Genomic DNA, 49,305 nt, shown 5'->3' with positions numbered 1-49,305 from the left:
CGTTTCTGTCAGCAGTGCCTAAGTTGTTTTTCTCGCCGTTTCTGTCAGCAGTACCTAAGTTGTTTTTCTCGCCGTTTCTATCAGCAGTGCCTAAATTGTTTTTCTCAGTAGTAGTTCTGTCAGCAGTGCCTAAGTTGTTTTTCTCGCCGTTTCTATCAGCAGTACCTAAGTTGTTTTTCTCGCCAGACAAAGTATTAGCAAAAGATGTAGTAATGCTTGTAGAGAATATAATAGCGATGGCAATTATTATTTTTTTCATGATGTATATTGTTTTATATAGATTGTTTAATGAATGATTTTATGTTTTTATAATATTTGTTTAATGTGATTACTGATTAGTCTGCCGTAGCCAGAATAATCCTGTTATCAATCGCAACTTTAGAAATAGTAACTGTGGCTGTTTTTGCCGGAGTTGTAGTTTTTAACAGTGATAATAGTCCAACTGATAAAACGATTACTGCTGTGAAGATTACTTTCATGATTTTTATATTTAATATTAGGTTATAGTTAAATTATATATGTGGGTTACATTAATTATATTAATCAGCAGTTGCCAACATGCTTTTTGCTGAAAATGGATTGTTAGAAAAAGCCATTGAACTTGCCTGTATATTACTCTTTTTGGCGCATGCCGATAAGATGCTTACAAATAGTGCGATAACGATTATTAAGGTTGTGGTTTTCATAATTATTATTTTTTTAAGTTATAAATAAATATAATATATTATACGTTATTTGTGTTAATCAATAGTTAATCATAAAGACATATTTATATATTTTGCTCTCGCAACCAAGCCGTTCTTATTGGCAAATTAGCTGGTGTTTTTACCTATGTCTCTCTTTTATTTTTTCCGTATTTTTTTAATTTTAATAAATAATTTCGTTTTAGTTCTGGTTTTTAGTTATTTGATATTCAAATAGTTATAAAAGCAAATATAGTTAGGTTTTGTTAATTACAAAGAAAAATAAAAAAATAATTTCAACAGTAAAATGGATTGTTTTTTCTAGGAATTGGAAATATATAACGTATTATTTATAACTTTCACCATAATTAAACGTAAATATGCTTTAATGAAAAAAATCTACGCGATTTTATTGTTTATATTGGTTACAGGTACGGTTTATGCAAACAACTTAACAGATGTTGCCGGAAAAGATACAAGCGAGGTTATTGCATTAAATACAATTGGTTATAACAATCGTTTAACCGATCCGAGAGGCACCCTCATTTACGCAGAAAAGGCGATGAAGCTGGCATTAAAGTTAAAATATCCTCGAGGCGTTGCCGAAGCATTTAGGGTAAAAGGTATTGGAGAATATTATTTAAATCGTCCTGATAGCGCCCTGAATAGGTATTTTGATGCATTAAATATTTTCGAAAAAATTAATGACGAACGCGGCCAGGGAAATGTATTTAATAATATAGGTAATCTTTACCAGTTACTTGATTATGAAAAAGCGCTTGAATATTTTGGCAAAGCCTCTAAAATAGCCGAAAAGTATAACGATACTGCATTAATAGCTCGCATATCTTTAAATACCGGGAATATTTATAATCGTAAAAACATGTATCAAAATGCCTTAAACGCTTATACTAAAAGTAAGGCTCTGTTTACGGTATTAAAAAATGAAGATCTGCTGATTCAATGCCTGGAAAATTTGGGATTTTTGTACTACCAATTGAGAGATTTTGCAAAAGCAAAGGAATTATTGCTGGAAGCTAATGTTAAGGCACGGGACCGCGACATGAAGTCGACCGTTGCTGCCATCGACCTCACTTTAACCGACCTCTATGTATCAGAAAATAATTTTACCGAAGCAGAGAAATACCTGGCCGAAGGCAAGAACTATTCTATGCTAATCGACAATAAGAAAGATATATACGATTATAAGCATACGGCTTATGAGATGGAACTTAAACGCCAAAATTATAAGGCAGCATTAAATTATCTGATCAATATTTACCAGGAAGATAGTACCAGCTATCGCTCTAACGTATCTACCAAATTAAGCCTTTTACAGCAAGAACAGGATCGCAGGGTACAAGCTGTTTCAGAACAAAGGAAACAGGAACTTTCGCGTGTAATTATCTGGTCGGTTACCATTACCGCTGGTTTATTGGTAGTTGTTATTGTTTTGCTGGTAGGCAGTGTTAAACGCAAAGCTACAACCAATGCACAACTGCAAGAATTAAACAATGAGATATCCCGGCAAAAAGATAACCTTGACAGGATAAACCATCACCTGGAAGAAATAATCGACGAGCGAACGAAGGACCTGCAGGTGAAAAATAAAAAGCTTTCCGAATATTCATCCTACCTGTCTCATCAAATACGTGGCCCTATTGCTACACTCAAAGGTTTAATGAATTTAGAAAAAGAAGGATTGGTAGATCAGCAGGAGTGCATCGATATGATGGATAAGTGCGTATCAGAAATTGATGAGAAAATAATAGAGATGAGTGATATGCTCCATGATCCGGGAAAAACAGGGTTCTAAATATTATCCTGTTAATGGTAATGTTGAATGTATTTGAGCCTCCAGTAACCCTAAATACATACAGTACCGGGATATCATTTGCAGAACTAATATTTGGCGATGTTTTTTGTAGCCTTGAGTTTCAAAAGCCAAAGTTTTTTGTCCCGCTGTAACAAAAAATCTTACTTCTCCTTTACGCGGTTTAATACTTGGTCTTAACATATCAAACGCTTTAACTTTTAATTTACTCTTTGAGTCATGAACAGTACCGGCAGTTAAACTCTCGGTTTTTGAAATTGATATCATGTAGTTATCCATAGCAGATTTTAAATTATAAAACCTGTGTTACAAATTTTACTCCAAAATATTAATTATTAAATCACGGAAAAAAACTAACCAGTTTTTGTATATAAATAACGTATAAATAATTTTAAATCAAATTATTTAATTTTTAGTAGATTTTTTAAGTATAAATTATTAATTTAAAATATACAGTGTCATATTTATTGAACGGTTTGATGGTTTATATAATATGCGTTTTAGCATTGTGCAGTTCTTCGTAGAGCAATATTACTTTTCGTTGTAAATTCACTATCTCGGCTTCGCGGTCATTTAACCGTTTTTGTATAATGCTTAAATTGGAAGGTTGCCGCTCTTCTACTTCTGCGTCAATTGATAATATTTGTACAACATCTATTTCGTAAATGTCAGCTATCTGTTCCAGGCGTGACAGGTTGATATCGGTAACACCGGTTTCAATTTTTGAGAATGCGGGAATAGATATTCCTAACCGCTTAGCTACATCCTCCTGGCTCCATCCATGCTGATGACGAAAGGTGCGAATATTCTTACCAATGGTCTTATTGGTTTTCTTTTTAAGGTTGTCGTTCATTTCAGTATTTTTAATATTGGTAAAGAGGTATTATTACTCACCCAAATTATATGCCATGAAATAATACATTATAAATGAACCTAAAAGTATATTTTATTATTAACTCGTAATTTAAAATGGGGAATTTATTCCACAAAATGGGTATAATTTATTAATTATTGGTTTATAATACTAAGTTTTGCAAACTTTAACAACAATTGCTTTTGCCCTATTTCTTTAAAAAAGATAGTGGCTTTAATATCCGGCTTGTTGCCTTCCATGCTTATTACCTTACCAAAACCAAAACGCTCATGTTCCACATCCATACCTACCTGCAGGTTTGAGGTATCAGAAGGGGTAAAACCGGCAGAAGGTACATGTGCCTTTGCTAATATAGAAGTAGTTTTTACCGGGGTAGCTGTTGTTTTAACTTTGGGCTTCGAAAATTTATCATCAGTGCGGCTCCAGGCAGAACGTTCATCATCATAGTTCAGACTGCCTGCATTTACTGGTTTAGCAGTAAAATCAAGTTCAAGGTATTGGGCATCAATCTCATCAAGAAAACGGCTGGGTTCGCAGCTAATTAGCGTGCCAAATTTAAAGCGCGAGGTAGCGTAGCTTAGTGATAGTTTATTTTCTGCACGTGTTATAGCCACATAAAATAAACGTCGTTCTTCCTCAAGGTCGCTGCGCGAGTTAAGCGCCATTTGCGACGGGAATAAATTCTCTTCTAAACCAACTACATATACCTGCGGAAACTCCAAACCTTTAGATGAGTGTATGGTCATTAATGAAACGGTATCGGCATTGGGATCTTTGTCCTTATCATCATTTGTAAGCAGAGCAATATCCTGCATAAATACATCCAGACCCTTTTCTTCAATATCTTCGCGCTCGCTAAATTCTTTTATACCATTTAGTAACTCCTGTATATTTTCATAACGGTTAAGCCCCTCAACAGATTTATCCTCATACAGGTCTTTTAACAGCCCTGAGTGCTGCGCGATGTATAAAGCGGCCTCATATGCGCTTTGTGTTTTTGAAAGCACCTGGAAGCTCTGTATCATCACTGCAAAGCCGGTAACAGATGCTGATATGCGCCCCTCTAAATATTTTGCAGGATCAATAATCACTTCCCAGGGTGTAATGTTGTTTTGATCGGCACTAACAATGATTTTATCAATAGTAGTATCGCCAATTCCACGACGCGGATAATTGATAACGCGTTTAAGCGCTTCCTCATCGTTAGGATTAAACGTAAGCCTGAAATAAGCTATCAGATCCTTAATTTCTTTACGCTGATAGAAGGAGAGGCCCCCATATATTTTATAAGGCGTACCCAGTTTACGCAAAGCTTCTTCCATAGACCGTGACTGCGCGTTGGTGCGATATAATATGGCAAAATCGTTCCACCTTAAGCCCTTGGTGGTACGCTCATACATTATAGCTTCGGCAACCAGTTTGCCTTCCTCGTTATCGCTAAAGGCGCGCATTACTTTTATCTTATCGCCGGTCTCTTTTTCAGAGAATACATTCTTTTTAAGTTGTTCTTTATTATTGGCGATGATGCTGTTGGCAACGTTTACAATGTTTTGTGTTGAGCGATAATTTTGCTCAAGTTTAAATATTTTAAGATCAGGGTAATCTTTCTCGAAGTTTAATATGTTTTGAATATTGGCCCCACGGAACGCGTAAATACTTTGCGCATCGTCACCCACCACACAAATATTTTCATTAACCGCTGCCAGTTTTTTAACAATGAGGTATTGCGAAAAATTAGTATCCTGGTACTCGTCCACCATCAGGTATTTAAACTTGTGCTGGTATTTATTTAGCGTATCAGGATGTGTTTTGAGCAGTTCATTGGTTTTAAATAACAAGTCATCAAAATCCATAGCTCCGGCACGGTAGCAGCGTTGCACATAGGTTTCGTAAATTTTACCCAGCATGGGCCTATTGCTTGATATATCATCAGCCTGTATCTGGTCGTTTTGCGCATACTCCATCCATGATACCAGGTTGTTTTTTGCCGCCGATATACGGTTAAGCACAAAATTTACACTATACAGCTTATCGTCCAGGTTCATTTCTTTTAAAATGGCACGCAGTACACTTTTGCTATCGTCGGTATCGTAAATGGTAAAGTTATTTGGATAGCCAATTTTATCGGCCTCGACCCGTAATAGCTTGGCAAAAACCGAGTGGAAGGTACCCATCCAGATGTTCTTGGCTTCGGGGCCAACCAGGTGCAGTATACGCTCGCGCATTTCGCGGGCAGCCTTGTTGGTAAAGGTGAGTACAAGGATATTAAACGGATCAACCCCGTTACGTATAAGATGCGCAACACGGTAGGTAATAACCCGGGTTTTACCCGATCCTGCTCCGGCAATTATCATTACCGGGCCCTGTATTTGTTTTACTGCCGCTTGCTGTTCAGGGTTTAATCCTGCTAAATAATCCAATTCTTTTCCCTCTTTTCTGTGAACAGCGAAATTAAGATTTTGGGGCGAAAGCCGAAAGGTTTTTACTCAAATTTAAGGTAACATAGTGTTTCACAAATGAGTGAAACAGATGAAACACTCTTTTAGGTTAATCTATTGATATATAGTATTTTGACAAAATGAGTGAAACACTTTGAAACAGTACAAAAGCTTTAGGTAAAATAGTCTAAATAGCTTATAATAAAAGATTTATGCTATTTTATGGATTTTTGCAAAAATGGGGTGAAACACCTGATGTGAAACACTTTTTTTTCTCAAAAAATCTGTATCGTCTTGAAAAAGTTTACGCTTTTAATGATTAATCCTGTAGCGTGTTATACTTTACTTTAAACTATCATACACCCAGCCGGATAGTATATTGATATAAATTTTAAGCGGCTATTTCTTAATCACTTTTATCTTCTCCCTGCTATAACCAAAAGCGCCCTTCAAATCAGTTCCTTCCAGTATTATAGTATAATCTGTCGGTTTATCGGCGCTATAAAAGGAGACGGTTGCTTTGCCATCTTTGTCGGTAACAACATTTGGCGCCCAGTGAATTGTTGAGCGTAAATCTGTACCTATAGCGGTAGTTGCGTTTTTTGCTGTGTAACGCGGGCGATAAAAATCTTTGGGCAGGGTAAAGGGTACAGTGCGGTATAAATATACCCCGGCCGTGTGCAGCATATAAGCCCCATTACCTGAATAAGTTGTAATTTCAAGATAGATGGGTACATCCTTCTCTTTCATAAGGATTTGTTTAGCTATAAAACCATTGTCATAAGCGAGAGCATATCTGGAGGTACGCATAATTTCGATGCCCTTGATATCTTCGGCTGCCAGCAGGTCCATGTATACATCAACCGTCAAAGGCGAGGTACCTATACTTACACCATCAATGATCAAATACACCCTGCGTATAAACAAATGATACTCCATCGTATCAAAATTAGATTTCTTGTAAAAGTCTTTTTTGAATTTTTGCTTTAATAGATCAAATAAAGACATGTGCGTAACTTTTTCCAGTTCATGCTCATCAATAGTAATATCGGCTCCGCCGCCTTCATTGCGGTTTTTTGATCCTTTAATTATTTTTTTATCTTTTATTACAACTTCCTTTAGCATATGGCCCTCACCTTTATATTCGGCTTCGGCTTTAAGTTGCACTGCTTTTGTGTGGGCATTATTAAGCATCAATGTATCACTGTTTACATACCATGGCGCAACCGGTTTTGATGCGGCAAATAACGACGGAACAAATTCATTTACGGTAAGGCCTACATTATTGCTGCCGCCTCTTTTATTGCGGGCCTGTATCCTATAAACAGCCGTATCAATTGGAAATAGACCGTTAAAGGTGAATTTGCCATCCTTATCAGTCACCGTGTCTTTAACTATTAATGGTTTTTTACCGTATAGTATTACGTTTGCGCCCTGCACAGGCTTATTAAAAATATTAGTTACCTGCCCCTGTACTATAAATTTGGGCTGCGCCACATATTGGGGGCGTTGTATAACGGGGTTAAAAATAGCGGCCCAGTTATAGCCTATCCAGCCTTGTGTTAACAGCAAATTATCTAAAGCCACAATTCGTTCGGGCGTATTCTTTTCAAAATAGTAATAGGGTTCTTCAATACCGCCTTTTAGATCTGATGTTAAGAACAGGTTACTTATTATATTTCTGGCGCTGTCAACTTTTACCTGGCTATTATCGGTAACAGCTAACGAAAAACTTCCGCGAACGGGCTTGTTATCATTATCTGTTACTGCTATTCCAACAGTAATACTGTCTCTTATTGTGTAATTAGGCTTACTCGCCATTAAGTTTACTTGCAGGTTATCCTTATGGTTAACATAATAAATACGTTCGTTTAGCGATTGGTTATTGCTGTTAAATAAAGTGAAATGTGCTATGCCTGAAGGGAACAGATCCATTGCGATAACCTTTTTTACCTGCGATGTTTTAAAGCTGACAGGCATTGTATAACAAACCAACCCGCGTGTTTGGGCTATAAGAAAATAAGTAGCCGGTGCATTCACCAGGTCGGGTGTAGCAGCTATATTGATCTCTAACGAATCTTTACCACGGGGCGATATTTTTAAGGATGTGCCGATTGGGTTCACAGCAGGCAGGGAATAGGTTTTGGTGAGACCGCCGGGCAGGTCAACCTTAGCTATATAAGTTTCGCCCGCCTGTGGCATAAATTCAAAGCTGCCCATACCTAAGTGCTGCGCCGTAAATTGCGCTACTTGTTGCTGCTTACTATCATAAACTTTGCCGCTTGCAGGTATGCCCTTGCCCTCTTCGTTTATGGCTTTAAAACCTACTTTAATGGGTAGGCTGCCAACCAAATGCCCGCCCTCGGGCATAAACTGCACATCGGCATTTTCGGGTCGGTTTAGTATTACCGGGATAATTAAAGTTGGTGGCCAGTCAGGTCCGCCGTGTGCTTCATGGGTAGTTATTGCTAAATTTTTTAAGGCTGATTTATCCGGCAAGTTAAAAGTTAAACCTACGCTTCCATCCATACCCGTATTGATCTTATCAGAGAAAAGCGAATGCGTGCCATTTAATACCTTAAATTGCATATCCTTTAACCTAAATGGGTTCTTATCCAGCCCGGTAAACCCAATGCTGGCGGTTAAACTACTTTTGGCTGCGCCTGCCTGTAATTTAAAGTTTGTCTTTACGAGTAATGATCCGTTTAATGCAGTTATATAAATATTCTTTTTAAAAATGTAATCTTCGCCAAAATTGCGCATCCAGTTGGTATAGGCCCTCAGGGTATAACTGCCTTCCGGAAATTCTTTTGCATCCAATGCGATATCGCCCCAGCTAATACCATGGTTTATAGGTACCATAATGCATTTTATAGCCTTATTATTTTCATCATCCAGCTCTACATACAACAGCCCGCTTTTTAATGATGGTTTTAAAAAATCCCCATTCATTAAATAGGCCTTAAAGCGTAAAGTATCGCCTAAAGTGTAATAGGGCTTATCTAACTGCAAATAAACTTTTTCAATAGGGAACCTGTCGCGCATACCGGCCACTGCCGACAGCGTTTTAAGCAGGTCGCCGTTTACCTGTGCAAAGGCAGCAATACCTAATAAATTAAAAACTGCCGTTAGGTAAATAACAGTTATTCGTCTCATATATACTAAATACCCGGTCTATATAAAAAGGGGGGATGGAAATAAATTAAATGTAAGAAAAAAATTATAACTCATAGAATGTCAAAAAGGATACTTCCCAAACAAAAAAGACCCGGTCTTTTCATAAAACCGGGTCTTTTACTTCAGATAAGATAAACCTTTTACCTTTCAGCTTTTACCTCAACTATTCCCACTTTTTTAGGGAAAATATTATTCTTCAGATCAATATCGGGTAATTGATGATCCGGGTCAATCTCAATACTTTTTATTGTTGAGGTTGACGGATATTTAAATGTCCAAACCCCGTTGCGCTGCCATACGTTTACCGGCAGGTGTATAGTTTCTGCTTTGCCATTTTCCTGGGTAATTTTCAGGTCGACGGGCATGGCCATTTTTTCTTTGTTGGCGATGGTGATGATAGCACCGTCAGCAGGGCTGCTGTCGTATTTTACTGATTCAACAGACTGATCCAGCTTCCAGGTGGTAAAGAACCATGGTTTAAAGAACCAGTTCAGGTCCTCGCCCGACGCGTCATTCATCGCGCGGAAAAAATCATAAGGCAGCGGGTGCTTCATGGCCCAGTGTTTAATATACTCACGGAAAGCAAAATCAAAACGCTCCGGACCCAATACCACATCACGCAGCATATCAAGCCCTAAAGCGGTTTTATTATAATATTGGCCGTAATCATTAAGCCCAATTGCCTCTGGTGGCGTCATTAACGGGTCCTTGCTTCTTATATAGCTTCTTAATACATTTTGAGCATTGTTGTTAGGGCCTTTAGGCGCATACTCGCCTTTGTTAAACATTTTGGTAGAGAATTCATTAATAAAAGTGTTAAAGCCTTCGTCCATCCACATGTATTTACGTTCGTTACTGCCTACTATCATCGGGAACCAGTTATGGCCTATCTCGTGGGTAACATCGCCCCATAAACCGCCATTTTTAAGATTGCTTAAGCAGAAAATAATGCCGGGGTATTCCATACCCAAAGCAACGCCTGATACGTTAACTGCCGAGTTCCACGGGTATTCGATATATTCTTTTGAGTAGATCTCTATGCTATTTTTCAGGTACTCTGTAGAGCGGCCCCACGAGTTATAACCAGAGCTTTCTACCGGGTAAACAGATTGCGAAATACACTTACGGCCTGATGGCAAATTGGTTTTTGCCGCATCCCAAATAAACGCGGTTGATGCCGCCCATGATACATCGCGGGTATTATCCATTTTAAAGTGCCAGGTTAATGTGCCTTTAGCCGGGCGTGTAGCAGGTTCGCCAACTTCGGATGCAGAGATAATAGTAACCGTTTTATCGCTGTTACGTGCTTCGGCCAAACGTTTTTGCTGGGTGGGAGTAAGCACTTCGCTTGCATTTTGCAAATCGCCGGAGCCTACTACGATCATGTTACCAGGGGCAGTTATATAATAATCAAAATCGCCATAGTCGCAATAAAACTCGCCAAGGCCCATATAAGGCAGGGTGTTCCATCCTTCTACGTCATCATAAACGCACATGCGTGGATACCATTGGGCAATTTCATAAACAACACCTTGTTTAAACTTTTTGCGGCCCATGCGGTCGGCGCCATAAAAAGGTATAGAGAAATCATAACTTACTTTTATCTGTATTTTATCGCCATTTCCACTCATGGGTGTATTTAAGCGCACCTGCATGCGGGCGTCAGTAATAACAGGCGTAACGGTATAAGTTTGGCCCTTATAGGTAACCGATACCGACGCGATATGATAACCACCGCGGCTAAAGCCTTTTACATCAAAGCGGTCGCCGGTAAAGGGGGTAACCGCCGCCCCGCGCGAATCGGGCTTGAACAGGTTCTGGTCCAGCTGCAGCCATAGGTAATCCATATTATCAGGACTGTTGTTGGTATAAGTTATAGCAACTTCGCCTTTAACGGTAGTGTCCTGATCGGCTTCATTTAAAGTAGCATGAATTTGGTAATCGGCGCGGTTTTGCCAGTAATGCGGGCCCGGCTGTCCGCTGGCCGAGCGATTGCCGCCGCTGGTCATTGGCCAAACAATTGGTCCGAAAAGGTCCTGGTGGTTGTACTTAACAGTATCGGTTGGTGATTGCGAAAACGCGGTTGTTGCAACGGTAAGGAAAGCGCATGCTAATAGCATGTAATTTTTTAAATAATACATTAATCAGTTAAATTATAAGGAAGCAAATTAAGCAAAATAAAATGTTATTGCATAATTGGGGCAGCGGTACCGGAGATGGATTTAAACGCGTTTGTTTCACAATTGGTGAAACAAAATGTAACAAGTGAAACAAGATTTTGACTTAAAATATTGTTTATAAGATAATTGCGAAAAAGTGATGAAACAAAATGTAACAACTTATTCGTCTGTATTTTTATGTATAATTTAATGTATTTATTTGATAATCAAATGATTGTGTGTTGACTGATTTTGAGGTGATGAAACAAGATGAAACAACTTTTTGATGCTCGCGCCATCGGAAAAACAAACGCTATATAGACAGCTATTTTTGTTTGAATTTGTAATGATGTATTTGTATTTTTGTTTATATGGAATCTATCTTGATACATCCTGAAAGCGCTGAACAGCTGAAAACGGTAAAAGCTGTTTTAAAGGCATTGAAGGTTCAATTTGAGCCGCAAGCTGATACATTACCCCCTCATGTGATAAAGGGAATTGAAAAAAGCCTCAAGCAGTATGAAGATGGACAAACAATTTCTCTTCAGGAATTTAAAGACAAACATTTTTCTAAAAAATGAATTTAGAAATAAAGTTTACTCCCAAAGCGGAAGAAACTTACGAGGCCGTTGTGCTACAACTTCGTGAAAGATGGGGCGACCGTTTCGTCAAAAAGTTTGAAAACAAAATCTCCAAAATTTTTGATACAATCTCTACCACACCATACATTTATCCGACAGATCGAAAATTTACCGACTTAAGAAAATGTATTCCTCATAAAAACTGTTCTATGTTTTATAAAATTAATGACGATCATATTTTGATAGCCTATTTTTGGGATAATCGTCAAGATCCTTTGGTAATTCACTAATCACACAGCAACAAAGCACTTAATATGATTTATCTCCTCCCGTTTTTCATCCAATTCAATTTCAATATCAAAGTCATCCTGTAACCCCAACCAAAACTTGGCGGTGTTACCAAAATATTTACTTAGCCTTAAAGCTGTATCAGCAGTAATCCGGCGGTTGCCTTTAATTATTTCGGAGATACGGGTTTGAGGGATTTTAGTTTCTTTGGCTAACCTGTATGGTGTTATGCTTAACGGTATTAAAAACTCTTCCTGTAAAATTTCTCCGGGATGTATGTTGGGTAGTTTTTCCATGATTTTTAAATTAATGATAATCTATAATTTCAACCTCACTAGCATTTCCATTGTTCCATTTATGACTATTTCTGCCAACAATAACCTTTTTGTAAAAACTTTCTCTAATCCTGATTGATTTATCTTTAAGTGCATTTAATATCGCAATTTTGCCAAATGAACCGTTTAGCTAATTCCACATCGCCATATCTACTGCAACACGCCAACAACCCGGTTAACTGGTATCCGTGGGGCGCGGAGGCTTTGCAAAAGGCCGGGGATGAGAACAAGCTCATCATTGTAAGCATCGGCTATTCGGCTTGCCACTGGTGCCATGTTATGGAGCATGAAAGCTTTGAGGATGAACAGGTGGCGGCGGTTATGAACGAATATTTTGTTTGTATAAAAGTCGACCGCGAAGAGCGCCCTGATGTTGACCAGATATACATGAGCGCTGTACAATTAATAAGCGGCAGGGGCGGTTGGCCGCTTAATTGCATTTGTTTGCCAGATCAGCGGCCCATTTACGCGGGAACTTATTTCAGAAAAAACGATTGGACGAGCCTGCTCTTTAACTTAGCCGATTACTATAAACAAAAACCAGAAGATGCGCTGGAATATGCAACCCGTTTAACCGAGGGTATTCAAAAGTTTGAATCGATAGCTTTTATTGAATCGCAACCAGATTATGCTAAAACTGATCTGGAAGTTATAGTAGGCAACTGGAAAAAGTATTTTGATAAAACAGAAGGGGGAATGGGCACAGCGCCTAAGTTCCCGATGCCAAATAACTGGCAGTTTTTAATACGTTACGCGCATTTAATGCACGATGAGGAGCTAACCGGTTTAGCTAAGCTCACCCTGCAAAAAATGGCTTACGGTGGTATCTACGACCATTTAGGTGGCGGTTTTGCACGCTATTCTGTTGATGGTTTATGGCACGTGCCGCATTTTGAAAAGATGCTGTATGATAACGCGCAGCTGATAAGTTTATATTCCGAGGCTCATACCTGGCAGCCTGATAATTTATACAAACAGGTAGTTAGTGAAACGATAGATTTTGCTGTGCGGGAATTACTTTCGCCCGAAGGTGGATTTTATTCGGCCCTGGATGCGGATAGTGAAGGGGTAGAGGGCAAATTCTATGTTTTTGCTAAGGAAGAAATACAGGCTATTTTAGGCAAAGAAGCAGAGCTGTTTTGCATCTATTACCATATAACCGATGAAGGCAATTGGGAGGAAGAGCAAACCAACATCCTGTTTAAACGCGGCATCGACACGGAGCTTGCTGAAGCGATAGGTATATCCACTGACGAAATGTTAGCGAGCATAGCAGCATCGCGCAAAAAATTATTTGAATATCGCGCCAAACGCATCCGCCCCGGCTTGGATAATAAAATACTTGCCTCATGGAACGGATTAATGCTGAAAGGGCTCTGTGATGCGTACCGGGCTTTTAACAAAGCTGAATATTTGGAGCTCGCTTTAAAAAATGCCGATTTCATTGTAAGTAATCTTATAGGTAATAATGGCCGAATAAGCAGAACGTATAAAGCTAATACTAAGGCCGTAGCCTTCTTAGATGATTACGCCAACATCATTGATGCCTTTATAGCCTTATATGAGGTTACTTTTGATGAGCAATGGCTGCAACGTGCCGTAAAGCTTACCGATAACGCTATCGCTCATTACTATGATGGGGCCGGGGGCATTTTCTTTTACACGGCTGATGATGAGGAGCAATTAATTGCCCGTAAGTCGGAAATTATGGATGGGGTTACGCCTGCATCAAATTCAGTTATGGCGCGTAACCTAAAAAAAATGGGTTTACTGTTTGATAGCGAACAATACCTGGAAATATCAGCACAGCTGTTACGCAATATTGTACCGCATTTGGCAAGGTATGGTTCATCCTATTCAAACTGGTCCATGCTGTTATTGGATGAGATTTTTGGGATTTACGAAGTTGCCATAGTGGGCGATGATGCGGAGGCTTTCCGTATAAAAATGGAAAAAAATTACATTCCTAACAAAATTATCTTGGGTGGTAAAAAAGGAAGTTTACCTTTACTGCACGATAAGTTTGGCGATATAACCCGGCTGTTTATCTGTAAAGATAAAACCTGCGGGTTGCCGGTAACCAATATCGCGGAGGCATTAAAACAAATTGAAGCCTGAAACATTTAATATAAAGCAGCAAAGCACTCAATGGGTGCCAATATTTTACCACTAAACAAATAAATATTCTAATGAAGCTATCATGAGTCATCACTCATGATAGCTTCATCACCTTAAAAAAATAATACTGATGAAAATTGAACCACAACATGTAGTGTCATTAACTTACGATTTGTATGTTGACCAGGAAGATGGCACCGAAGCTTTAGTAGAAAGCGCTACACAAGAGCAGCCTTTAACCTTTTTATTTGGAGCCGGACAAATGCTTCCGAAATTCGAAGAAAACTTAATCACACTTTCAACCAGCGATAACTATGATTTTCGCTTGTCGGCCGAAGATGCTTATGGTGTTTATGATGATGAAGCGGTAGCAAATTTACCTATCGAAATGTTCCAGGGAGCCGATTTGCCCGAAGTAGGCGCTATTTTGCCTTTGCAGGACAATAATGGCAACCATTTCCAGGGCCAGGTAGTTTCTGTTGCTGAAGATTCGCTTATTGTTGACCTAAATCATCCAATGGCAGGCCAGCCTTTACACTTTAAAGGAGTTATACTAAATGTTAGGCCGGCAACACCCGAAGAATTATCACATGGCCACGCGCATGGAGCGGATGGCCATCACGCGCACTAAATAAAATAGTCCTTCTGTCATTTCGACGAGGTACGAGGAGAAATCTTATACATTATGCTTGGGTAGCCTGCATAATGTATAAGATTTCTCCCTTTGTTCCAAATGACATTATAATATTTTGTTCAATATATATCTATCCCATCAAGCCTGGTTACATAACAATGCACCAGTATTCTTGATGCTATGAGTTTCCTGTCGCGGCTGGCAGGTATAAATGTCTTATCTTCATCTGATAGCAGGTCGGTATTTACATTTATCAATTTCAGGTCCTCTTTATCATTGTAGTATCTGATGTGAAATTTAAAATCCGAAAGCCTCCCAAGCGGACTTACCAACAATTCCATTATCACCTCAAGTTGTTGCGTATTGCTGTTTTGCATATCAGCCGGCAATTTAAACAGCCTGAAATATGGCACGTATCCATAATATCTTCCCCCTAACCTAATGGGTTTAGTTATCATAGTAGTATCTTTTTCTGTTACAGGATAATCTATCAGGTACCTTATGGCAGAAGTAGTATCTTCCGGCGCTTCATAAAGCAGCTGTCCGGTAGTGTAATTATAGTTTTGTAGTAATTTACCGGTCGGAAAGAAAAAGTGCCACGTCCCTGTTCGCTTATTATTGGTATAGGTGCCATTTGCTATCACTATCTTTTTTTCATAAAGCGCGTTATAGGTACCTTGTTTAATTTGTTTGTCGGTTTGTATGATGGTTTGGTATCTTTCTGTAACAAAATCTGTTAGCCTTGTTTTTTTCTCTACAACCTTTTGTGCAAAGCAATAGTTTATACAAAGCAAGGCTATAATTAGCGGGAATATTTGTTTCACAAGCAGGATATTTTGGGCAATTTAATATTTTAAAAAGCATTGCAATAGCTAAATGTTTTATATTGCAGGGCAAAATAAAGCTTTATGGTAGCCCAACCCGACAGATCAACCTTCAAAACCGTTCATTTTTCTGAAACGACAATTACCGAGTTAATGATACCCTCATACTCTAACTTTGGCGGTAAAATACATGGGGGTATATTATTATCATTAATGGATAAGGTAGCCTATGTTTGCGCTGCCAAGCATGCCGGTAATTATTGCGTAACCGCATCAATTGACACAGTTGATTTTTTGCAGCCGGTTGAGGTGGGTGAGCTGGTATCATTTATGGCCTCTGTAAATTACGTGGGCAATACCTCATTGGTAGTGGGGATACGGGTAATATCAGAGAATATTAAAACCAATATTATTAAACACACTAACACCAGCTACTTTACTATGGTGGCAAAGGACGATAATAATAAGCCGGTTGCCATCCCCGGATTAATATTGGAAAATAAGCAACACGTGCGCCGGTTTATTGAAGCCAAGCGCCGTAAAGAAATCAAACAAAACTACAGGAAAGAGATAGATGAAATTACGGTGCCGGTTAATTTTGAGCAATGCGAAAAATTATTAACTGGCGAACGTTGTACTATTGCCCAATAATTAACGTTCTTTATTAAGACGATGTTATTAAATGAAATAAAAACTTGTCGCAAAATTTTTATTCATATATTACACTCCGATTACAATACTTATTGATTAGCTAAATCCCAATACTATTAAATGTCATTTTTAAACAATGTGCTGCAGCCGCCTGCTTACGGATGGGCAGATGAGAGCGGAAACCTGGCAAAGCCGAGCCCCAAACAAATTTTTAAAGAGTTCTTTACAAGATTAAACGTATTTAAAGACAAAAAAAACTGGCTCTCTTTTATGAGCTGGATGATGATAGTGGTGCTGACACCATTTTTATTGGTATTTATTTTTAAATATTTCTCCATTAAATTACTGATAGCTGCCTTTGTGTACAGCATGATTATTATGGGTACACATGGTACCATATGGCACCATAGGTATTGCACCCATGGCGCTTATAAATTCAGTAATGGTTTCTGGAGGTTCTTTACCCAAAACTTAACAATAAAAATAATTCCTGAGGAGATATACGCTATATCTCATCACGTGCATCACGCGCTGTCTGATCAGCCAGGCGATCCTTATAATGCTCAGGGTGGTTTCTTGTATTGTTTCCTGGCCGACGTAAATCATCAGCCAATAAACCGCACTATGAGCGAAAAAGAATATGAATGCTGTGTTAAGTTAATGCAGCATACAGGTGTAAAAGTTAATACTTACGCGCAATACCAAAAATGGGGCACCTTAGCTAATCCGCTAAAAACCATTATAAGTGTGATATTGAGTTGGGGACTATGGTTCGCCGCATTTTACCTGATAGGCGGCCCCGGTTTAGCTTGTGCTATATTTGGTGCTGCGGGTTTTTGGGCCGTTGGTGTACGTACATTTAATTATGAGGGTCACGGAAAAGGCAAGGATATGCGCCGCGACGGTGTTGATTTTAACCGCGAGGATATGTCTATTAACCAGGTATGGCCGGGTTTAGTAGCCGGCGAATGGCATAATAATCATCACCTGTATCCTAACAGCGCGCGTTCGGGTTTTAAACCCTATCAGTTAGATATGGCTTGGGTATACATTAAGTTTTTAAGTATAATAGGCGCCGTAAGCTCTTATCGCGACTCGAAAAAGCAATTTTATATTGATTATTACAGCGACCATAAAGCAAATAAAGCAGATGGTATTGAAGCCTACGAAATGCAGAATGAAGCTTTGATAGAAGAGACAGCTTAGAATTTCTCTTTTGTCCCTAAGAGAATAACCTTTTAATATTTAACAAAACAGGCCACGGTATACCGTGGCCTGTTTTTGTTTTAGAAACGGTTTATCAACAGCAGAAGAACCATATGTGTACGCTACTGACTTATTAATCAGAAATCTTAAAAAACATTCGTAATTTATTTATGGCATAATGTTTTTTATTAATAAAGTTATTATGTTTGGTAAACCTATATTAAAGGGTTTTAATACGTGTTTTACAACCGTTTAATTACCATAAAAAGCCAACAATTTAAACACTATAATTAATAACTAAACCACTTAAGCGCTTCAATACAATCGATTGTAGTCCTTAAATATGTTTACAAAATAACAATACATAAAGATGAAACTTAAATTAGGAATGATTGGTGGCGGACAAGGTGCCTTTATTGGTGCCGTACACCGTATAGCCGCCCGTATAGATGATGATTATGAATTAGTATGCGGGGCCTTTAGCAGCGATCCCGAAAAATCAAAAGCAAGCGGTGTCGCGCTGGGATTATCCCCGGATAGAGCCTATAGCTCATACAAAGAACTTATCGAAAAAGAAAAACAATTGCCGGCAGATCAGCGTGTACAGGTTATAAGCATTGTAACACCAAACCATGTGCACTTCGAGCCCACCAAAATGGCTTTAGAGAATGGCTTTCATGTTATTTTAGATAAGCCAATGACCTTCTCATTAGCTGAAGCTAAAGAGTTGGAAAAGGTGGTTAAAGCAAGCGATAAACTATTTTGTTTAACCCATACCTACACTGGCTATCCTATGGTGAAGGAAGCCCGGCAATTAGTTAAAGCCGGTAAAATAGGCGCGGTGCGCAAAATATATGTGGAGTATCCGCAGGGCTGGTTAAGTACTTTTTTAGAGGGTAATGATAACAAGCAGGCTGCCTGGCGCACAGACCCGGGTAAAAGCGGTATAGCAGGTGCCATGGGCGATATTGGTACCCACGCCTTTAATTTATTAGAGTATGTTACCGGTTTGCAGGTTACACAGCTATGTGCCGATATTAATATTGTAGTTGAGGGTCGTAAACTGGATGACGACGGCGCTGTACTATTAAAACTAAACAACGGCGCAAGCGCCGTACTAACTGCCACACAGATAGCCGCGGGCGAAGAAAATAATGTTAAGATAAGAGTGTATGGTGAAACCGGCGGAATAGAGTGGGAGCAATGGGATGCCAATACACTTAAAGTAAAATCTAACGAAAAGCCAATGGAGATATGGCGCACCGGCGCGGGTTATGTAAGCTCGTTCGCTACGCATAATACACGTACACCGGGTGGGCACCCCGAAGGTTATCTGGAAGCCTTTGCTAACCTGTACCACAATTTCGCGCTTAGTATAAAAGCGGGTATAGAAGGTACAACCGCCGCGCCCGAAGCGCTGGATTTTCCGGGTATTGAGGATGGTGTAAGAGGCATGGCATTTATTGAAAATGTAATAGCCTCGGGTAAATCAGCTATTAAGTGGACTAAATTTAACGTATAATTCTATTATGAAAACTATTAAAGGACCTGCAATTTTCTTAGCACAATTTTTAGGGGATAAACCACCTTTTGATACCCTTGAAGAAATATGTAAATGGTCAAAAAGCTTAGGGTTTAAAGGGGTGCAAATACCTTCATGGGCAAACAGTTACTTCGATCTGCAAAAGGCTGCCGAAAGTAAAACTTATGCCGACGAAATAAAAGGCATGGTACAAAGCCAGGGCCTGGAAATAACCGAGCTATCTACGCATTTGCAGGGACAACTGGTTGCCGTAAATCCTGCTTATGATGAATTGTTTGACGGATTTGCTCCAGAAGCATATCGTAAAAATCCAAAAGCAAGGCAGGAATGGGCTGTACAGCAATTAAAATATGCGGCAAAGGCATCGCAAAATTTAGGCTTAAACGCGCATGCCACTTTTAGCGGCGCTTTATTATGGCAAACGGTTTACCCGTGGCCGCAGCGCCCTGCTGGACTGGTAGAGACGGGCTTTACCGAGCTGGCTAAACGCTGGAAACCGATATTAGATGTATTTGATGAGAACGGCGTAGACCTTTGCTATGAAATTCACCCGGGCGAGGACCTGCATGACGGTATTAGTTATGAAATGTTTTTAGAGAAGGTAGGTAATCATAAACGAGCCAATTTACTGTATGACCCATCGCACTTTGTATTGCAGTGTTTAGATTATCTGGAATACATAGACATCTACCACGAGCGTATAAAAATGTTCCATGTGAAGGATGCCGAATTTAACCCTACGGGCCGCCAGGGTGTTTATGGTGGTTATCAAAATTGGGTTGAGCGCGCGGGCCGTTTCCGTTCGTTAGGCGACGGGCAGGTTGATTTTAAATCTATCTTTAGCAAAATGGCACAATATGATTTTGAAGGATGGGCGGTAATGGAATGGGAGTGTGCCCTTAAACATCCGGAAGATGGTGCAAAAGAAGGCGCTATATTTATTAAAGATCACATCATAAGGGTAACAGAGAAGGCCTTTGATGATTTTGCAGGTTCAGGATCTGATGAAGCATTTAACAAACGTGTGTTGGGGATTTAGTGAGTTGGTGAGTGATTGATTAAGTGAGTAGTTGCAATAACCACTTAACCCAATCAACTTAATAAATCACTCATTACCATAATAACTACTTAACCTAATCAACTTAATCAACAAATAACTATATTTATAAACCAATTATAAACTTAAACAAATAAACAATGCAAATTAATCGTACGCAACTATTCAGGGCAAGTTGTTTGTCGCTATTAGTAACCGGATTGTCATTCGGTATTAGAGCTGGTATTCTAAATAAGCTTGGCACCGATTTTCAATTAGACAAAGCACAACTTGGTGCTATAACGGCAACTGCGTTTTGGGGATTTCCATTAGCCGTTGTTATCGGCGGTATGGTAGTTGACATCATCGGCATGAAGAAGTTGCTGGTACTGGCCTTCATTTTTCACCTGGTAGGTATTGTGCTTACAATTTTCGCCAACGGATACTGGACGCTGTTTTTATCTACATTGCTGGTTGGCCTGGCCAACGGTACCGTTGAAGCTGCTTGTAACCCCTTGGTTGCAGGGCTGTATACTGATAACAAAACTACCAAGCTTAACCATTTTCATCTGTGGTTCCCAAGTGGTATTGTAATAGGCACCGTTATTGTGTTTTTATTAAACAAGCTGGGATTAAGCTGGCAGATACAGGTTGCTACCATGCTTATACCAACTGTTATATACGGTTTCCTATTCTCAAAATTGGATTTCCCGGTTACAGAGCGTGTGGCTTCAGGAGTTAGCTATGGCGGTATGTTTAAAGCGCTGCTTAATCCACTTTTCCTTTTTATGTTTGTTTGCATGTTTGGTACCGCCATTACCGAGTTATTTACCGGCCAATGGATAGACGTATTGTTGAAAAATGTAACCGATAATGCTTTATTGATATTAACACTGGATACCGGTGTTATGGTACTTGGCCGTGCATTTGCTAAGCCGGTTCTTAAAAAGATATCTCCACAGGCTTTACTGTTAGTATCAGCTATACTTGCCGCTTTGGGCATATTTATGCTGAGTACCGTTACCGGTCCATTGATTTATGTGGCAGCCATTGTATTCGGAATGGGCGTTTGTTTCTTCTGGCCAACTATGCTGGGTTTTGTTAATACAAATATTCCGGCCACCGGTGCGTTAGGGTTAAACTTAATGGGCGGCGCCGGCATGTTCTCCGTAGCAATATTTACCTTATTTATGGGTGGTTTTTATGATAGGATAGTTAAGGAAGCAGGTAGCGATACACTTGCCGGCAAGCAAGTATTACAAGCCACATTGGTAATCCCTATTATTTTAATAGTGGCGTTTACCGGCCTGGTTATTTATATGCGTTCAAAAACCAAAACCAAAATTGAATCAGCTGCGGCTGTCCAGGTATAATATTAGCTGGTTCATAATTAAAAGCGATGGGTCTAAAACCTCATCGCTTTTTTTGTTTATTTGTATATTGCCCCATGGATTTTGCAATAACCATCAATAATATTCACAAAACCTTTAACCCCGGTAAACCCAACCATGTAAACGCCGTTAATGGGGTTAGTTTATCTATAAAAGGTGGCGAGTTTGTGGTTATTGTAGGATCGAACGGTTCGGGTAAAACAACCTTGCTCAATTTAATATCGGGCAGCGTTTTGCCTACATCAGGCAGTATTACTATTGATGGTAATAAGGTAACCAAATTAGCCGATTATAACCGTAGTAAATGGATAGCCAGGGTTTTTCAAAATCCCATGAGCGGAACCGCATCTGAGCTGAGCATTTTAGATAATTTTCGCCTGGCAGCTATACGCACCCAAGCCAAAGGGTTAACAATAGGTGTTAACGAAGTGTTTAAAGAGCAGGTAAAAGAAAAGATTGCCATATTAGGATTGCGCCTGGAGAGAAAGATAGAGCAGCCAATGGGCACACTATCCGGCGGCCAGCGGCAGGCGCTAACTTTGTTGATGAGTGTAATGGATGAGTGTAAAATATTGCTGCTGGATGAGCCTACCGCGGCGCTCGACCCAAAATCAGCAGAAATAGTAATGCGTACGGCTGATAAACTAAGCAAAGATTTTAAACTGACCACAATATTAGTCACCCATAATTTAAAAGATGCCTACAATTATGGAACGCGCATCATACAAATGGCCGAGGGAAGAATTTTAAAAGATGTTGATGCCATGCATAAACAGCTGTTAAAGCAGAATGATCTATATGAATGGTTTGGGTAACTAAGTACAAGTGCGGATGACATCCTTTTTGTATTTCTGTTTTTTGGCAAACTTATTGTATTCATCCCACCATCACAACAACAACAACTTCTATGAACAACAACTTCCAAAACATATCTGATGCATACCAGCTGGTTAGCGGTGCAAAGATCAAAGGCAAAAAACACGATGAAATTTTCGAATTGGGCGGTTACGATGCCAACAAACGAGGATATACTGTATACCCTATAGATAACGGTATCAGGTATGACGACTTTAGCGTAGTGATATCAGAGAACGAACTCAAAAACAATTTCCTGATAGAGGTTGTGAAAGTAAATGCAGCTATCGCGGCTTAATCCAATATTATTTCGAACGAAATGAGAACTATCTCTTGAACGATAGCGAAAAAATCTTATACGAGATGCTGTGTATGCAGGGCGTATAAGATTTCTCACTCATACCTCATTCGAAATGAAAAAGGGTTTTATTTATGTCTTTTTAACCGCTGCTCTAACTTTAGTAACCTCGGCCGCGGTTACAGCCGGAGCCTTGTTGCCAAAGCTATTACGTACAAATGTTAAAACATTGGCAATATCCTCGTCTTTCAAAAAATCATGCGAGGGCATGGTGTTAGAATAAGTGTTACCTTCTATTTCAACACTTTCATTAAAACCATTCAGCACAATAGTTATCAGTTTGGTTTTATCGCCCAAAACATAAGTTGTTTTAATTAACGGCGGGTTCATGTTTTGCACACCGCCGCCATCAACCTGGTGGCATGATACGCAGGTTTGCATATAAACAGTCTTCCCTTTAGCTATAGATGCGGCTAAACCGGTGGTGGTTGAATGTTTAGCCTTTGGTTTAGCTTTGTGTTTAACCTGTGCCTGTGCACCGGCATACATCAACATCATCAAAACACACGAAGCAATTATTTTTATCCGCATAATTTATTTTTTATAAGTGATCTTGTAAATAGTTCCTTTAGTGTCATCGCTTACATATAATGAACCATCAGCGCCTTGTGCCAATCCGCATGGGCGATGTTCTGCACGGCCAGATTCTGTTTGTGCCTGCGAACCGGAAAATCCATTTGCAAATACTACCCACTGGCCATCAGGTTTTCCATTTTTAAATGGCTGAAATACAACAAAGTATCCGGCCTGTGGCTCGGGTGCGCGGTTCCATGAACCATGGAACGCGATGAATGCGCCATTTTTATATTTAGCCGGAAACTGGTCGCCTGTATAAAACAACAAACCATTAGGAGCAAGGTGGCCCGGATATGCAGCTGCCGGATCAATAGCATTCTCGCCGCCGGCTTTTTTACCATCGCCGCCATACTCTGGCATTAATACTTTTTTATGCTGTATTTGGTCATAATACATATAAGGCCAGCCGGCATTATCGCCTTTTTTTATAGCATACAAACATTCGGCAGGCAAAAGCGCCGATTGTTTTTGATCAAACATTTCAGGAAAAATATCATGCAGTTGGTCGCGGCCATGCTGCATTACAAATAGTTGATTGTCCTGGTAGTTCCAATCCATGCCCATTACGTTGCGCAGGCCGGTAGCATAACGTACCCCATCACCATAATGCTGGTTCAGTTTATCAGCTTTAAACTGCCAGATACCAGCAGCCGAATCTAAAATCGGGCAGCCTTTTTGGCCCATAGAACCTTTTTGACGATCTTTAACCTGGCATGAATTAGAATATGCGCCAATGTTCACGTATAAATTACCGGCATTATCCAGCAAAATTGCTTTTGCCTCGTGCTCATGTCTGTTAATTAAACCGCTTACAACCGTTTCGGGATGCTCCGGGTCAATAACTGCATTTTTCGCATCTAATTTAAAACGGTAAACATTCTCGTCTGATGAGGCATATAAATAACCATTTTTGATATAGATACCGGTGCCGGAAAAATTGCCAAAGCTTGATACTACTTCGGCTTTGTCACCGCTATCATGTAAAACCACTATGCCTTTGCCATTTTTTAGCCTGTTTATTTTTACATAGATATTTCCTTGGGGTGTAACAGCTATATGCCTGGCGCTGCCAATTCCGGTTATTAAAGCAGTACCGGTAAAACCGGTTGGTAGGGTCAAGCCTGCGTTATCGGCAATATTTCTATGCTTTAAAGGCGGATCACTCTTTAACGCGTTTAATAAAATTAATCCACAAACTGCAACTAACGGCAGAATGACGGTAATGAATTTTCTATTTTTCATATCGGTTTTTTTTATATAGATCAAAATTAATGAGAATAATTATGGAAAGGAAAACCAAATTAAATACTTACAAATTTTTTACAGTAAGTTAAAATTTCATGTTGTAAAAATTTAATTCTTAATTTCAATATTTTTTCGATATAATATTCTTTGTAATTGCTATTGTGTGATTTAATGAAAAGGCGGCATTAAACCCGGCTGCTTTTTCATAGTCATAGATGCATATAAAAATTAAGATTTATGAAAAAGATAGCTTTAATATCAGCAATAGCAGTAAGTGGTTTGTTTTACAGTACTGCAAATGCACAAATAAGAATAGGTTTAGGATTACATATAAATACGCCTGTAAGAGTAGTAACCGAAGCACCGGTATATACAAATTACAATGGTAGTGATGATTATTATTACCTGCCGGATGTAGACGCTTACTATTGTGTTGCCGAACAATCTTACTATTACAATGATGGTAATAGATGGATCTCAACTGTTTACCTGCCCGGCGAATACCGTAACTATAATTGGAGAAATGTCCGCCGTTATGAAGTACGCGCAAGTCGTCCATATTTAAATGCCGATATGTACAGGGAAAGGTATAGAGGTAACGTTGGCAACTGGGGCCGTTATGGAAACTATGATAACCGAAATGAGCGTAACTACTATGGTAACCATGATTTTAACCGCGGTGGCCAAAGAAACAACGACTTACGTTTTGAGAGAAGGGGAGATATGAACAGAGGTGAGGAACATGCTGATAACCGTGGAGGCTATTATGGCCAATCTAACAGGGGACAAGGTTACTACGGCCAGCCAAGGCATGAGGGAAGAAGCCAGGGATGGAACGGTCAGCAATACCGCCAAAACGGAAATGATCAACAACGGGGTAATGGTGGTGAACAACATTTCACAGGCAATCATGACCGTGGCGAACATGAAAGATCAGGGTTTTAAAATTACTTCCTCCATCATATATATAATAAAGAGCCACCCAATATTTGGGTGGCTCTTTTAATTGTAACATTCTGAATGCTATGTATTTAAAAGGTTTTTCGTGCCTTTTATAATCCAATGTTAATAATCACTTGCTTTAGTTAACAGATCAATAGCTTTAGCATCCAAATTTAAATGTACGGCCTGTGTAATTTCCTGTAATTGTTTTATAGATGTAGCACTTGCAATAGGCGCGGTAATACCGGGGCGGGCAATAACCCAGGCAATGGCCACAGTTGCAGGTGTGGTTTTATATTGAGCGGCAACTTCATCTAAAGCGGCTAAAATTTTTAAGCCGCGATCATTCAAATACCTTTTTACACCACCACCGCGCGGGCTTTTAGAAAGATCGGCTTCCGAGCGATATTTACCGGTTAAGAACCCGCTCGCCAGCGAGTAATAGGTAATAACACCAATGTTGTTCTCTATACAAACAGGTTCCAGCTCTTTTTCATAAGCTTCGCGGTCATATAAATTATATTCCGGTTGCAGGGTTTGGTACGAGGCAAGGTTGGTATCCTTACTTACTTGTAACGCTTCTTTAAACCGGCTTGCACTATAATTTGACGCGCCTATAGCCCTTACTTTACCTTGTTTTATAAGGTCGGTATAAGTGGCTAAGGTTTCTTCGAGGGGTGTAGCTTTATCGTCATCATGCGATTGATAAAGGTCGATATGATCTGTCTGCAAGCGCTTTAATGAGGCTTCGACAGCTTGGGTGATATATTTTTTTGACAGGCCCTGCATACCTTCCATGGGCTTGCCTACTTTTGTAGCGATAATTACTTTATCGCGCTTGCCTGATTTTTTTAACCAGTTGCCAATAATGGTTTCAGATTCTCCGCCTTTATGGCCCGGCACCCATCTTGAATAAACATCAGCCGTATCAATAAATTCAAGGCCCGAGCCAATAAAGGCATCCAATAGTTCAAATGATTGTTTTTCATCAACGGTCCAGCCAAACACATTGCCGCCAAAGCAAAACGGGCTCACCATTATACCCGATTGGCCTAATTCTCTTTTTTTCATAGTAATTAAAATTGTTTGATGCATATCCACACTCTTTGCCTTTAGAGAGGGGGTGAGTTTAGTTTTATGTCGGCAATTTCGTTATTTGTTCGGCCATTTCATCAAGCTAACCAAAAAGATAGGTGTTCGTTATTTGTTTGGCCATTTCATCAACCCAACCAAAAAGATAGGGCTCTGTACCGTCAATTTTTTGCCAGTTGCCACTTGCATCAGGTGCAATAGTTAAATGGAGCGTATCATCTAACGACTTGAATTGATAAGCTTTTTTATAACCGCCGTAGGTTATGTGTTTAATTATGCCGTTAACAGGGCCGTCTGTGCCGGTTAAGGTCGCGTTAAATGGTTGTTCCATGATTTTTTACAACATTTTATTTATAACAATTTCTTACAATTTGTGTTTTGAGATTTACAGTAAGAATTTGCTGGTATGAAGTAAGAATTGCTAATCAAATTCATTGCTGTTGTCAGCCAAGGGCTTACGGATGTAAATTAATTGACTTTAGCTATATCATCGACACAAATTTTATCTTTACCCTATGGAGCAAGTTAAGCCCGATACACAGGTATTAATTGATAGTGTAAATACCCGCATGCCATTTGGTAAATATAAAGGCACCTTTATTTGCGATATGCCTGTGCACTACCTGGAGTGGTTAAAAAATAAAGGTTTGCCACCGGGTAAATTAGGCATGATGCTATCAACAGTTTATGAGATCAAAATTAATGGTTTGAATACTATATTGATGAAAATAAAAGCTGTTTACAAAACCAAATGACTAATTAATGACCATCCGTGCAACCGGCTGCTGCGTATATTTGTTAAAATGATAATATGAAAAATTCAATTCTGTATATTTTACTTAGCCTGGTTATGTGGGGTTGCGCTAACGGGCAGGACAGGCCCGGCGATAATGATATTGCCAAATTGCCAAAAGTTAAACAGGGGCAGGCAGTAGCCACATTTGGCGGTGGTTGTTTTTGGGCGATGGGCGAGGCCATGTCTGAACTTAAGGGCGTTGACCAGGTAGTTGCCGGATTTGCAGGCGGTACAACAAAAAATCCAACATACGAAGAGGTTTGCACCCGCACAACCGGCCACGCCGAAACAGCGCAGGTTTATTATGACCCTAAAGTAATAAGTTATGAAAAACTGGCCGAGGCGTTCTTTTACGCGCATAACCCAACCGAACTAAACTACCAGGGCCCTGATGAGGGTACAGATTATCGTTCGGTAGCATTTTACCGTACACCCGAAGAAAAGGCTACTTTATTGGCATTAATAAAAAAGATCAACATAAGTAAGCATTATAACGCTCCGATAGTAACACAAGTGGTACCTTTTACTGTATTTTATGCTGCCGAAAATTATCACCAGGGATATTATAAACTACACCAGGGAAGCGCGTATATACAAGGCGTTTCTGTACCCAAGGTTATGAAAATGCGACAGATGGAAAAGGCATTTTTGAAACCGGAGTTTCAAAAATAATTCCAAACCTGCTATCCGCGCGTCATTGCGAGGCACGAAGCAATCTCTGCACACGCAAATCAATGTTCAGGAGGTTTGTTAGCAGCATTATGCAATAAATGAAATTTGTCTTATTTACTGTCTGGCTTAGAGATTGCTTCGTTCCTCGCAATGACGTGGTTGTGAGTTTAGTTATAGTTTACTAAACCATCCCTTTCGCCAAAATACAATTACCTGTATTATAGCAATAATAAACATGCCGCCCAAGGCGTAATAATAGCCATGTGGCGAGTATAGTTCGGGCATATTATCCGGCATTGCCTTATTGTTTACCGGGTCTACCCGCGAGAAGTTCATCCCGTAAATACCGGCAACAAATGTTAGCGGGATAAATATTACCGAAATAATGGTCAGCACTTTCATGATCTCATTCATCCGGTTACTTACCATGGATAGGTACAGATCAATTACGCTGCTGGTAATTTCTTTATAGTTCTCTATCAGGTCCATTACCTGTATGCAATGGTCGTACGCGTCACGCAAAAACATTTTAACCTCGGCGGTAACCAACGGGTTTTCTGTTCGTAAAATATCATTTATCTTATCCCGTTCGGGCCAGGTAATCCTTCTTAATATGATAAGGGTCCTTTTTAATTGCTGGGTATCATACATTATGGTTTTATCGGCGTCGGTATATAACCTATCTTCAATGGCATCCAGTTCATCACCAATTTTAGCCAGTAACACAAAATAAGTATCAATTATAGTGTCTGATAAGGCGTAACACATATAACCCGGCCCTGCAGTGCGTATAGCGCCTTTACCAGCTGCTAAACGGGCCTTAACAGCTTCAAAATGTTCGGTATGGGTTTCTTCAAAACTTATGATGAGATCTTTTTTAACCAATGCAGAGAATTGGTTATTACAAAGCTCATTCTCATCGTTAAAATATATTTGCCTGCTTACGCTAAAAACATAATCATCATACTCATCAAACTTGGGGCGCTGGTGTGTGTTTACAATATCCTCAAGCACTAATGGATTAATTTTAAGATGGTTGCCGATATCTTCTATCAATTTAGCATCGCCAAGTCCTTTTATTTGTATCCAGTGAGTATGTTCAGGACATTTTTTAAACTGGCTAAGTATCACTTTAATATCGTGGCCCTCTGCCGTTACCAGTTCCTTTTCGTTGTAAGAATAAATAGCGATAACAGGCTTAAGTGCATCATCAGGAATGTTAATAGCTCCCGGGCGCTCACCTACTGTTCGCTTGCGTGTTTTATAGCGTACCCTTTTAATATTGCTCATTATAAATAATTAATAGTTTGCGGCCCCTGATTAAATAACAGATCAACGATACTTAGATTTTTTATAAACCCATTGCGTTCTTCAAAAACCTGGAAGTAGGGCTTTTGTTCAAAGTTATATTCCTTTTTTGTACTTATGGCATTGCGGTAATCATGCAATAACGGGTATTCGGCCTCATAGGTCTCTGTGTATTGCAGCCGCAGTTGTATTTTAATAAACTTTAGCAGCATTTGTAAAAGCTGCTCATTATAATCAAACAGGTAGGTAAACTTTTTTTGGTAAAACGGTGCAAAATCATCCTCATAATACTCAAAATAAGCTGACCGGCGGTAGCATGATTCCAGGCCCATCCAGTGCATGCGCTGCCAGTTAAAATCATAACTTATTTTTACATCTTTTACCCTGGTATGCAGTTTTGAGCCCTTAACAACAGGTACAGTAAGAGAAAGCACACCATCCGGCGAATGTATGTTTGCGCGGTTACGATAGGTTTGTTTAGGGAAGTGTTCTTCTCTTTCCATCAGTATATCAGGCTTGTAAGCACACAGTTTTGTAAAATACGCTATTGGTGGAAGATAAAACATAGGTAACACAGCGCCTTTTTCAATCATATATTTTATGTTTGCAGATAAAACTCGTCGAAAATAATGATAAAAAAAGGGCTTTTAAGATTAGGTATATTCTTTTTGTACTTAATTTCCCTATTACCCTTTTGGTTTTTGTACCTGATATCTGATTGTTTATTTGTTGTTCTGTATTATATAATTGGTTACCGCCGCAAAGTAGTTCAGGAAAATTTGCAGAATGCCTTCCCTGAAAAATCGGCCTCGGAACGTAACGATATTGAAAAAAAGTATTTCCGTTACCTTGCTGATCTGATAATGGAAACCATAAAAATGATCAGTATATCCCAGGAAGAACTAAAGCGCAGGGTTATTGATACTAATCCTACAATGGTACTAAATTACCTTAAAAAAGGTAAAAGTGTTACCGCTGTTTCCGGCCATTATTGCAATTGGGAAATGGCTGGTTTAGAGTTTAGCGTTTTTACCAAGTTTTTTGTAATTTATAAACCGTTATCAAATGCAATATTTGATGAGTTTTTTATAAAAGTACGCTCGCGTTTTGGGAGTATACCGGTGCCCATGAAGCAAACTTTGCGTAAAATGATAGCGTTTAAAAATGAGCCAACGGTTGCCGTATTTGCCGGCGACCAAACACCCGTAAAAGAAGAAAGTAATTATTTTACCAACTTTTTAAATCAGCCAACCGCGGTGTTCCAGGGTATAGAGAAGGTGGCTAAACTGATAGATTCGGTTGTGATATTTTATGATATGCGACGGGTTAAAAGGGGATATTATACTTACACAGTTGTGCCATTAGTTGAAAACGCAAAAGCCAGCGCGCCGCATGAAATTACAAATGCCCATGTACAATATTTAGAATCAATGATAAGAAGAGAACCACAATACTGGCTATGGTCGCACCGCAGGTGGAAATTTAAACCGCAGGATGTAAACTAATGAATAATCCACCTAAAGTTGCTATTGTAATATTAAACTGGAACGGCGTAAAGCATTTGTGCCGGTTCCTCCCATCGGTATTAGCTTCTACCTGGCCAAACCTGGATATTGTTGTAGGTGATAATGCATCTACAGATGGCTCGGTCGAGTTTATTCAAAGCAACTATCCATCTATAAAAATTATTAAGAATGACAGTAATTATGGCTTTACCGGCGGCTATAACCGTGTGTTGGCACAGGTGGAAGCAGATTATTATATCCTGTTAAATTCAGACGTTGAAGTTCCGCCGGGTTGGATAGAACCGGTAATTACCTTAATGGAAAGCGACCCGCTTATTGCCGTAGCCGCGCCTAAAATAAAAGCCTATAATCAAAAAGACAGCTTTGAACATGCAGGTGCCGCAGGTGGTTTTATTGATAGTTTTGGCTATCCTTTTTGCCGCGGACGGATAGTTTATGAGGTAGAGCAGGACAAGGGACAATACGAACAATCAGGCGAGATATTCTGGGCCTCGGGTGCTTCTATGTTTATTAAAAAGAAATACTGGGACGAAATGGGCGGGTTTGATGATCGTTTCTTTGCCCACATGGAAGAGATAGACCTATGCTGGCGGTTAAAAAACAAAGGCTACAAAATAATGTATTGCGCGCAATCAGAGATATTTCATTTAGGCGGCGGTACACTTAATACTGAGAACCCGTTTAAAACTTACCTCAACTTCAGGAACAACTTGTTGTTGGTTAAAAAGAACCTGCCGTTCTGGAAATCAGTAATTGTAATAAGTGCCCGTTTTGTTTTAGACTTTATGGCCATGCTGCGGTTTTTAACCGAGGGTAAACGCAGGGACGCCTGGGCCGTAAGCCGCGCGCATCAATATTATGCACGTCACATTTTTGAAAAAGGCGACCCTGCACGCAGAGGCCCACAGGTTTATAACTCCAAACTAACAGGCATGTACCATGGCTGTATTATCTGGGATTTCTTTATAAAAAAACATACAACTTTTACAGGCCTTGACCGGGAACGGTTTTATTAAAAACAACAAATAAATTAAGTTTTTTTCGGGGGATTATTAGTTGAATCTATATCATCAATATTTATTGTTTTCCCTTCAGGTAACTTCAAATTCAAATCCTGCTGTGGGGAAGACATCTCAATGCCTTCTTTGTCAAATATTGTAAAAATATCGCTCAATACATGGTTCTTTAACGCTAACCAATGGTTTATATCAGCAGCCCAAAACAAAATCTGAAAATCAACCGAACTTCCATTTAAATTATGCAAAAAAACCAAAGGTTCGGGGTTGGTCATAATATCCTGGCGTGCGTTCAGCAAGTCAATTAATAAACCTTTAACTTTTGCAATATCAGAGCCGTACTTAACACTAACTATCAGTTCAACACGGCGGTTATTGTTGCTTAGCGTCCAATTAACTACATGGTGCGATATCAGATCGCCGTTAGGTATAATAACTTCGGCACCATCGCTGGTGGCCAATTTGCTTGAGCGTATCCCTATCTCTTTTATAGTGCCTGCTCGGTTATCCACTTCAATAATATCGCCAATTTGGATTGGTTTTTCAAAGGCCAGTATTAAGCCCGATACCAGGTTGTTTACAATGTTTTGCAGGCCAAAACCAATACCAATACCAAACGCGCTAATAATAATGGTTAATTTATCCAGCGAAAAATTTGAAGCGAATACAGCAAGGAAAAAGCCCAGTATTAATACTCCTATCCTTATTAAAAGGGTCGAGGTGCGGTTCTTCTTTTTTAACGCGTCGATATCAGAAGCACGCTGAATAGCAATATCATAAAAATAGCTTACTATTTTTGATATTACTGACGATAGCCATATTACCGCAATGAAAGTAATAAAGTCTTTAAATATAAAGGTTGAATTACCAACTGTGTGCGGCTGAGTTAAAATATCGCTCACATAATCCATTGCAGAATCATCTATGTTTAAGTTCTGGAATAGGAAAAATAGCCAAAGCCCGGCGGCAAGCACGTTTAATACTTTTCTTGTTTTTTCTTGCAGAAGCGTAATATCAATCCAACTGACAATACTATCGGTATTCTTTTTAGTTTGAAATTGCAGAAACAACCCCTGGGTTATTATTTCTATTACAAAATGCAGGCTTATTAATAACCATAAATTATAAACAGCGGTTGTACCTATTATTTTAGCTAAACTAAACCTGCCAGATATATCGCATACTAAAGATAAAAGTTGAAGCCCAATAAATATTTTTAACACAAAACCAGTATTCCTGGGATAATTCCCGGGCGCTTCATTTACTTTTTTATTAAACAGTAAAGCAATTATAACAGACGCGGTACTTAAAAGTAAAATGCTAAACCTGTCAATATTTGTGATCTGTATTAATAAATTACTTAAACTGTAACCTATTGTAACATAAAACAATTGGTGCAATGCATTAAACAAGGTTGGATGAAATGTTTTTTTAACTAATATTAATACCAGTATAAGTGATGTTATAAAAAAACATTCCAGAAAAATTACCGGCGGATGGTCATAAAAATAAGGGATGATTGCAGTGCCTACCAGCAATGATGATATAATAGGGTAGTTGTAAATATAATTTGCTTTGTCGGCTATTAGTTGGATATTTTCACTATCGCGTTTTGTTTTTTTGCGGATGTATATTATCCAGCTAAAAACTACAACCAGGAATAATAAACTTATAAAATGTGTCGCGGTTTCTTTTTTAAGGAAATAGTAAAGTTGTATATTATTTAAATTAACAGTACCATTAACAGCCGATTTAAAATCATTATACTGCGGATCAATAGCCCATATATAGCCAAACTCGCCATTAACGGCCCTTGCAGCAAACTTTACAACTTTTGAATCGATCTGATCTGTCTCATCCAATATGCCAGAATAGGCAATGGCTACCCTGTTTTGTAATAGGTTAACTTTAAATAAGTTACTACGGTTGGCCGAGTCTGTTTTATGCCATAGTCTGCTGGTAGCTTTTCGTTGTGCAAAAAAGGTGTTGCGTAACAAGCTGTCAGACGGGACCGTTTTTAATAGTAATGAATCACTTGAAAACTTGATGAGATCAGATTGATTTTGAATCAATTTGCTATTAACCGCATCCAGGTCTGCCTGCCAGCCCTCCAGTTTACTTTGTATATGATCTAAATTATCCCTTAAAACAAACAGGTATCTTAAGGTGCTTGATTTATGAGTTTCGGCCTGGTTTTTTATTTTATTTATCCTTTTTACCGTAGAAGGTAATTGCTGGCTTATATCAGCAGTATCTAATCCTTCCGACAGGTTGTTATTTACCTGGTTAAATGTGATGTTATATTGAGCAAGCCGTTGCAGCAGGTTATTTATAGAGGTGTCAGACTTATTAAAGCTTCGCAATAATGAATCGCGGGTATACATTGCCTTTCTTTGATTTTTGCTTAAAGACCCGGACCCATGGCTTTTATTCTGAGCCAAGCCATCGTGCAAAGACGCTATAAGTATTATTAGAATTAATACCGTAAATTTTAATACTCTTTGCATATAGGAGATTTCTATTCTGTCTGAACCTTGATTTTTAAGATTTAAAGTTTGCCTTGATTTTAAATAATCCTATAATCTTTAAATCCTAAAAATCATGGTTCAGTAATATGTTTTATTTAACTATTAAACTCTCAATAGCTAATCTATAACTATCCAATCCAAAACCTGCAATAACACCTTTGCAATTACTTGCCAGCATACTGTGGTGCCTAAACTCTTCGCGCTTGTAAACGTTAGATATATGCACTTCAACAACCGGTGTATTAATACCCGCAATAGCATCGGCAATAGCAACAGAGGTATGCGTGTAAGCGCCCGCGTTTAATACAATGCCTTCATAACTAAATCCAACTTCATGCAGTTTATTTATAATTTCGCCCTCCACGTTACTTTGGTAGTAAGTAATGTTTAGGTTTGGATAACGGCCCTGTAGCTCTGTTAAATAAGTTTCGAAGCTGCTATCGCCATAAATTGATTTCTCGCGTATGCCCAGTAAGTTTAAATTTGGGCCATTAATAATTTGTATATTCATTAGTTCAAACTTACTTATAAAACATTAAAACTAAAATCAATTGGACTGGCGATCGGCAATAAAAGGATTTCAAGCGTATTTAAAACTGGAAAAATCTCTTTCGGCCAATTCCATCGAGGCCTATACGCGCGATATTGAAAAGCTGTATCGGTTTGCCGAAACGCCATCGTCGAAAATAAATCCTGAACAAATTATATTAGCTAATCTTCGCGAGTTTATAACTGCTGTAAATGAGCTGGGTATGATCCCATCCTCGCAGGCCCGCATCCTATCAGGCATTAAAGCTTTTTATAAATATTTACTGATGGAGGACATGATAAAAAGCGACCCATCTGAATTACTTGAATCGCCCAAAATAACCCGCAAACTGCCGGATACGCTGAGTTATGATGATATTAATAAAATGATTGATGCCATTGATTTGTCCAGGCCAGAAGGTGCACGCAATAAGGCAATACTGGAAACTTTATATGGCTGCGGACTGCGTGTATCCGAGTTAACAGAGCTTAAACTGTCTAATCTTTATCTCGATATTGAGTTTATTAAAGTATTTGGTAAGGGCAGTAAGGAGCGATTGGTACCCCTTGGCGGCTCGGCCATTAAAGCTTTAAAGATTTGGATAGAGCAGGTGCGCGTGCATATCCCGATAAAAAAAGGCGAGGAAGATTATGTGTTTTTAAACCGCCGCGGCACACGTTTAAGCCGGGTTTATATTTTTATGGTGATAAAGCAGCTGGCAGAATTAGTGGGGTTGAAAAAGACTATTAGTCCGCATACGTTCCGGCATTCATTCGCCACGCATTTGGTAGAAGGCGGCGCCGACCTGCGCGCTGTACAGGAAATGCTGGGCCATGAAAGTATTACTACGACTGAGATCTACACCCATTTGGATAGGGAGTATTTGAAAGGGACGATCATTCAGTTTCATCCGCGTAATTAGCGCTTTTGGGTTTCCTAAAAGAGAGGAATATCAACAATGTGCCTAAAATCAAACCAATATATATATATAAATTGCTTATGTTTTTGGCAGTGGAAAAATAAGTAGCAGTAAAATACACAATTGCCCCTATGTACAGAAGAGGCTTATTATGAACTACTAAAGCGTGGAAATTTATTTTCATTGAATTGGCTGAGATAAAGTTATTATTAATTTTAATTAAACAATAAGAAAAAGCGGACAAACACACCCCTGCAGCCGCACTTTCAACGCGCCCCTCTCAAGAGGGGAACTTTATTTGGTTGCCCTTATCATCCTATCCCTGCCGCTCATATCCTTCCTCAACTCCACATTTGTAAATCCTTTATTTTCTAAAAGCTCCACAGTTTCTTTGCCCAAACTTTCATTGATCTCCAAAAATAACAAGCCACCTTTAACAAGGTTATCTGCCGCAAAATCTGCAATAGCCTTATAAAATAGCAGCGGGTTATCCTCGGGAACAAAAAGCGCGGTATGTGGTTCAAAACCAGTTACGTTGGTATGCATTTGTTGTTTATCCGTAAGCGTAACATAAGGTGGGTTACTGATGACGAGTTGTAAGTTTTGGGTTCTGAGTTGTGAGTTCAGAATATCATCTTGTATAAAATCAACATCAACCTCATTAATGCCGGCATTTTCCTTTGCTGTTTGTAATGCCTCCGGCGAAATATCAATTGCCGAAACTTCTGCATCAGGCAAATTCTTTTTTAAGCTGATAGCGATACATCCGCTACCGGTACCAATATCTAAAATATAATAAGGCTGCTGCCAACTGCCAACTGTCAATCGCCAACTGTCAATCGCCCATTGCACCAACTCCTCCGTTTCGGGCCGCGGGATAAGCACCGCCGGGTTAACTATAAATTTTAACCCATAAAATTCTGTATAACCTAAAGCATATTGCAATGGTTTACCGGTTTTTAGCTGGGTGAATATGTTATTGGCTTCATCCTGTTGGGTTAGTGTTAATTCCTTTTCAGGGAAAGCCTTAATTGTTGCTTTGGATGAGTTGAGTATTTCTGTTAATACTGTTAGTGTTATTGCCTCGGTTTCCTGAGTGTCATACACCTCGGCAAGGCCATGTTTGAAATGGGTAAATACATCTCTAATAGTTTTCATGCAAACAAAGTAAAATTGGCATTTTATCAAACAGCCGCATGATAAGATGCTAAATTAACCAAAAATATTCCTTTTTTGGAGTGAATAAAATGAACAAATATATTGTAAGTCGCAACCCAATCAAAACTAATACGTACAACATTCCAAATATTAATAGAATGCCCCGATAGAAAACAAGAATTAAAGATATACAACATGACAAAAGCAGAATTGACAAAAGAAGTATCGCGTAAGACGGGTTTGGAACCCGAAACAGTGATGGAGGTTTTTCAACAATCACTTGCTACAATTAAAACCACGGTTGCAAATGGTGAAGGTTGTTATTTTCGTGGTTTTGGTACATTTATTCCTAAAAAACGTGCTAAAAAAATTGGTCAAAACATAACAAAAGGCGAAATGATGGTTGTTCCTGAACATAATATAGCCTTTTTTAAGCCCGGTAGAGATTTTAACAAAGAAATGAAAAAGCTTAAAGTTTAAAGGCACAGAAACTGTTTTAACTGTTGTTAAAATAGGGTAGTAGTAATACCAATACTAATGGCCATTTCACTGTTGTTAAAAGAAACTTTATGGTTAACGAAGCTATTTTGATAGTGAGAAGGTTCCATAATAATTGCAAAATGCGATGCCAGGTAATATTCAAAACCACCGGTAAATTTAACAGATATATCTTTCCTGGTAAATTGTTCAAGTATATAACCGGCATCATTACTTTTAACAATATCAAAACCTCTGATACTTAATCCGGGCTGAGTTAAAACATACCATCCAAGGCTTTTATATTTTTTTCTATATCCGGTACCTGCCATTAAATAAGTTCTGTGCAAACTACCGTCAGTTACATTAGTAGGCAAACTGGTAGCATTGCTATTATATTTATTGGTGATGCCGTCATAATTAAAACGATAAAAAAAGGGGGTCACATCATTTGGTCGATATTCAATAGCCGTATTTAAAAGAAGGCCTTTTTTATAAGTTATTGATGCCCGGCTGGTTTGAAAATCTATACCCAGCAGCCCCGGAAAATAAAATCTGGATGTAATGCTTTCGGTTTGAGCATATACGCTGCTAAAGATTGTTAACATTATTATGGAACAGCAATACTTCAGTTTTTCCACTTATAGCTAATTATTGCCTATTTTCTTTCCAGTTTACCGAAAGGTATTTTTAATATAGGTATAAACCTGGCATTAATAGTTGGGTCAAGATGGGTGTCAATACCAAAACTTGTTTCCTGACGGGGCAATTGCTGATAGGTGCCAAACAAACGGTCCCAAATGGATAAAACATCGCCATAATTGCAATCAGTATAAGGTAATTTGTAATGGTGGTGCACATGGTGCAAATTTGGTGTGATAAATAATAGTCCGAGCACATTATTTAATTTCTCCGGCAGCCTGAACTCTGTATGAGCAAGGATATTAAAAAATGTTTGAAAAACCTGTCGTAACATTAAAACGGCAATTGCCGGCCCTAATAAAAATACCCATAACATTAAAAAACAAACACGCACACAAGTTTCGCCGGGGTGTTCCCTAACTGTAGTAGAAACATCAACCATTAAATCACTATGGTGTACTAAATGAAATTTCCATAAAAAGTCTATTTTATGCATGGTAACATGGTAAATATATTCACCCAGATCTAACAGAAAAAAAAGACTAACATAATAAACCCATTTGTTTTGATGCCTGGGTATATAGTTAATCAGTCCCCAATGATGGTTATGATCCCAACTCACAATTAATAATACCAAACCCGTTAAAAATAACTGTATTGGCAGCGCCGTGAAAATAAACCGGGCATTTAAAAATGTGTGGGATAATTTGTGATGTTTAGCCGTTACGCAAATAATACATTCTATTCCCCAGCACGAAATGATCATCATTGCATAAAAAAGCACTTGCGAAAGGTTTCTATATTGCAAAATGAACTGATGTATAAGCATAAGATATTTATATAAATGGATAATATATTCTAAATATAAACCCTAATTCTGTATGAAATTTGATTACATGAAAAAATCCGACTGACTAATTAATAAAGATTAACAGCCATAAAAGCTACTTTTGCAGCATGCCCAATCATCAAATATATATGCAGCGTTGTATTGATCTTGCCACTTTAGGTATGGGTAGTGTTAGCCCCAACCCTATGGTGGGCGCTGTAATTGTGCATGAGGATAAGATAATAGGCGAGGGCCATCACCAACAATATGGCCGCGCGCATGCCGAAGTAAATGCCGTTAACCAGGTATTATCGAATTATGATAATGCTGAAGAATTGCTAAGGCAATCCACCATTTACGTATCATTAGAGCCCTGCGCTCATTATGGCAAAACGCCACCCTGTGCAGATCTGATTATCAAACATCGCATACTCAGGGCAGTAGTTGGCTGCCGCGACCCGTTCGATCAGGTGGATGGTAAGGGTATAGAAAAATTAAAAGCTGCGGGTATTGAAGTAGTGGTTGGCATTTTAGAAGATGAATGCAAATGGCTTAACCGCCGGTTTTTTACCCGCGTACAAAAACAACGACCATACATTATTTTAAAATGGGCGCAAACAGCAGATGGTTTTTTTGCTCCCGATGATAATAAACAACACTGGATAACGAGCCTTGAATCGCGCAAGTTGGTACACCAATGGCGGGGTGAGGAAGATGCTGTTTTAGTAGGGAAGAATACCGTGAAAATTGATAATCCGCAATTAAATGTTCGCTATGGTGCAGGCAGATCACCAAAGCGTGTGGTTATTGATAGAAGGTTAGAATTAGATGCCGGTTTACACATATTCGATCAATCTGTTGAAACATTGGTATTTAACGCTGTTAAAATGGATGTTGATGGGAAAAACAAGTACATTGCCCTTGAAGATTTTGACCGTTTTGTGCCGCAGTATATTTTATACCAACTGTATTTGCAGGATATACAATCGGTTATTATTGAGGGCGGCGCCTATACACTCAATACCTTTATTGAAGCCGGGCTATGGGATGAGGCACGTATTTTTACGGGCAAAACTACTTTAACAAGCGGCATAAAAGCGCCGCAAATTAAAGGTATAATTGCTGAAGAATTTTTATCAGGAACTGACGGGGTACAAATCTTATACAATAAATAAATAGCCGAATGCTTTACGTTTTACTAAGTATATGTTGCAGTGTAATTGTTTCTATTATGTTAAAACTTGCCAAACGCTACCATGTAGATGTGCTGCAAGCCATAACCTGGAATTATTCTACCGCGATTTTATTAACCTGGCTAATTTTTAAACCGAAGCTAACTAATTTGCAGGCAGCGCCAATTTATAATTTTGCAGCGCTGGGTTTATTATTGCCGCTGCTTTTTTTAGTGCTGGCAACATCTGTTAAAGTTACAGGTATAGTGCGTACAGATATAGCGCAACGCCTATCGCTATTTATTCCCATCCTTGCTGCATATGTTGTTTTTGACGAGGAGTTAAGTCTGCTAAAAATTATTGGTATTTCCATTGGTTTTGCAGCAATTATTTGTTCCATACCTTGGCAAAAGGGCAGGGGAGCAAAATCAAGATCCGGTTCGTGGTTCTATCTGTTGGTGGTTTTTGTTGGCATGGGTGTTATTGATGTGTTGTTTAAACAGTTGGCCGCGTTTAAATCGGTGCCCTATACTACTTCACTTTTTATAGTATTTGTATTGGCATTTATATGCTCATTCATTTTGTTAATTGTAAAAATCGCCAGAAAAAAAACAAAATTCTCTTTTCCGCATATTTTAATAGGTTGGGCATTAGGTGCAGCCAATTTTGGTAATATCCTGTTTTATTTAAAGGCACACCGGGCATTGGCTAATCAGCCGTCTACGGTTTTTTCGGCCATGAACATAGGGGTAATTGTGTTGGGTACGTTTGTTGGCTTGTTTATATTTAAAGAGAAACTGAGTACGCTAAACAAGTTCGGCATATTTTTGGCGCTGCTGGCTATAATAGTGATAACTTATTCTTCTTATTAGGCATAAAACTTGAGGCTCTATCAGGTTGGTTCAGGGTAGATCAGGTGGTTCAGGGTAGATAGGTTAGGTATGTTTGGTTACTATGTATACACTATATTTGTCCCTGTCAATTATGTGTACTAATGCTGTTTGAGGATACTTACCGAACCATTGAAAACCCATCCGAAGGCATATTTCGTGATCGCGGCAGCAAGTTTTTGGCTTATGCTTACCCCATACATTCAGAAAACGATATAAAAGGTATTGTTGCTTCATTAAAGTCTGAGCATCCCAAAGCAAATCACCATTGCTGGGCCATGCGTTTAAGCATTGACCGTTCTGTTTTTAAATTGAATGATGACGGCGAGCCATCCGGCACGGCAGGCAGACCAATTTTAAATATCCTGCTTTCAAAAGATCTGACCAACATATTGGTTGTGGTTGTACGCTATTTCGGTGGGACGTTGTTAGGCGTTCCCGGACTCATCAACGCCTACAAAATGGCAACCGAAGAAGCGCTTAACCAGGCCGTTGTTATTGAAAAAACGGTGAATGACGTTTATACCATCAGCTTTGATTATCTGCAAATGAATGACGTAATGCGCATTATAAAAGATACAGATCTGGCTATCCTGAACCAGCAATTTGATAATAATTGCAGCATACAGGTGTCTATCCGTAAAATGCAGGTTAATATGATATTGGCAAAGTTACATAAGCTGAATGTTGTAAAGTCTATTTACGATTATAGTATTTAAACCAATTCCTTGTCATTTCTCGTTCGCGCTCATTTTTTATGCCTGATTTGAAGCTGAAATGCTTAATTTAGTCGGATATGCAATCTTTCGAAATAGATAAAACCGACCTCCTCCGCATTAAAACCGCGCTCGAGGGCGATGATGTTGAATTAGAGATAGTTCTGAAAGAATATCACGCCTCGGAGATTGCCATATTATTTGAAAAACTGCCGCAGGAAGACAAAGAACGGATCATTAACATCCTTCCAACTGATATTGCATCAGATGTAATTGCCGAAATGGACGAAGAACACCGTCCCGGCGAGCTGCTGATCAATCTGCATCCCGAAAAACGGTCTGAGATAGTTGAAGAACTGGATTATGATGATGCTACGGATATTATTTCGCAATTAGAGGAGCATGAGCAGCAGGAAATTCTGGAAGATATTGACCAGGAGGATGCCACCAGTATCCGCGCCCTGTTAAGTTATGACGAGAATACGGCGGGCGGGTTAATGAATTCTGAGCTGATCTGTGTTAATATCAATTCAGACAAAAAAGGAGCTCTGGATGAGATCATACGCCAATCTGAAGAGATGGAAGAGTTTTATACCATTTACGTTGTAGACGATGCCAAAACCTTGCAAGGCATAGTTTCTATAAAAAACATTATAAAAGCTCACGCAGATGTTAAAATAAGCGACATATTTAAAGCCGACCCGGTGTATGTAAGAGCTGATCTTGACCAGGAGGAAGTTGCCAAGCTTATATCGCAATACAATTTAACAGCCATACCTGTTGTTGACGATAATATGAAGCTGATTGGGCGTATTACGGTTGATGACATCATTGACGTAATGGAGCAGGAGAGTACCGAGGATATGTTAAAAATATCCGGTGTATCAGAAGATGAAGAACTAAGCGGTAACTGGAAAGAAGCGGTAAAAAGCCGTTTGCCGTGGCTGGTTATTAATTTGGCTACCGCTTATTTGGCGGCATCTATAATTCGGCATTTTGGGTCCACTGTTTCACAGCTGCCACAAATAGCAGCCTATATGACCATTATTGCGGGTATGGGCGGTAATGCGGCCACACAAGCATTGGCGGTAACGGTAAGGCGTATTTCGCTAAGCGATTTGACCGATAACCAAGCCTACAACACCGTTTTAAAAGAATTTTTGGTGGGCCTGTTAAATGGCGCGGCAAACGGGTTGGTTGTGTTTGGTGTTGCTTTATTTTATGATGCAGATCCCTTATTAGGTTTAGTATTGTTTTTAGCGATGACAGGTAACCTGGTTATAGCCGGGCTTACCGGTGCATCCATCCCATTAATATTAAAAAGAGTAGGGGTTGACCCTGCAGTGGCTTCATCAATCATCATAACAACATTTACAGATTGCGCGGGATTTTTATTGCCGCTTTGGCTGGCCACAAATCTTTTATTACATCATCATTAAGGAATAAGGCTTTTATTGTAAATTTGACTTATATATAAAATACAAGCTATGCTTCATCCAATATTGCAGGCGCAATTACCATTTATGGTTCAGTTACTGAAAAGCCATAAGGTAAAGAGCGCTTATGCTTTTGGCTCAGTGGTTAGTGATAAATTTAATGAGGAAAGTGATATTGATTTATTAATAGATTTTGAAGATGGGGTTAAAGCATTAGAAAGAGGCAAGATATGGTGGGAATTACACGATGCGTTAAGAAATGTTTTTGGTAGGGAGGTTGATTTATTGGTAGAGAATTCTTTAAAGAACCCTTATTTTATTGAAGATATTAATGAAAAGAAGCAGTTAATATATGCAGCGTGAGATAAAGAAATATCTATTTGATATACTTACCTGTATTGAAAATATTGAAACATTTATAGGTAAATCTAAAGCTTTTGAAGATTTTAAGAAAAATATGATGCTTCAACATGCAGTAGAAAGAAATATTGAAATAATAGGCGAAGCAGTAAATAATTTACTTAAAATACATCCTGAAATTAATATTACCAATGCTCGTAGAATGGTTGACGCCAGGAATAAAATTATTCATGGGTATGATGGAATACAACCTGAGCAAATTTGGAACATTATCATAAATCATTTACCCTCATTAAAACTCGAGGTTCAAAATTTATTAGAAAATTAATATATGACAGAAGTACGCTACAACTGGACAAAAGAAGAAATTACCGAAATATATAATACACCATTGCTTGACCTGGTTTATAAGGCAGCAAGTATACACCGCGAAAATAAGGATTATTCCGAGGTGCAGATAAGCTCGCTGATCTCTATAAAAACAGGCGGTTGCCCGGAAGATTGCGCATACTGCCCACAGGCGGCACGGTATAATACCGGTGTTGATGTACATGCTATTATGCCTAAAGAAGAAGTTATAGCTGTGGCCCAAAAAGCTAAAAACGGGGGCGCTTCCAGATTATGCATGGGCGCAGCATGGCGCGAGGTGCGCGATAACCGCGATTTTGACAAGGTAATTGATATGGTGAAAGCCGTAAATGCAATGGATATGGAAGTTTGCTGCACACTGGGTATGCTTACCGAAAGCCAGGCACAACGTTTGGCAGATGCCGGCCTATATGCCTATAACCATAATTTAGATACATCAGAAGAAGATTATAAAAGAATTATTACTACCCGCACTTACGATGAGCGCTTACAAACGCTGGATAATGTACGTAAAGCAAAGATCTCTGTTTGCAGCGGCGGTATAATTGGTTTAGGCGAAACGGTTGCAGATCGTATCTCTATGCTGAAAACTTTATCAAACTTACCACAGCATCCCGAGTCGGTTCCAATTAACGCGTTGGTGCCGGTACAAGGTACACCATTGGCAGATCAGCCGCGGGTTTCTGTTTGGGATATGGTTAGGATGATTGCTACAACACGCATTATTATGCCTAAAACTGTAGTGCGCCTATCCGCCGGCCGTACAGAAATGAGCGTAGTTGAACAGGCATTTTGCTTTATGGCAGGCGCCAATTCAATATTCGCTGGCGAGAAATTGTTAACTACGCCTAACCCTTCGTTTGATGACGATATGGCTATGTTTGAGCTGCTGGGCCTAACCCCACGCAAAGCCTTTAAAAATGGCAGACCAGAGATTAAGGAAATAAAAGAGATGAGTATTAATGAGGTGATATAATAAAGGTGATATAATAATTATTCTTGTCATTTCGAACGATAGTGAGAAATCTATGCATTGCCAGGATCCGATGTACCTCGTCGAAATGACATTTTTTTTAACAATGAAAAAAGACGCATTAGATTTAACGTTTCTTGGGAAGAACAACAGGAGGCTCGAACATATTTCGCGACTTTATCGTACCAAGAACGATTAAAATATTTCTTTAGAACACAGAGAATGTTCGATGTTAAATCGCCAGTAATGAGGTATGATTTGCAGTTTCGAGATTCAGAAATTTCTATTATTCCTTATAAATAATTACTCTCTCTATAGACGTTTGGCCTCATTTAAATCGATTTTAGCTTTGTGCCCTTACACCTTAGCCCCCAAAATCCATCGCCACGCGAATCGCGTTAGCAAATTAAATCCATTCCATTCATCAACAAATTTAATAACGTCTTTAAGGCAATTATCAGCGAATTTTTGTTTGAAGTTTATTGATGCAAGTTTGTAGACCTGATCAGGGTTTTCTAAGCCGATGCGCTCATATATTTCTTTTTTAACATACATGGTACGCACAAACAAAATATTGAATAATATCACATAACTGTATAGCGTCCGTTTAATATATCCCGCTTTGGCGGCGTAAGTTTTTAACAGGCTTTTAGTAAATAAGATATGCCTGCCCTCCTCAATACTATGCAGATCGAACATTTTTTTTAAAACCGGGTAAATATTTTGCGTTTTTCGGGCATAATCGCCATAAACATCCGTAACCAACTCAATAGAAACACTGCCCATAAACAGATAATCAGCAGGCAGGTATTTGTTACTAAACTCACCGAAAAACTTATGCAGGCCCGATTGCTTAATGGGCTTGCCACCCAATTTGGCAATAACCTGTGCAAACATTTCCTGGTGACGAAATTCTTCTATTAACTCTCTCAATAAAAATTGATGCTCCACATTATTGGCAGGCAAAGTAATAAGGTGGCGGGTCATGAATACGCAGAACAAGCATTCGCCCCACGCATATGATGCAATTACCTGAACCAGCTCATGGCGGCCAAGTTCCAGTTTTTGAGCATGACTTAGGGCGTCGTATATTTCAAGACCTTGTAATGATGTTAGTGTTTCGGGTAGGAAAATATCATCCTGTTCGGGCTCAAGCTGCCAGGGAATATAAGTCTCCGGCATAAGGGGACGCTCCCGGCTAATTTTTATTAAACGCTCAACTTCTTTTACATCCATTATATAAATATACGTTGTAAAGGCGCAATTCGTTGCGTCCTGTTTTGTTATTTTACGTATATAAGAGGTAATATATTGCTTATCTATGAGTCAACCTTTCAAATTTTACTAATGATACAACAAGTATTTAACAAATAAAATCCAGCGCAAGTGAAATTTTGAGCTTTTTTATAACATACAAAATTGGAAAGTTGGCGGCTATATGTGAATAAACAAAATGTTAATAACCTAAGTAAAATGAATATAAATAACTGATATGTATTAATTTGTATATGTTAATAATTCTTGTTTTTGTGTTAATAACAAGTTAATAAAAATCAATAAAAACACTTGTAAAATAGTATACATGTCCCGATATTGAAATCATCAAGAACGACGTACTTTGACAGCCTTACAGGAATAACAAAATTGAATCGGGCAAATCTTCGGAGGAGCTAAAGATCAAGGGAAAGCCTGAATTACATCAAACAGAAACAGCGTAAGCACAGAAACACGGTGATAATTAAAATAAGGCATTATAAGAAACTGCTAATTTTTACGGAAAGAAGCAGCGGACATAATGACTTTGAAGCAACCGGAATCCGCAAGGAGGAAGGCGAGAGCGAGTCGGTCTTTTTACACAAAACTTGATACTTTACGTCGGACTATGGTTCGGCATAGAGTGGAAAACGGGAGATTCAAATCGAAAGATGCGGCTCCCGTTTTTCGTTTATAGTGTTTCTTAGAGGGCCGTCCAGTGATCCAGCTGGGATGATTGGTGTACCAAAAACGGTCTTCAGATAAAAAATCGAAATTTGAGCTTAATGGTTAGCACAGCGAACAAACAAAGACGGTAAATTTTTGTTGATAAGTAACAAACCCTAAGGTATTGGAAACAGTTTAGTCATTAACGGCAATTTGTGCAAGGTGTGTTTAGTGATCGAACTTAACACACTCAACGTTATGCCACAAGCGAGTCCACACCCGATAGAATTACCTTTTTTACAGGGTGGGGGGGAGTGTGGTGAAATCATCCGTGAAACCGATTGGTCAAGAACCCCGCTGGGAGCCCCCCAATCATGGGAGCCCGCGTTAAAGATATCCATTGGTGTTTTGTTAAGTTCTCCCTTCCCGATGCATATAACCTGGGGCGCTGAATTTATCCAGTTCTATAATGATGGTTACCGCCCCATTTTGGGTTCCAACAAACACCCACAGGCGATGGGCATACCGATATGGCGATCCTTTTCAGAAATTTGGGATACCATCGGCCCTATGCTTCACGGCGTTATGGAGGGCCATGCGGTCAGGTTCACAGACTTTAAATTATTCCTGAACCGCCATGGATATTCCGAGGAATGTTATTTCAATTTCGCCTACAGCCCCATTAAGGATGAAACCGGCAATATCAGAGGGGTTATCACCAATGTCATTGAAACTACTGATAAAGTAAGAGCCTTTATAGACAACAAGAAAGCAAAACTTGAATTGGAGGTTGTGCAGGCAGAAACCGCCAGCCAACGAGACAGATTTGCTCAGTTCTTTATGCAGGCACCGGCAGGGATATGTATACTGAACGGGCCAGACTATCGATATGAACTGGTGAATCCTTTATATCAGCAGTTCTTTCCGGGAAGGGATCTCTTAGGTAAGCCCCTGACTGAAGCTATTCCCGAACTTGCAGGCCAGCCGCTAATGGACATTATTAAAAATGTTTACCGGACAGGTGAACTCTACGAAGGCCGTGAATTGTACGTACCGATGGCCAGAAAGGCTGATGGGGTTATCGAAGAACGGTATTTTAATTTTATTTATCAGCCACGCCCCGGTCCGGGAGGCAAGGTAGACGGCATATTTGTATTTGCTATCGAAGTGACCGATACCGTTTTGGCGAGGAGAAAAATCGAAGCAAGTGCCAATTTGTTCCGCATGCAGCTAAACGCCATTCCCAATATCGCCTGGACAAACACGCTTGACGGCGAGGTAGACTTTTATAACCAGCAATGGTATAATTATACAGGCCTCGATGAAAAGCAGTTTAGTGGCAGAGGATGGGAGACGATCATCCATCCTGATGACCTGGACTATTGTCAGGATTTTTTCCGGAACATTTTAAGAGGTACAACCGGTGGCGAATTCGAGATCAGGGAGAGACGCGCTGACGGGGAATACCGATGGCACCTGGTACGGATGCTGCCGATAAAAAATGAACTGGGAGATTTACAAAGCTGGATCGGTACGGCGACTGATATTCACGATCTTAAAATGTTGGCTGCCCAGAAAGATGATTTCATCTGCATCGCAAGTCATGAGTTAAAAACTCCGGTAACCAGTTTAAAGTCGTCTTTGCAATTGCTCGACCGGATGAAGGAACAGCCTTCGCCGGCAATGCTGCCCAGGTTGATCGATCAGGCGAACAGAAATGTTGAAAAGATCTGTGGCCTGATCGAAGAACTGCTGGACGCCAGTAAGCTCAATCAAAACCAACTGCATATTGTCAAAAAAACATTTAAGGTTTCAGAAATGCTGAAAAGCTGCTGTAACCACGTGCGGGCAGCAGGTAAATACGAACTAATCTTCGAAGGTGACCTGGAATTAACAGTTTTTGCCGATGAACACCGGATCGATCAGGTGGTGGTCAATTTTGTGAATAATGCCGTCAAATATGCTCCTGAATCTAAAAATATCTACCTAATCGTTGAAAAGATGGGTCAGTATGTTAAAGTTTCGGTCAAAGATAGTGGACCCGGGATCTCACCGGATAAGATTCCGCATCTGTTTAATAAATATTACCGGGCAGAATATTCCGGTGCACAATATTCCGGTCTGGGTTTGGGTCTTTACATCAGCGCAGAGATCATTCACCGCCATAATGGTGAGATCGGCGTGGATAGCCAGTTAGGTAAAGGAAGCACCTTTTGGTTTACGCTTCCG

At 39.2% G+C, this 49,305-nt stretch carries 49 protein-coding genes; 27 read left to right on the top strand and 22 right to left on the bottom strand.

Annotated elements, in window-relative coordinates:
* The 3 genes from JWR23_RS17345 to JWR23_RS17335 form a co-directional block, all read right to left on the bottom strand.
* The coding region (locus JWR23_RS17345; protein WP_299517711.1) for a hypothetical protein at window positions 1-259 on the bottom strand (259 nt) is incomplete at its 3' end.
* Between the two features lie 76 nt (window positions 260-335).
* Window positions 336-479, bottom strand: coding sequence for a hypothetical protein (locus JWR23_RS17340; protein WP_299517709.1), 144 nt, complete (start codon window positions 477-479; stop codon window positions 336-338).
* A 60-nt stretch (window positions 480-539) separates the two neighbouring features.
* Window positions 540-686, bottom strand: a complete 147-nt coding sequence (locus JWR23_RS17335) for a hypothetical protein (RefSeq protein WP_299517706.1) — start codon at window positions 684-686, stop codon at window positions 540-542.
* 385 nt (window positions 687-1,071) lie between these two features.
* Here JWR23_RS17335 and JWR23_RS17330 point away from each other — a divergent pair, with 385 nt between their 5' ends.
* Window positions 1,072-2,499, top strand: a complete 1,428-nt coding sequence (locus JWR23_RS17330; protein WP_299517704.1) for a tetratricopeptide repeat protein — start codon at window positions 1,072-1,074, stop codon at window positions 2,497-2,499.
* A 3-nt stretch (window positions 2,500-2,502) separates the two neighbouring features.
* Here the strand turns inward: JWR23_RS17330 and JWR23_RS17325 are convergent, their stop codons facing one another.
* From JWR23_RS17325 to JWR23_RS17305, 5 genes are all read right to left on the bottom strand, one after another.
* Window positions 2,503-2,784 (bottom strand): hypothetical protein, encoded by a 282-nt coding sequence (locus JWR23_RS17325; RefSeq protein WP_299517701.1) that lies wholly within the window; start codon window positions 2,782-2,784, stop codon window positions 2,503-2,505.
* 217 nt (window positions 2,785-3,001) lie between these two features.
* The gene (locus JWR23_RS17320) at window positions 3,002-3,370 is read right to left on the bottom strand and encodes a helix-turn-helix domain-containing protein (protein WP_299517700.1); all 369 of its coding nucleotides are present in this window, start codon (window positions 3,368-3,370) and stop codon (window positions 3,002-3,004) included.
* A 155-nt stretch (window positions 3,371-3,525) separates the two neighbouring features.
* Window positions 3,526-5,811, bottom strand: coding sequence for an ATP-dependent helicase (locus JWR23_RS17315; RefSeq protein ID WP_299517697.1), 2,286 nt, complete (start codon window positions 5,809-5,811; stop codon window positions 3,526-3,528).
* Window positions 5,812-6,228: 417 nt separating this feature from the next.
* Window positions 6,229-8,985: a carboxypeptidase regulatory-like domain-containing protein gene (locus tag JWR23_RS17310; protein ID WP_299517695.1), complete on the bottom strand. Its 2,757-nt coding sequence runs from the start codon at window positions 8,983-8,985 to the stop codon at window positions 6,229-6,231.
* Between the two features lie 161 nt (window positions 8,986-9,146).
* The gene (locus JWR23_RS17305) at window positions 9,147-11,126 is read right to left on the bottom strand and encodes a M1 family metallopeptidase (RefSeq protein WP_299517693.1); all 1,980 of its coding nucleotides are present in this window, start codon (window positions 11,124-11,126) and stop codon (window positions 9,147-9,149) included.
* 410 nt (window positions 11,127-11,536) lie between these two features.
* On the opposite strand from JWR23_RS17305, the gene JWR23_RS17300 reads away from it, so the two are divergent.
* Together JWR23_RS17300 and JWR23_RS17295 are read left to right on the top strand one after the other, a co-directional pair.
* On the top strand, window positions 11,537-11,746 hold the full coding sequence (locus tag JWR23_RS17300) for a DUF2683 family protein (RefSeq protein WP_299517691.1): 210 nt from the start codon (window positions 11,537-11,539) through the stop codon (window positions 11,744-11,746).
* Complete coding sequence (locus JWR23_RS17295; protein WP_299517689.1) at window positions 11,743-12,036, top strand: type II toxin-antitoxin system RelE/ParE family toxin; 294 nt, start codon at window positions 11,743-11,745, stop codon at window positions 12,034-12,036. The genes JWR23_RS17300 and JWR23_RS17295 overlap by 4 nt, the downstream gene beginning before the upstream one ends.
* Here JWR23_RS17295 and JWR23_RS17290 read toward each other — a convergent pair whose 3' ends face one another.
* On the bottom strand, window positions 12,037-12,330 hold the full coding sequence (locus JWR23_RS17290; RefSeq protein ID WP_299517687.1) for a HigA family addiction module antitoxin: 294 nt from the start codon (window positions 12,328-12,330) through the stop codon (window positions 12,037-12,039). It abuts the gene before it with no gap.
* 156 nt (window positions 12,331-12,486) lie between these two features.
* On the opposite strand from JWR23_RS17290, the gene JWR23_RS17285 reads away from it, so the two are divergent.
* Together JWR23_RS17285 and JWR23_RS17280 are read left to right on the top strand one after the other, a co-directional pair.
* Window positions 12,487-14,487 (top strand): thioredoxin domain-containing protein, encoded by a 2,001-nt coding sequence (locus tag JWR23_RS17285; RefSeq protein ID WP_299517684.1) that lies wholly within the window; start codon window positions 12,487-12,489, stop codon window positions 14,485-14,487.
* A 130-nt stretch (window positions 14,488-14,617) separates the two neighbouring features.
* Window positions 14,618-15,118, top strand: a complete 501-nt coding sequence (locus tag JWR23_RS17280; RefSeq protein ID WP_299517682.1) for a peptidylprolyl isomerase — start codon at window positions 14,618-14,620, stop codon at window positions 15,116-15,118.
* A 122-nt stretch (window positions 15,119-15,240) separates the two neighbouring features.
* On the opposite strand, the gene JWR23_RS17275 is transcribed toward JWR23_RS17280, so the two are convergent.
* Complete coding sequence (locus tag JWR23_RS17275) at window positions 15,241-15,945, bottom strand: hypothetical protein (RefSeq protein WP_299517680.1); 705 nt, start codon at window positions 15,943-15,945, stop codon at window positions 15,241-15,243.
* Between the two features lie 84 nt (window positions 15,946-16,029).
* Between JWR23_RS17275 and JWR23_RS17270 the strand changes: the two genes are divergently transcribed.
* The 7 genes from JWR23_RS17270 (at window position 16,030) to JWR23_RS17240 (ending at window position 22,925) form a co-directional block, all read left to right on the top strand.
* Window positions 16,030-16,596: an acyl-CoA thioesterase gene (locus JWR23_RS17270; protein ID WP_299517678.1), complete on the top strand. Its 567-nt coding sequence runs from the start codon at window positions 16,030-16,032 to the stop codon at window positions 16,594-16,596.
* A gap of 120 nt (window positions 16,597-16,716) precedes the next feature.
* Window positions 16,717-17,802 carry a fatty acid desaturase gene (locus tag JWR23_RS17265; RefSeq protein ID WP_299517676.1) on the top strand — a complete coding sequence of 362 codons (1,086 nt, stop codon included), beginning with the start codon at window positions 16,717-16,719 and terminating at the stop codon, window positions 17,800-17,802.
* Between the two features lie 370 nt (window positions 17,803-18,172).
* Window positions 18,173-19,324 carry a Gfo/Idh/MocA family oxidoreductase gene (locus JWR23_RS17260; protein ID WP_299517675.1) on the top strand — a complete coding sequence of 384 codons (1,152 nt, stop codon included), beginning with the start codon at window positions 18,173-18,175 and terminating at the stop codon, window positions 19,322-19,324.
* A 7-nt stretch (window positions 19,325-19,331) separates the two neighbouring features.
* Entirely contained in the window at window positions 19,332-20,384 is a 1,053-nt protein-coding gene (locus tag JWR23_RS17255; protein WP_299517674.1) for a sugar phosphate isomerase/epimerase, read from the top strand.
* 158 nt (window positions 20,385-20,542) lie between these two features.
* On the top strand, window positions 20,543-21,754 hold the full coding sequence (locus JWR23_RS17250; RefSeq protein WP_299517672.1) for a sugar MFS transporter: 1,212 nt from the start codon (window positions 20,543-20,545) through the stop codon (window positions 21,752-21,754).
* 74 nt (window positions 21,755-21,828) lie between these two features.
* On the top strand, window positions 21,829-22,587 hold the full coding sequence (locus JWR23_RS17245) for an ABC transporter ATP-binding protein (RefSeq protein ID WP_299517670.1): 759 nt from the start codon (window positions 21,829-21,831) through the stop codon (window positions 22,585-22,587).
* A 92-nt stretch (window positions 22,588-22,679) separates the two neighbouring features.
* Entirely contained in the window at window positions 22,680-22,925 is a 246-nt protein-coding gene (locus tag JWR23_RS17240; protein ID WP_299517669.1) for a hypothetical protein, read from the top strand.
* A 132-nt stretch (window positions 22,926-23,057) separates the two neighbouring features.
* Here the strand turns inward: JWR23_RS17240 and JWR23_RS17235 are convergent, their stop codons facing one another.
* Window positions 23,058-23,516 carry a c-type cytochrome gene (locus tag JWR23_RS17235; protein ID WP_299517668.1) on the bottom strand — a complete coding sequence of 153 codons (459 nt, stop codon included), beginning with the start codon at window positions 23,514-23,516 and terminating at the stop codon, window positions 23,058-23,060.
* A 3-nt stretch (window positions 23,517-23,519) separates the two neighbouring features.
* Window positions 23,520-24,803: a PQQ-dependent sugar dehydrogenase gene (locus JWR23_RS17230; protein ID WP_299517667.1), complete on the bottom strand. Its 1,284-nt coding sequence runs from the start codon at window positions 24,801-24,803 to the stop codon at window positions 23,520-23,522.
* Between the two features lie 240 nt (window positions 24,804-25,043).
* On the opposite strand from JWR23_RS17230, the gene JWR23_RS17225 reads away from it, so the two are divergent.
* On the top strand, window positions 25,044-25,751 hold the full coding sequence (locus tag JWR23_RS17225) for a hypothetical protein (protein WP_299517666.1): 708 nt from the start codon (window positions 25,044-25,046) through the stop codon (window positions 25,749-25,751).
* A gap of 120 nt (window positions 25,752-25,871) precedes the next feature.
* Here JWR23_RS17225 and JWR23_RS17220 read toward each other — a convergent pair whose 3' ends face one another.
* Both JWR23_RS17220 and JWR23_RS17215 read right to left on the bottom strand, forming a co-directional pair.
* A complete protein-coding gene (locus JWR23_RS17220; protein ID WP_299517664.1) occupies window positions 25,872-26,819 on the bottom strand; it encodes an aldo/keto reductase in 948 nt (315 codons plus the stop codon).
* A 106-nt stretch (window positions 26,820-26,925) separates the two neighbouring features.
* Entirely contained in the window at window positions 26,926-27,171 is a 246-nt protein-coding gene (locus tag JWR23_RS17215) for a hypothetical protein (RefSeq protein ID WP_299517663.1), read from the bottom strand.
* Window positions 27,172-27,355: 184 nt separating this feature from the next.
* Here JWR23_RS17215 and JWR23_RS17210 point away from each other — a divergent pair, with 184 nt between their 5' ends.
* Entirely contained in the window at window positions 27,356-27,595 is a 240-nt protein-coding gene (locus tag JWR23_RS17210) for a DUF3820 family protein (protein ID WP_299517662.1), read from the top strand.
* A 56-nt stretch (window positions 27,596-27,651) separates the two neighbouring features.
* Complete coding sequence (gene msrA / locus JWR23_RS17205; protein WP_299517661.1) at window positions 27,652-28,308, top strand: peptide-methionine (S)-S-oxide reductase MsrA; 657 nt, start codon at window positions 27,652-27,654, stop codon at window positions 28,306-28,308.
* 171 nt (window positions 28,309-28,479) lie between these two features.
* On the opposite strand, the gene corA is transcribed toward msrA, so the two are convergent.
* Both corA and JWR23_RS17195 read right to left on the bottom strand, forming a co-directional pair.
* Window positions 28,480-29,598, bottom strand: a complete 1,119-nt coding sequence (corA, locus tag JWR23_RS17200; protein WP_299517660.1) for a magnesium/cobalt transporter CorA — start codon at window positions 29,596-29,598, stop codon at window positions 28,480-28,482.
* Window positions 29,598-30,119, bottom strand: coding sequence for a WbqC family protein (locus JWR23_RS17195; RefSeq protein WP_367277576.1), 522 nt, complete (start codon window positions 30,117-30,119; stop codon window positions 29,598-29,600). The genes corA and JWR23_RS17195 overlap by 1 nt, the downstream gene beginning before the upstream one ends.
* A gap of 126 nt (window positions 30,120-30,245) precedes the next feature.
* On the opposite strand from JWR23_RS17195, the gene JWR23_RS17190 reads away from it, so the two are divergent.
* Complete coding sequence (locus tag JWR23_RS17190) at window positions 30,246-31,121, top strand: lysophospholipid acyltransferase family protein (RefSeq protein WP_299517658.1); 876 nt, start codon at window positions 30,246-30,248, stop codon at window positions 31,119-31,121.
* Window positions 31,121-32,158, top strand: a complete 1,038-nt coding sequence (locus JWR23_RS17185; RefSeq protein WP_299517657.1) for a glycosyltransferase family 2 protein — start codon at window positions 31,121-31,123, stop codon at window positions 32,156-32,158. The genes JWR23_RS17190 and JWR23_RS17185 overlap by 1 nt, the downstream gene beginning before the upstream one ends.
* Before the next feature lie 14 nt (window positions 32,159-32,172).
* Here the strand turns inward: JWR23_RS17185 and JWR23_RS17180 are convergent, their stop codons facing one another.
* Together JWR23_RS17180 and aroQ are read right to left on the bottom strand one after the other, a co-directional pair.
* Window positions 32,173-34,665, bottom strand: a complete 2,493-nt coding sequence (locus JWR23_RS17180; protein WP_299517656.1) for a mechanosensitive ion channel domain-containing protein — start codon at window positions 34,663-34,665, stop codon at window positions 32,173-32,175.
* A gap of 112 nt (window positions 34,666-34,777) precedes the next feature.
* Window positions 34,778-35,197: a type II 3-dehydroquinate dehydratase gene (gene aroQ / locus JWR23_RS17175; protein WP_299517655.1), complete on the bottom strand. Its 420-nt coding sequence runs from the start codon at window positions 35,195-35,197 to the stop codon at window positions 34,778-34,780.
* 40 nt (window positions 35,198-35,237) lie between these two features.
* Here aroQ and xerD point away from each other — a divergent pair, with 40 nt between their 5' ends.
* Window positions 35,238-36,137, top strand: a complete 900-nt coding sequence (xerD, locus tag JWR23_RS17170; protein ID WP_299517654.1) for a site-specific tyrosine recombinase XerD — start codon at window positions 35,238-35,240, stop codon at window positions 36,135-36,137.
* Window positions 36,138-36,428: 291 nt separating this feature from the next.
* On the opposite strand, the gene prmC is transcribed toward xerD, so the two are convergent.
* Window positions 36,429-37,292: a peptide chain release factor N(5)-glutamine methyltransferase gene (gene prmC / locus JWR23_RS17165; protein ID WP_299517653.1), complete on the bottom strand. Its 864-nt coding sequence runs from the start codon at window positions 37,290-37,292 to the stop codon at window positions 36,429-36,431.
* Window positions 37,293-37,487: 195 nt separating this feature from the next.
* On the opposite strand from prmC, the gene JWR23_RS17160 reads away from it, so the two are divergent.
* On the top strand, window positions 37,488-37,772 hold the full coding sequence (locus JWR23_RS17160; RefSeq protein WP_299517652.1) for an HU family DNA-binding protein: 285 nt from the start codon (window positions 37,488-37,490) through the stop codon (window positions 37,770-37,772).
* Between the two features lie 26 nt (window positions 37,773-37,798).
* Here the strand turns inward: JWR23_RS17160 and JWR23_RS17155 are convergent, their stop codons facing one another.
* Window positions 37,799-38,377 (bottom strand): hypothetical protein, encoded by a 579-nt coding sequence (locus tag JWR23_RS17155; RefSeq protein WP_299517650.1) that lies wholly within the window; start codon window positions 38,375-38,377, stop codon window positions 37,799-37,801.
* A gap of 50 nt (window positions 38,378-38,427) precedes the next feature.
* Window positions 38,428-39,048 carry a sterol desaturase family protein gene (locus JWR23_RS17150; RefSeq protein WP_299517647.1) on the bottom strand — a complete coding sequence of 207 codons (621 nt, stop codon included), beginning with the start codon at window positions 39,046-39,048 and terminating at the stop codon, window positions 38,428-38,430.
* A 320-nt stretch (window positions 39,049-39,368) separates the two neighbouring features.
* On the opposite strand from JWR23_RS17150, the gene ribD reads away from it, so the two are divergent.
* The 7 genes from ribD to bioB all read left to right on the top strand — a co-directional run bounded on the left by ribD (window position 39,369) and on the right by bioB (window position 45,159).
* A complete protein-coding gene (gene ribD / locus JWR23_RS17145; RefSeq protein ID WP_299517645.1) occupies window positions 39,369-40,415 on the top strand; it encodes a bifunctional diaminohydroxyphosphoribosylaminopyrimidine deaminase/5-amino-6-(5-phosphoribosylamino)uracil reductase RibD in 1,047 nt (348 codons plus the stop codon).
* A gap of 56 nt (window positions 40,416-40,471) precedes the next feature.
* Window positions 40,472-41,284, top strand: coding sequence for an EamA family transporter (locus JWR23_RS17140; protein WP_299517643.1), 813 nt, complete (start codon window positions 40,472-40,474; stop codon window positions 41,282-41,284).
* A gap of 122 nt (window positions 41,285-41,406) precedes the next feature.
* Window positions 41,407-42,021: a YigZ family protein gene (locus JWR23_RS17135; protein WP_299517641.1), complete on the top strand. Its 615-nt coding sequence runs from the start codon at window positions 41,407-41,409 to the stop codon at window positions 42,019-42,021.
* Window positions 42,022-42,098: 77 nt separating this feature from the next.
* The gene (gene mgtE / locus JWR23_RS17130) at window positions 42,099-43,457 is read left to right on the top strand and encodes a magnesium transporter (RefSeq protein WP_299517639.1); all 1,359 of its coding nucleotides are present in this window, start codon (window positions 42,099-42,101) and stop codon (window positions 43,455-43,457) included.
* A gap of 48 nt (window positions 43,458-43,505) precedes the next feature.
* Window positions 43,506-43,817 (top strand): nucleotidyltransferase family protein, encoded by a 312-nt coding sequence (locus tag JWR23_RS17125; RefSeq protein ID WP_299517637.1) that lies wholly within the window; start codon window positions 43,506-43,508, stop codon window positions 43,815-43,817.
* Window positions 43,807-44,142, top strand: coding sequence for a HepT-like ribonuclease domain-containing protein (locus JWR23_RS17120; RefSeq protein WP_299517634.1), 336 nt, complete (start codon window positions 43,807-43,809; stop codon window positions 44,140-44,142). The genes JWR23_RS17125 and JWR23_RS17120 overlap by 11 nt, the downstream gene beginning before the upstream one ends.
* A gap of 3 nt (window positions 44,143-44,145) precedes the next feature.
* Entirely contained in the window at window positions 44,146-45,159 is a 1,014-nt protein-coding gene (gene bioB / locus JWR23_RS17115; protein ID WP_299517632.1) for a biotin synthase BioB, read from the top strand.
* Between the two features lie 354 nt (window positions 45,160-45,513).
* Here bioB and JWR23_RS17110 read toward each other — a convergent pair whose 3' ends face one another.
* Complete coding sequence (locus JWR23_RS17110; RefSeq protein WP_299517630.1) at window positions 45,514-46,392, bottom strand: diiron oxygenase; 879 nt, start codon at window positions 46,390-46,392, stop codon at window positions 45,514-45,516.
* A gap of 942 nt (window positions 46,393-47,334) precedes the next feature.
* Between JWR23_RS17110 and JWR23_RS17105 the strand changes: the two genes are divergently transcribed.
* On the top strand, window positions 47,335-49,305 hold a 1,971-nt coding region (locus JWR23_RS17105), incomplete at its 3' end, for an ATP-binding protein (RefSeq protein ID WP_299517628.1).

The organism is Mucilaginibacter sp., from assembly GCF_028288205.1.
In the GTDB taxonomy this organism is placed as follows: domain Bacteria; phylum Bacteroidota; class Bacteroidia; order Sphingobacteriales; family Sphingobacteriaceae; genus Mucilaginibacter.
The sequence above is the reverse complement of the archived record's forward strand: the minus strand, read 5'-3'. Positions and strand labels throughout refer to the sequence as shown.

Excerpts from the sequence above, each read along its gene's own strand:
- aroQ (WP_299517655.1), bottom strand. The coding sequence starts at position 35,197 with ATGAATATACAAATTATTAATGGCCCAAATTTAAACTTACTGGGCATA.
- JWR23_RS17125 (WP_299517637.1), top strand. The coding sequence starts at position 43,506 with ATGCTTCATCCAATATTGCAGGCGCAATTACCATTTATGGTTCAGTTA.
- JWR23_RS17180 (WP_299517656.1), bottom strand. The coding sequence starts at position 34,665 with ATGCAAAGAGTATTAAAATTTACGGTATTAATTCTAATAATACTTATA.
- JWR23_RS17295 (WP_299517689.1), top strand. The coding sequence starts at position 11,743 with ATGAATTTAGAAATAAAGTTTACTCCCAAAGCGGAAGAAACTTACGAG.
- JWR23_RS17300 (WP_299517691.1), top strand. The coding sequence starts at position 11,537 with ATGGAATCTATCTTGATACATCCTGAAAGCGCTGAACAGCTGAAAACG.
- JWR23_RS17305 (WP_299517693.1), bottom strand. The coding sequence starts at position 11,126 with ATGCTATTAGCATGCGCTTTCCTTACCGTTGCAACAACCGCGTTTTCG.
- JWR23_RS17290 (WP_299517687.1), bottom strand. The coding sequence starts at position 12,330 with ATGGAAAAACTACCCAACATACATCCCGGAGAAATTTTACAGGAAGAG.
- JWR23_RS17325 (WP_299517701.1), bottom strand. The coding sequence starts at position 2,784 with ATGATATCAATTTCAAAAACCGAGAGTTTAACTGCCGGTACTGTTCAT.
- msrA (WP_299517661.1), top strand. The coding sequence starts at position 27,652 with ATGAAAAATTCAATTCTGTATATTTTACTTAGCCTGGTTATGTGGGGT.
- JWR23_RS17335 (WP_299517706.1), bottom strand. The coding sequence starts at position 686 with ATGAAAACCACAACCTTAATAATCGTTATCGCACTATTTGTAAGCATC.
- JWR23_RS17265 (WP_299517676.1), top strand. The coding sequence starts at position 16,717 with ATGTCATTTTTAAACAATGTGCTGCAGCCGCCTGCTTACGGATGGGCA.
- JWR23_RS17230 (WP_299517667.1), bottom strand. The coding sequence starts at position 24,803 with ATGAAAAATAGAAAATTCATTACCGTCATTCTGCCGTTAGTTGCAGTT.
- JWR23_RS17320 (WP_299517700.1), bottom strand. The coding sequence starts at position 3,370 with ATGAACGACAACCTTAAAAAGAAAACCAATAAGACCATTGGTAAGAAT.
- mgtE (WP_299517639.1), top strand. The coding sequence starts at position 42,099 with ATGCAATCTTTCGAAATAGATAAAACCGACCTCCTCCGCATTAAAACC.
- prmC (WP_299517653.1), bottom strand. The coding sequence starts at position 37,292 with ATGAAAACTATTAGAGATGTATTTACCCATTTCAAACATGGCCTTGCC.
- JWR23_RS17240 (WP_299517669.1), top strand. The coding sequence starts at position 22,680 with ATGAACAACAACTTCCAAAACATATCTGATGCATACCAGCTGGTTAGC.
- JWR23_RS17245 (WP_299517670.1), top strand. The coding sequence starts at position 21,829 with ATGGATTTTGCAATAACCATCAATAATATTCACAAAACCTTTAACCCC.
- JWR23_RS17185 (WP_299517657.1), top strand. The coding sequence starts at position 31,121 with ATGAATAATCCACCTAAAGTTGCTATTGTAATATTAAACTGGAACGGC.
- JWR23_RS17260 (WP_299517675.1), top strand. The coding sequence starts at position 18,173 with ATGAAACTTAAATTAGGAATGATTGGTGGCGGACAAGGTGCCTTTATT.
- bioB (WP_299517632.1), top strand. The coding sequence starts at position 44,146 with ATGACAGAAGTACGCTACAACTGGACAAAAGAAGAAATTACCGAAATA.
- JWR23_RS17210 (WP_299517662.1), top strand. The coding sequence starts at position 27,356 with ATGGAGCAAGTTAAGCCCGATACACAGGTATTAATTGATAGTGTAAAT.
- corA (WP_299517660.1), bottom strand. The coding sequence starts at position 29,598 with ATGAGCAATATTAAAAGGGTACGCTATAAAACACGCAAGCGAACAGTA.
- JWR23_RS17220 (WP_299517664.1), bottom strand. The coding sequence starts at position 26,819 with ATGAAAAAAAGAGAATTAGGCCAATCGGGTATAATGGTGAGCCCGTTT.
- JWR23_RS17285 (WP_299517684.1), top strand. The coding sequence starts at position 12,487 with ATGAACCGTTTAGCTAATTCCACATCGCCATATCTACTGCAACACGCC.
- JWR23_RS17190 (WP_299517658.1), top strand. The coding sequence starts at position 30,246 with ATGATAAAAAAAGGGCTTTTAAGATTAGGTATATTCTTTTTGTACTTA.
- JWR23_RS17160 (WP_299517652.1), top strand. The coding sequence starts at position 37,488 with ATGACAAAAGCAGAATTGACAAAAGAAGTATCGCGTAAGACGGGTTTG.
- JWR23_RS17340 (WP_299517709.1), bottom strand. The coding sequence starts at position 479 with ATGAAAGTAATCTTCACAGCAGTAATCGTTTTATCAGTTGGACTATTA.
- ribD (WP_299517645.1), top strand. The coding sequence starts at position 39,369 with ATGCCCAATCATCAAATATATATGCAGCGTTGTATTGATCTTGCCACT.
- JWR23_RS17225 (WP_299517666.1), top strand. The coding sequence starts at position 25,044 with ATGAAAAAGATAGCTTTAATATCAGCAATAGCAGTAAGTGGTTTGTTT.
- JWR23_RS17195 (WP_367277576.1), bottom strand. The coding sequence starts at position 30,119 with ATGGAAAGAGAAGAACACTTCCCTAAACAAACCTATCGTAACCGCGCA.
- JWR23_RS17280 (WP_299517682.1), top strand. The coding sequence starts at position 14,618 with ATGAAAATTGAACCACAACATGTAGTGTCATTAACTTACGATTTGTAT.
- JWR23_RS17155 (WP_299517650.1), bottom strand. The coding sequence starts at position 38,377 with ATGTTAACAATCTTTAGCAGCGTATATGCTCAAACCGAAAGCATTACA.
- JWR23_RS17140 (WP_299517643.1), top strand. The coding sequence starts at position 40,472 with ATGTTAAAACTTGCCAAACGCTACCATGTAGATGTGCTGCAAGCCATA.
- JWR23_RS17270 (WP_299517678.1), top strand. The coding sequence starts at position 16,030 with ATGGTAGCCCAACCCGACAGATCAACCTTCAAAACCGTTCATTTTTCT.
- JWR23_RS17120 (WP_299517634.1), top strand. The coding sequence starts at position 43,807 with ATGCAGCGTGAGATAAAGAAATATCTATTTGATATACTTACCTGTATT.
- JWR23_RS17235 (WP_299517668.1), bottom strand. The coding sequence starts at position 23,516 with ATGCGGATAAAAATAATTGCTTCGTGTGTTTTGATGATGTTGATGTAT.
- JWR23_RS17310 (WP_299517695.1), bottom strand. The coding sequence starts at position 8,985 with ATGAGACGAATAACTGTTATTTACCTAACGGCAGTTTTTAATTTATTA.
- JWR23_RS17215 (WP_299517663.1), bottom strand. The coding sequence starts at position 27,171 with ATGGAACAACCATTTAACGCGACCTTAACCGGCACAGACGGCCCTGTT.
- JWR23_RS17135 (WP_299517641.1), top strand. The coding sequence starts at position 41,407 with ATGCTGTTTGAGGATACTTACCGAACCATTGAAAACCCATCCGAAGGC.
- JWR23_RS17250 (WP_299517672.1), top strand. The coding sequence starts at position 20,543 with ATGCAAATTAATCGTACGCAACTATTCAGGGCAAGTTGTTTGTCGCTA.
- JWR23_RS17330 (WP_299517704.1), top strand. The coding sequence starts at position 1,072 with ATGAAAAAAATCTACGCGATTTTATTGTTTATATTGGTTACAGGTACG.
- JWR23_RS17110 (WP_299517630.1), bottom strand. The coding sequence starts at position 46,392 with ATGGATGTAAAAGAAGTTGAGCGTTTAATAAAAATTAGCCGGGAGCGT.
- JWR23_RS17255 (WP_299517674.1), top strand. The coding sequence starts at position 19,332 with ATGAAAACTATTAAAGGACCTGCAATTTTCTTAGCACAATTTTTAGGG.